A 57671-nucleotide genomic window follows, 5' to 3' on the forward strand; every position below is an offset into this window, starting at 1 on the left:
CGAGCGAAGGACAACGAATGGGATGGTCGAGGGAATCAACAATAAACTTAAACTAATAAAACGGAGAGCCTATGGCTTTAGAAACTTTCGGAATTTTTGGGTTAGAAGTATGTTGTCTTAGCATCTTGTATGTTGATTTAGCATAAAGAGTAACGAAGAGCCGGATAATTAACCATCTCTGCCATTACTTTAGAAAAATGGTATTATTGCCTTTTGTCAACGGGGAAGTCCAAATATTCAGCCAACCCTAAATAAATCCGAGCGAGAATCATTCTCAATCAGGGGAAAACTTCTAGGGAAGAAATTAGGAAACACCACCCAGACGGGCGTATTCTAAAATTGACTGGCTAAGAGCATCGCGATCATCGCGGGTGAGATAATAATTCTGGCCGCCGATATCATTAAGAAACCGCAGTAGGGCAAGACAAGCGGACTCTAGATCCGCCCGGTGTCGGGCAGCCGCTAAAGCTTGTTCAGAGGTGGCATAAACTAGGCAATCGCTAATTCCTTCGCTGCCATCCACTCGCCAACATTGAAAAGAATAACCCTGCATTTCTAGGATCAATTCAATCTGCCAACCGTGATAGTCAAATCGCGTGTAAATCATGTCAAGCAGCCCCGTTTAGGAGAGGAGAGTCACAGGTTTGACCGCTCTGATTGTCTAGAAGCCCTGCACCTGTCTAACTTTCTAATTTAACGGGTGATTATGGAAACCCTCTGCAAACTTCGTGCAGATTTCGTGCAGAAATGATTTTGTCCACTGTCTAAAGGCAGATATTACTTTAAACGATAACCAAGACCGTGAACGGTTTCAATAAAGTCTTCCGGCGCACCGAGGGATTTTAGCTTGTGACGAAGACCGCGAATATGGGAAGTAACGGTTTCCTCGGCCGGAGAATCGTCCAAAGACCAAACTCGCTCAATAATACCCGATCGACTTAAGACCCGGCGCCCATGGGTAACAAGTAATTCTAAGAGAGCGAATTCCTTGGGGGTGAGGGAAAGAAATTGACCGTTATAACTGGCCTCGTGGGTACTGGGATTTAACTGCAAACCCCCCCAAGATAATAAAACACTGCTGGTGCTGCTGCCGCGTCGGATCAAGGCCCGAATCCGCGCCATTAATTCGCCCAAATCGAAGGGTTTAGTGACATAATCATCAGCCCCTGCGTCTAATCCGTCGATTTTATCGATTACCGTATCCCTTGCGGTTAATAATAGGACGGGAACGGTGGCATTAGCAAAGACGGGATGATGGGATTCCGCTCGTCGCAGACGTTGACAGAGTAAAGTTCCGCTTAATTTTGGCAGGGTGACATCGAGAACTAAAAGATCATATTTGCCTAATTCTAGCCAATTCCAGCCTTCTTCTCCGTCTCTAGCCACATCGACAACGTATTGTCGCTCGCTCAATGCCTCTCGCAAAATCTCGGCTAGTTGCATATCATCTTCTACTACTAAAATTCGCATGGTCTAGACTTGACACTCCCGCCGTCAAGCTGACGCTGTGACGGGGGATTCTTGATTCACAGAAACCCGCTTTTCGGTACAAGTACCAACGAGTCTTACAGTTTCTCCCCAAGCTTGAAATTCCGACTGTCCATCGGTATTTGTTGACAGTATTCTCATACCTTCTTCCCTTACATTCTTGGCGGCGTTTTCATCTCTATCGTGCTGCGTCTTACATTCTGGACAAATCCATTCACGAATACTGAGAGTCAATAAATCATTTTTAAATCCACAGCAAGAACAGAGTTTTGTACTCGGATAAAACCTGTCAACTTCTACAAGTTTTCCTCCCTCTCTTTTTAGCTTGTAGTCCAAGAAATTAAGCAACATACCAAAACCAGCGTCATGTATTGATTTAGCTAATTTAGTCCTTGCTAACCCTTTAATATTCAGATTTTCGGCTACAACGATTTGGTTTTCATCGCATAACTTTCTGGAGAGTTTATGAAGAAAATCCTGTCTAGTATTTGCTATCTTTTCGTGAACCTTGGCTACCTCCTTAATGGCTTTTTGGCGATTATTAGACCCCTTGGCTTTACGAGACAATGCTTGTTGTCTCCGCTTTAAACGTTTAGCATATTTTCTGGTAGGTTTGATTGGGTCAATCTTGTAGGTTGTTTCACCATCAAAAACCGTAACTAAAGAAGATAAACCTAGGTCTATCCCTGATATTTTTAGTTTTTCAATGGTTGTTGAGTCATCCATCTCAAACAAGATGGCAGCAAAATATTTATCTGTACTGGTTTTAGAAACAGTTACGGATTCAATCTTACCATTTATTACTTGAGAAATCTTAGCTTTTACAACCCCTAATTTAGGTAGCTTAATTCCCTTATTTCTAATTGAACAACTTTCAGGATAACGGATTGATTGTTTTTTGTGCTTACTTTTAAATTTAGGGAATTTTGTTCTTTTTGAGAAGAAGTTCTTAAAAGCAGATTCTAAGTTTTTCAATGATTGCTGCAAGGTAGCGGCAGTAGCCTCAGCTAACCATTCAAAATCCAGTTGTTTCTTGAGTTGGGTAAGGTCTTTTGCCATGTCACAGTAGGTCATTCCTTTACCAGTCTCTAGGTACTGATTGTTAGTTTTATTTAAGTAGTAATTCCAAACAAAACGGACGCAACCAAAGTTTTTAGCTAAGGCTAGTTCCTGTTTTTTGTTTGGGTATATTCTCACTTTTAAAACATTTAACATCAGCCTGACCCCATCTGTGCTATCTTTTCAGTATAACACTTACCGCTTAAATATGTCAAGCTCATACATACCTTGAGAATCAAGCCTTTCCTTATTAGGAAACGCTGTCGCGTTAGTTTAGATTCTGGGGGCAATTCATCTCCCGTTAATTTCTGGTATATTTTTAATTAAGGAGAAATTTAACGGGAGTCCTCTTGCTCCATTTAGATAGAGTAAGCTGGAAATAGCGTCGGTTAACTTCTGATGAATTGGCTCAAACAAGGAAAATGGATCGCGGGAGGTTTCGGGCTAACTGTCTTATTGATGGGAACTATTAGCCTAGTTTCCTATCGCAATACCCTCGCCCTGCGTCAGCGCGCTGCTGAGGTGGAAGTTACCTACGAGATCATCGATAATCTCGCTAATCTTTACGCTAACATGGCGGTGGCCGAATCGGGAAGACGGGGTTATATCAAAACTGGCAGCCCCAGTGAATTAGGCCGTCATCGTCGGGCGATCGCTTTGATGCAATCTAACTGGCAACTCTTGGCTAAACAATTAGAAAACGGCACGGATTTCGAGCGGGAAATGGTGACTCAGATCGGGGATTTAATGTATCGGCGAATTGCTCTATTTAATCAATCGATCGCTACCTATAAATTCGATCAATCCGATGATATTTCTCAAGATGCAATCACGGTTAAAAGTGTCGATATCCGGGATAAGTTTCAAAATCTTCTTACCTATTTACAAGCTAGTCAGAAAAGAAATTTAAGAAGTAGCATCGCTAGTTCTAGGGATAGTATTAGCGAAAATTCTCTGTTGGGTTTACTGGGAACTTTTACTAGCTTTGGGATTATTTGCGGAGTTTATTTTTTAGTTTTTTGGCAAGAGAAACGGCGACAAAAAAGTGATGAAATTCACCGGTTATTACTACAGGAAAAAGAACTTTCCGATCTAAAAATTCAGCTTTTTTCTATGATATCCCATGAGTTCCGAACTCCTTTAACCGTGATTCTTTCCGCCTCGCAGTTATTAGAAAATGGCTTAAAAGATGCAGATCAGTCGAGCAGAAAAAACCTATATAGAATCCAGTCTTCTGTCAAACTAATGAATCAATTCTTAACAGATATTTTGATTTTAACAAGGGCAGAATCTGGTAATCTCAGTTGTCGGCTAGAGCCGCTTGATATTGAAGCTTTTTGTTTAAATTTAGTCGAGGATTTTCAATTTATCAATAAAAATAATACCCCGATTAAATTTGTCAGTCAGGGATTGATGATCCGTCCCTATCTAGATGAGAAACTGCTCTACTCGATTTTAAGTAATTTACTCTTAAATGCGATTAAATATTCCCCCACAGGAGCAGGGATTAGTTTGATTTTGTGGAAAGATAGCGATCGCATTGTTTTTCAAGTCCGGGATCACGGGATCGGCATTGCCGAGGAAGATAGAGGCAAGATCTATGAACCCTTTTATCGGGGTCAGAATGTGGAAAATATTATCGGCACGGGATTGGGGTTAGCAGTGGTTAAAAAATGCGTCGAACTCCACCGTGGCGAAATCGCCCTAGATAGCCAAGTGGATAAGGGAACAAGCTTTACCGTCAAACTGCCCATTTCACCCTAGTTCCAGCTTGAGCGGCCCAAAGATTACAAAATTTAACTTTCTTTCTTCCGAAATGGGACGAAAGCAACGGAGAATTTTTATCTTCTAGATTGATCGATCGCAAAGTCCAATCTCGATCGACCCTGAAACCGTCACCAGTGCCTTATCGCGGCCGGAATTAGTCCAGAATCAACTCACTCCGGGTTGATGGCATCGCAACTTTTAGGCAAAAATAGGGCTTTTACCGCCCAAAAAGCCTATATTTTCGCTATTTCCCCCCCAGTTGACCCCTGATTTTTGCAGCCGGTTGACTCTCCTGGGGAACTGGTCACGGTTTCCTGATAGGATAAGGTGACTTGGGATTAACTTATGGTGTTGAAAATATGTCTCTAAAACCTTACATTTCTCGCTTATTAGCTTTGGTTCTCGTCCTGGTCATCGGATTGATGGGTTGTTCTGGTAGTTCGGGGTTAACCGGCAATTATGGACAGGATACCCTAACAGTGATTGAAACTTTAACCACAGCCCTTGATTTAGTCAAAGATGACCCGAATAAAGCGGCAGTTGAGTCGCAAGCAAAGGAACAAATCAACGATTACATCTCCCTCTACCGACGAGATAAAAAATCCGGGGGTTTGCGTTCTTTCACTACTATGCAAACAGCTTTAAACTCTGTAGCTGGTTATTATACCGCCTACGGTTCCCGTCCTATCCCCGACAAACTCAAACAACGTTTAAAACAAGAATTTAAACAGGTGCAATTCTCTCTCCAGAAAGGAATTTAGATACAGTTATCAGTGATCAGGGGTGAATCTCACGTTTGTGACTTTCTCTCACATATTGGTGAGCAGCAGAAGTCATTCAAAGAGGGCGAATGCAATTCGCCCCTACAATAAATAATATCATCGGGCCAATGGTAGGGGCGCACCGCGTGCGCCCCAAATATCATCTAGATATTTCGACCAAATTGAGATGCACCCGTTATCAGTTATCAGTAGAACTCGACCTAATCAGACCAAATCTGGTTAGACTAGAAATACAAAGCGTATTATAAAAAACTACAAAATTGATTCAAGACGAAACCCTAGAATTATTGGAATGGCCGCGGCTATGTCAACACCTAGCTACTTTTGCAGCGACTAAACTAGGTGCGATCGCGATTCGTCAATTGCCCTTACCAGAAAGCAAAGAGGAAAGTTTAAACCTACTCTGCCAAACCAAAGAAGTTTATAGCTTAGAACAAAAATTAGATAGTCGTCTTTCCTTTGATGGGATTACCGACATCGGTGATGCCCTAGAAAGGGCGCATCTGGGGGGTTTATTATCGGGACAGGAACTTTTAAATATTGCCACGACTTTGGCCGGAGTGCGACGTTTACGGCGTTTAATTGACGAACAAGAAGATATACCGGTTTTAAAAGAGTTAGTAGCGGAAATTCGCACCTATCCAGAGATAGAACAGGAGATACACCGTTGTATCGATGAAGATGGCCGCATATCCGATCGCGCTAGTCCCCAATTACGCGAAATTCGGGGACAAATGAAGGTGATTAGAGAGCGAATTTACCGAAAATTACAGGATATCATGCAAAAGCAGGGCGGTGCTATCCAAGAAGCAGTTATTACCCAAAGAAGCGAGCGCTGGGTGATTCCCGTCAAAGCATCGCAAAAAGAGCAAATACCGGGGATAATTCACGATACTTCCAGCACAGGGGCGACTTTTTACATTGAACCTCACTCTATCGTTGACCAAGGCAATCAACTACGGCAATATCGTCGTCTGGAACAAATCGAAGAAGAAAAAATCCTGCGACAGTTAAGTAATCTGATCGCCGAAGCTTTTGAAGACTTAGAATATTTACTAGCGATCGCTACTAGGCTCGATCTGGCCACCGCCAGGGCCCGTTACAGTTTATGGTTAGAGGGTAATCCCCCCCACTTTATCGATGGTTCGGAAACGATTACTTTACGGAATTTGCGCCATCCTTTGCTCTGGTGGCAAAAACACCATGAACAGGGGGGGGAGGTCATACCAATAAATGTGCAGATTAGCCCGGAAATTCGCGTTGTTGCCATCACCGGACCAAATACCGGCGGAAAAACCGTTACTTTAAAAACCCTCGGATTAGCGGCTTTAATGGCGAAAGCGGGCTTGTTTATTCCAGCGCGGGAACCGGTAGAGATACCCTGGTTCGATCAGGTTTTAGCCGATATCGGGGATGAACAGTCTTTACAACAGAGTTTATCGACTTTTTCGGGTCACATTCGCCGGATTGTCCGCATTTTAGCGGCTTTAAATTCTCGTTCCTTGGTTTTACTCGATGAGGTGGGAGCAGGTACGGATCCGGCCGAGGGAAGTCCTTTAGCGATCGCTATTTTACAATACCTCGCCGATCATAGTTTACTGACGGTGGCTACCACTCACTACGGGGAATTAAAAGCGTTAAAGTATCGAGATTCTCGCTTTGAAAATGCCTCGGTAGAGTTTGACGATCGCACTCTTTCCCCCACTTATCGACTATTATGGGGCATTCCGGGGCGTTCTAATGCTTTAACTATTGCCCAGCGTTTGGGATTAAGTGCCGAAATTGTGGCCGAAGCGAGAAATCATCTGGGGGGGTTATCGGAGGAGATAAATCAAGTAATTGCTGGTTTGGAAGCGCAAAGACGGGAACAGGAGTCAAAAGCTCAAGAAGCTAGTCAATTACTCCAACAAACGGAGAAATTTTATACAGAAGTGTCCACACGGGCTAATTCTCTACAGGAGAGAGAGCGAGAATTAAAGCGTTATCAGGAGCAGGAGATACAAAAGGCTTTATTATCGGCAAAAGCAGAGATTAATGACGTTATTCGCCGATTGCAAGCGGGAACAAAAACCGGTAGGGATGCCCAAAAAGCCACAGAGGAATTAACTGCGATCGCAGAAAGGTTATTACCAAAAACGGAAAAAACTAAGGTTAATTATCGTCCGCAAGTGGGGGAAAGAGTCCGCTTGCCCAATTTGGGACAAACTGCCGAAGTTTTAGCAATTTCACCGGAATCAGACGAGATTTCCCTGCGTTTCGGTATGATGAAGATGACCCTACCCTTAGACCAGATTGAGTCTTTGGATGGTCAAAAAGTGGAAACTGCGCCAAAACCTGCCAAAAATTTGCCCCAAACTCCCACAAAACCCCAGGAGACTCCTTTAATTCGTACTGCTAATAATACCGTCGATATTCGCGGTTCTAGGGTGGCAGAGTCAGAAACGGATATCGAACAGGCGATCATCAGGGCTACCCCATCGGGTATATTATGGATTATTCACGGTAAAGGTACGGGGAAATTGCGTCAAGGTGTTCACGATTTCCTATCCCGTCATCCCCAGGTAAAACGCTTTCAATTAGCACCCCAAAATGAGGGGGGTTCGGGGGTAACTATCGCTTATTTAACTTAGGGTTTTCAGATGTGATACTAAATCCCTTGAGTATAGGCTACATATCAGGGCAGGCACTCATGCAAGGGGCAAGAGGGGGAATAAATAATCAGTCTTTAATAAATCGTGAATTCTTGACCGCAACTATCAAGACTGGCGGTTTTTATTACCCTAATTGCCAGCTTATCTCTTCACCTGCTCGTAACGGCACCAGTCCAGATTCGGGAAAGGGCAATTCATCGGGAATGCGCCAAGGGGTTTTGTTTAATGTGATTTGTTCGGTATTTCGGGGGAGTTGATAAAAATCTGGCCCGTGAAAGCTGGCGAACCCTTCCAGTTGCTCAAGCGCATCGACGCTCTCAAATGCTTCTGCGTACAACTCTAGGGCGTGCAGAGCCGAATAACAACCCGCGCAGCCACAGGAACTTTCTTTGCTGTAGCGAGAATGGGGCGCACTATCAGTCCCTAGAAAAAACTTGGGGTTGCCCGATGTGGCCGCTTGCAAAAGTGCCAAACGATGATCCTCTCGTTTCAAAATCGGCAGGCAATAAAAATGGGGACGAATGCCACCGGTAAAGAGAATGTTTCGGCTAAATAATAAATGTTGGGGCGTAATTGTGGCGGCGACGTTGTTGTTAGCAGATAGAACAAACTTGACCGCATCGGCAGTGGTAATGTGTTCAAAGACGACCCGCAGTTTCGGAAATCTGGTTATCAGTGGGATTAATTGCTTCTCAATGAACACTTTCTCGCGATCGAACACATCAATATCACCATCGGTAACTTCTCCGTGCAGTAGTAGCGGCAGATCCAGCTGCTCCATCGCTGCCAAAACGCGATCGCACCTACGGAGATCTGTCACCCCCAAGTCGGAATTAGTTGTGGCACCGGCCGGGTAGTATTTCACCGCTTTGACAAACTGGGAGGCTTTCGCCGCCATAATTTCTTCGGGACTGGTATTATCGGTGAGATAGAGGGTCATCAATGGCTCGAACTGTTGACCCTCTGGAACTGCTGCCAGAATGCGATCGCGGTAGGCGGCGGCATCGGCCACGGAGCGCACTGGGGGCTTTAAATTCGGCATGATAATGGCACGGGCAAACTGACGCACCGTATGGGGTAGAACCGCTTTCAGTGCCGTACCGTCGCGGAGATGAAGGTGCCAGTCGTCGGGTCGAGTGATTGTGAGTCTTCGCATTGTTCCATCATACAACGGTTAGGAATCCCAGCGCCACAACTAAACACAAGAGAGAAGTCAATCTTCGGTCAGGGAATCAATTCCCTATTTCAGCAGTCAAGTCGGTTTTAACTAATAAGCTGCCGCGCATCTAAATTGGTCTATATCTATAAGAGAAGGCTGGATCTGCGCTATTTATTTCTCTTTTTTTCATAAATTCAATTGGCGTACAAGTGAATTACTTAAGACTAGATATTATTACCAAAAATCTAATCTCTCTTTTAGTTTTTACCTCAGATGTAGCCGATAAAAACATTCAGATAATGACAGAAGTGAGTCAAACTTTACAGTCTAATCCCAATGGTAATAGTCCTAAAAAACTTCTTGTTAATAATAATTAAACTATCTTTCTTTATGGTTAATTAGTGCCAGAAATAACCAAGATAGAGCAATTTCTTGAATTGCTAATAATTCCACATTAATCAATCCTATCCAAGATTGACTAACGCATCCCCTTGAATATTTTCTTGATCGAGCGGCTTTTCAGTCCCCAAAATCCTTACAATAGGAGATGAAGATAGCCTAAAAAGTTGGAGAATATGAATTATCTCATTGCCGTGTTAGCTGATCGCATACAAGCAGAAGAAGCTGCCGTTGCCCTGGAAAAGGCGGGAATTCCCCAATCTCAAGTGACCATTCTCGGTCGCGGCTATAAAAGTGCTGATGAGTTCGGTTTGATCGATCCCTTCCAACAGGCCAAAAAACGGGCTACTCTCATGGCTTTTTGGTTAATTCCCTTCGGTTTTGCCGGCGGCTACCTTTTTAACCTGATTACGGGATTGCATACCTTTGATTGGGCCGGAGAACCGGGCAATCATATCGTCGGCGGCATTGCCGGGGCGATGGGGGGGGCGATGGGCAGTATTTTTGTCGGTGGTGGCGTGGGTTTATCGTCCGGCAGTGGCGATGCACTTCCTTATCGCAATCGTCTCGGTGCGGGAAAATATATTATTATCGTGCAGGGTTCGGAAAACCTGAAAAATCAAGCGACTCTTATCCTGCGTCAATTTAACCCCGAAAATCTGCAAGGATACGCCCTAGAACGGTGAACGGTTATCGGGAATAAGTTATCGGTCATTTGATTTTTTCCTAAGAATTTTTGATTAATTACCAGAAAACAATGTTACCAAGAGAAGAATTACTAAAGGGTGTTGAAAACCGCGAGGAGATAGCGAAAGTTATTGATAAAGCCGAACAAGCGATTAAGACTTGGGAAGTGACGACGACAGACTTTCTTTCTCCTGCGGTTTTAGCGGAAGTGGAACGAGTTTTTCAGCGTTTAACTGATGTGTCAATGCAAAAATGGGGCGGTTATCCCCAAGCAGAAAGACAGCGCCTCGGTATTGCTAGAGTTGATCTACCTTTGACAGTAACAGATATTCCCCTATCTGCCCTTGATATTGCTGGTAATTTTCTTTTTGATACCGCTAACCATCGGGATTTTTTAGGGGCAATGTTGGGGACGGGTATCGTTCGGGAAAAAGTCGGCGATATAATCGTTTTAGGTGAGCGAGGAGCGCAGGCGATTGTAGTGCCTGAATTGGCAGATTTTTTATCTGCTAATTTACTACAAGTGCGTTCGGTTCCAGTGAAAACTAGCCTGATTCCTTTGACGGAATTAAAAGTTAGACCACCGCAAAAAAAAGAAATTAATACCGTGGAAGCTTCCTTACGTTTGGATGCGATCGCATCGGCGGGTTTTGGCATTTCTCGCAGTAAAATGGCCGAGGCAATTAGCGCTGGGGATGTGCGAGTTAACTGGAAAGATATCAGTCAATCTAGTTATAACGTTAAAACCGGTGATTTGATTTCTTTTCGGGGAAAAGGTCGTTTAGAAGTGGGTGAGGTTACTGTGACCAAAAAAGAGCGCTATCGGGTTCATTTAACCAGATTTATTTAGTTTTTTCTGTCTCTAGAATTTGTTATTAGACAGATTAATTGCCATGGCTGAGAATTTCGCCTTAATCGTGCAACTGTGTCAAGTGAGTCCCATCGGTAAACTATTACCGGGGGCGCTTTATGTTCATCGAGAAGCATTACATCAACTGGATCCTATCCTCCAGAGTTACGAACAACAAGCAAGAATTAATCAGCATTTATCTGAGGCAACAATAATTAAATTTAGCACCGATAAACCGAAAATATCCTATCTTTTTTATCCCGATTTTGATCGGGAACCTCACCCAGTTTTAACTAAAAGTTTAGTGGTAGATCTGGGGACATTAATCTTAAGTGAATGGAATTATCAAAATGCTGATAATCCGCCTATTTTACACCGAAAAGAAACTTTTGTTACTAGGGACTATCCTTTTTATGAACAATTCGAGCATCTCACAAAAATCGAGAGTGCTTTAGGACTTTTAAACAGTTCTTATCCCATCGGTACTAAACAGGAATGGCAACGACTTTTAAGAAAGCATCACCTTGATTTTGCAGGAGATTATTTAGTTTGTAATCTAGAGGGACAAAAGGAAAAATCGATAATAATTGATCGCCACAAGGCTGCTCTTGTTCGCAAAACCCTTTCTCGTCCAGCAAGATTAGCATTAGCGGCGGGATTATTCCTTCCTGAAACCACTTTTTTTGATTACGGTTGTGGTTATGGAGGTGATATAGAACGCATAGCTGAACAGGGTTATCAAAGTGAAGGTTGGGATCCTTATTATCGTCCCGATAGTCCTTTAATTGAATCTGATATTGTTAATTTAGGCTATGTAATTAATGTTATTGAATCCGCCGAAGAAAGGCAGGAAGCTTTATTAAAAGCTTGGCAATTAACCCGTCAAGTTTTAATTGTTTCAGCACAGATTCTAATTGATGATAGTGAACGGGGTTTAATGGCCTATGAAGATGGAATTATAACCCGTCGCAATACTTTTCAAAAATACTATCAACAGGAAGAACTAAAACAGTATATTGATAGCACTTTGGGGGTTGATTCTATTCCAATAACTTTGGGAATTTATCTGGTTTTTCGAGAGGAGGAAAAAGCCGAAACTTTTCGTTTATCCAGATGTCGTTCCCGCGCTACCACACCTAAAATTAAAACCCATCTCAAACGCTTTGAAGATTACGAAGATTTATTAACTCCACTGATGGAATTTTATACCCAGCAGGGACGTTTACCCGTCGCAGGAGAATTATTACAAGAGGAAGAAATTAAGGCAGAATTTGGCACTTTTAGACGCGCTTTTCAAGTGATTCTACAAGTAACAGAAGGGGAAGAATGGGAGATAATTGCCGACAAAAGACGCGCCGATCTTTTACTTTATTTAGCTTTAAGTCAATTTAGCCACTGTCCGAAAGTAAGGGAATTATCCCCCGCTACCCGTGCCGATTTTAAAGCTTTATTTGGCAGTTATCGCAATGCTTGCGCTTTAGCAGAAGAAGTGTTAATAAGTGCGGGAAATCTACCAGCGATCGCTCGTGCTTGTGAAAATAGTTCCCTAGGCAAACTTTCCCGTTATTCCCTAACTATTCATATTAGCATTCTGGAAAAATTACCGATGTTATTACGCTTATATGAAGGTTGTGCTAGTCAAACTATCGGACGGTTAGAAAATGCTAATGTTATTCGTTTATCCTTTCGTCAACCCAAAATTTCCTATCTCTATTACCCCAATTTTGATACAGAAATTCATCCGATTTTAGCTACTAGCATGGATGTATATTTAGGTTCGGCTGATTTTAGTTTTCGCGATTACCGGGATAGTCCTAATCCGCCAATTCTACACGAAAAAGAGCTTTTAGTAACGGCGGATTATCCCAACCATGATAAATTGGTTCGCTTAACTCAATTAGAAAAGGATTGGGGATTGTTAGAAGATAGAAAAGCGATCGAACGTTTACAGGGTTGGCAAAAATGTTTAGAGGAGCATTGTGCTACAATCAAAGGCCATCAAATTCTGTGGCGAAAAGATGCCGATCCCTATAAAGTTAGGATTTTACGCGCTAAAATTAACGCCAGAAGAAATCAAAATAAGTCTTCCTGAGTAATTAAGTAAAATGGATGAGGTAATTAATTTTATGATGACTACGATTCGGTTGCAAGGATTAGAAGGTTTCGAGTTAAAAGCTAATGATCCTGAACAAAGGATGTTTATTTCTGGGGTTAATTGGCAACAGTACGAAACCCTCTTAAAACATTTAGAAGATAGTTCCAGTTATCGCATTACTTACCTAGATGGAATGGTAGAAATTATGGCTCCTAGTCGTCGTCACGAAGTTAGCAAAAAAAATATCGGTAGATTGGTAGAAGTTTATTTAGAATATGCTGAAATTGATTTCTGGGGATTAGGTTCCACCACTTTGCGAAAACAGGAAAAAGAAGCGGGAAAAGAACCAGATGAATGTTTTTGTTTATTTACAGAAAAAGAGTTTCCTGATTTGGCGATTGAAATCATCTTAACCAGTGGCAGCCTGAAAGTTTTAGAAGTTTATCAAAGATTAGGAACTCAAGAGGTTTGGTTTTGGCAAGATAATCAGTTAAAAATTTATTCTTTGCAAGAGAATGGCGAATATATTTTAATCCCTAAAAGTGCTTTATTACCGGATTTAAATTTAGAATTATTAGCCGAATACGTCAACCATCCTAATCCCCGTCTTGCTGTCAAAGAATTTCGCTTGTGTTTAACAGAAAATTCCCAGTTATCATAACTATTATCTTTCCATGAATTCTCAAGTAAAATTTAACCTATCTATCCTAGGGATATTTGTATTTTCCCTAGGAATAAGATTCTGGAATCTCAGTCAGTTTAATACTCTTGTTTTCGATGAAGTTTACTATGCTAAATACGGCAATGAATATCTAATCGGTAAAGAATTTTTCCAGTCGCACCCACCGTTAAGTCAATATTTAATTGCTATTAGTATCTGGATTGGTTCCCATTTTCCTGCCGATCCTGAAACCATTAATAATTTAACGGGTTCCCTGCGCTCAACTTTTAGTTATCGCTGGTTAAATGCTTTGACTGGTTCTTTTATTCCCCTCATTATCGGCGCAATTGCTTATCAATTAACCCAGAGAAAAACTGTATTTTTAATCACAACTTTTCTCGCCAGTTTAGACGGATTATTTCTGGTGGAATCCCGCTACGCTCTCAATAATATTTACTTAATTTTATTCGGTTTATCTGGACAATTATTTTTTTTATTAGCACTCCAGAAAAATCAGAAACTTAATTGGCTATTATTATCAGGAGTTTCTTTCGGTTTAGCGGCAAATATTAAATGGAATGGCTTAGGATTTTTACTGGGAATATTTATTTTTATCGGTATTGCTTGGTTAATAAAATTATTTAATCAAGAGCAGTCAAAAGATCATCTTTGGACAAAGGCAACTAACCTGAGATTAGAGGACATTTTTATCGCCTTAATTGTCTTTCCTCTTATTACCTATAGTTTGCTGTGGATACCTCATCTTCTCGTCAACCATCAATATAATTTTTGGCAAGTACATCAAGAAATTTGGTCATTTCATCAGAGAATCAAGGGTAATCAATCTGATGTTCATCCCTATTGTTCTCCTTGGTATAGTTGGTTAGTAATGGGGCGACCTGTGGCTTATTATTTTAAGAGAGTAGGTGATAAAATTTATGATGTTCACGCGATGGGAAATCCGTTGTTATGGTGGTTTTCTACGATAGCGATTCTAGTGGTTTTTAGTCGATTATTTAACCGAAAAGAGCGAGTAATTTCTGCCTATCTTATCTGTAACTATATTGCTAATCTGCTGCCCTGGTTAAAAATTAGTCGCTGTACCTTTCTCTATCATTATATGGCTGCCTATAGTTTCACTTGGATTGCTCTAGCTTGGCTCTTAGCCGATGGTTTAGAAAGTTCCAGTCCTATTTATAAAAATGGCTCGCGCTCGCTGATAATTTTGATAACTTTTGCTTTTATTCATTGGCTACCAATTTATTTAGGCATTCCCCTGTCAGTGCGGGATTATTATCTTAGAATGATTTTTCCCAATTGGATTTAGGATGAAATTAGCACCAAAAACTGATACAATAAAATCATGATAAAAAGCGATCGCATGAGTTATGGGTAAACAAAGAATCTTATCTGGTGTGCAACCAACTGGCAATTTACATTTAGGCAATTATCTAGGTGCGATCCGCAATTGGGTGGAGGGACAACAAGACTACGATAATTTCTTTTGTGTGGTCGATTTACACGCGATCACCGTTCCCCATAATCCCGCCACTCTTGCGGAGGATACTTTAGCAATTGCCGCTTTATATTTAGCCTGCGGAATTGATTTAGAATACGCGACTATCTTTGTCCAATCCCACGTTAAAGCTCATACAGAATTAACTTGGTTATTGAATTGTATCACCCCTTTAAATTGGTTAACCGATATGATTCAATTTAAAGAAAAAGCAATTAAACAGGGGGAAAATGTTGGCACGGGGTTACTCGATTATCCCGTACTAATGGCTGCCGATATTCTACTCTATGATGCCGATAAAGTACCTGTGGGAGAAGATCAAAAACAACATTTAGAATTAACCCGCGATATAGCTGTTAGAATTAATCATCTTTTTGGGCAACCGAAACAACCAATTTTAAAACTTCCTGATCCGATGATCCGCAAGGAAGGAGCGCGGGTGATGAGTTTAACCGATGGCCGGAATAAAATGTCTAAATCCGATCCTTCCGAGATGAGTCGGATTAATATTCTCGATAGTCCCGATGTCATTGCCAAGAAAATTAAACGCTGTAAAACCGATCTAGTTAAGGGTTTAACTTTCGATGATCCAGAACGTCCCGAATGCCATAATTTATTAACTCTCTATAGCATTTTATCGGGAAAAAGTCAAGAGGTGGTCGCGGGAGAATGTGCAGATTTAGGTTGGGGACAATTTAAACCGATGTTAACAGAAGTTACCATAGAATCTCTGCAACCTATTCAGGAAAAATACACCGAAATTAGAGAGGATAAAGATTATTTAGCCACAGTTTTACGGCAAGGTCGTCTCAAAGCAGAAGCGGTGGCCAATCAAACTCTCGATCGAGTCAAAAATGCCATGGGTTATTTACCACCATTTTAGGGATAATTTTCGGGTGCATCTGATAATTATCCAATCTACTCAGTTGAGATTTTTCAAGGAAAACTCGCTGCTTTATCAGTCAATCTTTAACTCTTGGTGGGGTTTTACCCCCCCCATCCAGGGTAAGGGAAGGAGAATGATTACAAAAGTTATTAAATTAAGCACAACTCCAGTGATATTTTGGTAAAATAAGGGCATAATTAAAACTATCAAAATACTTACCTGTCCTTTGAGATTATGGTTGTAGAGTCCCAGCGGAAACAAAAAAAACTATCGTCTAGGGAAGATGAGTCTCGTCCAATTGCCAGCAAGGAACAAAACTCTTATCTAGCAGAGGGAATTGTTGATCATCAATCAACTCAGATTGCTCCTTCCTCCTTACTACAGCCATTTTCTCCAGAGTTAGAAAAAGATAGAGCCAACAAATTTAATTTTCTTAAAGAAATTCTGGTTAGTCATCTTGGTCAACCTTTTTACTCGGACAACGGCTTTATTCTTTATCAAGGAGATGCCACAAACTTTTTGTCTAAACTATCTCATAGTGACATAAAAATTGACCTCACTGTTACATCACCACCTTATAATATTGGCAAAGAATATGAACGAGTTCTTTCAATCAATGACTATGTTGATTGGTGTGCTAATTGGCTGCGGCAAATTTATCAGATTACTCAAGATAACGGCACTTTGTGGCTAAATGTTGGTTATTTAGAAGTACCAGAAAAGGGATTATGTGTTCCGATTCCCTATCTTCTTTGGGATAAGTCTCCCTTTTATCTTTTACAAGAAATTGTCTGGAAATATGGGGCAGGTGTTTCTACAAAAAATCGTCTTAGTCCTCGCAATGAAAAATGGCTTTTTTATCTCAAAAATTGCCAAGAATATACTTTTAACTTAGACAATATTCGTGACCCTAACGTTAAGTATCCCAATCAAAAGAAAAATGGTAAATATCGTTGTAATCCCCTCGGTAAAAATCCTTCTGATGTGTGGGAAGTTTCTAAAGTCACTACAGGAGAAAAGCGCAGTTCTAAGGAAAGAACCGGACATCCCGCACAATTTCCTTTAGCAATTGTCGAGAGAATTATACAAGCTTCATCTAATCCGGTAGAAATAATTCTTGATCCCTTTGCCGGTTCTTGTTCTACAGGAATAGCGGCCTTGGGATTAGGAAGAATTTTTGTGGGTTTTGAAATTCGACCAGACTATTGCGAGATAGCTGCAGAGAGATTTAAAAGATTTAAAAAAGAAAGAAGCAATACTTATATTCAAGGCTCATTATTCTAGATTTTTCGATACAATTGGAGCAATTTATAGTTTTCTACGTCAGAGGAAAGACGCGATTGTTGACCTGTAGCTGCCTTTTGCCCAATCCAATCCCCAGAATCAATCCAACCGAAACGAATTAGTTTAATCTGAGGATTAGTAGTATTAGAAAACTTCTCAAAGTTAACTGCTAAATAGTATCCAGACTTACCTTTTTTGCTGTTATTAGAATTTTGAGCATAGCTTCTATTGCCATATATATGTCTAGGATCAGAGGAGGTTTTGACTTCAATTGAAAAAAAGTCATCAGGTATATAGACAATATCTTTATCAGATATACTGATATCTCCTCTCCAGAAATCGGGATATTTTGCTTTTAGTTCTAAAGGAATTAATTCATGAAGTAGAAAACCCATAATTTGAGGTTTAGGGAAGATATCCCTACCAATTCTAAAACCTTTTGTACCTAACTGAGAATTAAAAATTGATTGCCAAGATGTTAAAACAACATCAACAATTGCATCGGTAGATAGGGGATGTCTTTCCACAAGTCGTTGGGTGATAGATAACCAATTACTAGGAGAGAAATCTGCATAGGGAGAATTCATCTATAGTTTTTTTCCGGCGTTATTAGATACAGTAACTAATATTAACGCAACCACCTCCCCCTATCCCAACACCTAATACTAAATTCTGTTTAAAAGGTATAGGAGAGTGGGGAACGCTGGATCAGGGAGCAGGGAAAAACAATCCATAACTTGGGAGTTAATCATAGTATTAAAAACGGATTTAGTATGATTAGCCTTTTTAAACTTGTTTTCGCAGTTTCAATCCTTGAAAATGCGATCGCTAATAAAAATAGCAGAGTCCGGCAGTTACCCCAAGACTAAGAATTGTTATCCCCGTGGGAATTTCCAACATACCCGACTCGGTTGCTGATATGTTGTAGGATTGTAATAAGAGGATTTTTTTCCTGAAAAATTGTCATATTTGAGGTTTTGATTATGCCTTATACAAATGAAGAAGGTGGACGCTTAAATAATTTCGCCGCCGAACCGAAAGTTTATCAAGCGGATCCCCCCACTAAATCGCAACAACGTAATTATCTTTTCTGGGGTGTTGCTGCGATCACACTTGTCGGTGGACTGTTAGCCGTCGCTTTTTACGCATCTCAAGCTGGCTAAAATTTAGTCCCTCGTAGTTGCGATTTAGCCCCTTTCACTCCTCTTTACCGCTAATATCACAACTACTCCCTATTTTAAGGCTTTTGACCCTGAATTAATGCCACTGCTGACTGAGACTTAGCCGCAGTCCCCTGTTTACCCTGAGATAACGCTAGACGGGCCGCCTCCTCTAAATCAGCGATCGCTTTTTCCCTGTTTCCCAATTTATAATAGGTCAAACCCCGATTGTGGTACGCTTCGGCAAAATTAGCATTAATTTTCAGACTCTCATTATAGTCCCTTAAAGCCATTTCCTGCTGTCCGGCTCGGTTATAGGACAGGGCGCGATTATAGAAAATGCGATCCTGTCCTCTAGTTCCCTGTAAACTCAAAGCTTTTGTGTAATCTTCGATCGCTTCTAGGTGTCTTCCCAAGTCATCCTTAGCATTACCGCGATAAATAAAGAAATCAGCAAAATTTCCGTTTAAAGCGATCGCTTTTGTGCAATCTTCCACCGCTGCCTCGTATTTTTTCGTCAGATAATGCACATAACAACGATTACCGAGAGCATTAACATAATTGGGGTTGATTGTCAAGGCCTGGGTATAATCTGCGATCGCTCGCTCGTACTGGCCGAGAACTAATTCCGCATAGCCGCGATTATAGTAAGCATCGGCATCCTTCGGTTCTAATTGTAGAGCTTGAGTAAAATCGGCGATCGCCCCTGAGTAATCCCCTGCGGTTAAACGATCCACCCCCCGATTATAAAATTCTACAGCTTTCACGGGGTTAGCGGTAGTTTGAGCGCTTAGGGGAGAGATAGTCAGTAAAAAAGTCGCTATAGCTATAATAATTGTCAATTTTTTCTTAATTTTCATAATCCGTTCACCTAAACAATTCAAGGTAAAATTAAACAGCCCTACTTACAGGTCAAAATATCATGATTAAATCTCTTTTGGCGACTTTCCTCCTAATTACCACCCTCCTCTTCACCGGTTGTGCAACTCCCATCGCTGGACTGCAAGGATACACCAGTGGCAGCCAAGGCTATCAATTTTTATATCCTAAGGGTTGGACGCAGGTGGATGTGAAAAAAGTTGCAGGAGTAGATGTGGTTTTTCATGACCTGATCGAAACGAGCGAAAATTTAAGCGTTATTATCAATCCCGTCCCCGACAATAAAACTTTAACAGATTTAGGGACCCCCTCGGAAGTTGGCTATCGTCTCCTAAAAAATAACAGTCTTAACCCCAATCTCGATAAGGAAGTAGAATTAATTCGCTCAGAATCCCATCAAATTGACGGCCAAGATTATTATATCCTCGAATATCAAGTTAAATTAGTCAACGGCCAAGAACGTCATAATCTGGCCAGCGTCACGGTTAATAATCATAAACTCTATTCTTTTAATCTTTCCACTTCCCAAAAACGTTGGACGCAAATTCAAGAACTCTTTGAAACTATCGTTGATTCTTTCTCGGTTAGTTAAATGTCAGAGGATAGGAAATTTTCAGTAAAATGTAGGGTGCGTTAGACGGCAAAAATTCCTGTTTTGACTTAAAGGTAACAATCCGTCGTAACGCACCACCTATCATCAACTAGGTAGCCGGTTATAATTAAAGATAACATATAAAGAACCAGAAGCCTGTCCCACTATCTAACAATTAATTGAGATTACTTACTGAATCAGTAAATAGTAATCAGTAAGAAAGTGGTAACTGATAACTGATAACTGATAACTGAATATGAGTAACTCGGAAGAAAATAGACTAGATAGACTCGAATCTCTTGCTGAAAATACCCTAACAGAACTACGGGAGATTAAATCAGGACTACAGGAGATTAAATTAGGACTACAGGAAACCAATCAGGGATTAAAAGAAACTAGAGTGATCGCTAATTCTAACGCCAAATCGATCGAAGCGTTAACTAATAGTCTTGCTGAGTCTAAAAAAGAATGGGAAAAAGACAGACGGGGACTTGATCAACTGCTAGGACAATTAACTCGATCGATGTCGGATTTTTATGAGGTTCAGTCAGATTTTTACAATCGATTTGACAAAATTGAAGAAAGAAAATCACGCATGGTTGAGATTTTAGATCGTTATTTACCCCCCGAAAATTCTGCCAATTCCTAGCAGGTTTTGCCATAGCATTGTTAGGTTTTACAGGTTGGGGAGATTTTTCATTTATCAGTTACTCCTGTCTCCTGTCTCCTGTCTCCTGTCTCCTGTCTTCTATCTCCTATCTTGTTTACTGAAAAAACTTATGTCTATTCCCTTGATTCTTGCTTCCGCTTCTCCTGCGCGTAAAAAACTATTACAAATGGTGGGAATCGATCCGATTGTGCGAGTGAGTAACTTTGATGAATCGACAATTAATGCCGATGATACTCTCCATCTTGTCCAAACTTTAGCCCAATGTAAAGCGCAAACGATCGCCCCCCAATTTGATACAGGATTAATTCTTGGTTGTGATTCCGTCTTAGAAGTAGCGGGGGAAGTCTATGGCAAACCCAAGGATAAATTAGAAGCGATCAATCGTTGGCAAAAAATGCGCGGTCTGGTGGGTACACTCTATACAGGTCATGCTTTAATTGATCGAGTTAATAATCAAACCTTGACTCGTTGTGGGATTACTAAAGTTCACTTTGCCAATATCAGCGATGAAACAATTATTGCCTACGTTGACACCGAAGAACCCCTCAAATGTGCCGGCTGTTTTGCCTTAGAAGGAAAGGGGGGTCTATTCGTGGAAAGATTAGAGGGATGTCACAGTAATGTTATCGGTTTAAGCTTGCCCCTGTTTAGGCAGATGTTAACGGATTTTGGCTACCAAATCACTGACTTTTGGTGATCTTTTTGCCGATAATTTCCCCAAATTTATTGGCAAAAGGGCTTGACAAATTCTCAGATTTGTGTTAACTTTTTATTATAGTGGGAATCCGTGTCGCCCTGCGAACCCCTCTTTTTTCTATCCGATAGCCCCAAAATTTTTAACCCTTTCCTTTTCACTTTTTCCCGAAAAAACTATGTCTTGCTTGCGCGTGGGAATTGCCGGTCCGGTGGGTTCAGGAAAAACAGCCCTGCTCGATGCCTTGTGTAAGAATTTGCGGGATCAATATCCGATCGCCGTAGTCACCAATGACATTTATACTCAAGAAGATGCCCAATTTTTAGTGCGATCGCAAGCTTTAGCTCCAGAAAGAATTTTAGGAGTAGAAACGGGAGGATGTCCCCATACAGCTATTCGCGAGGATGCCTCAATTAACTTAGTTGCCATTGAACAGTTAGAGAGAAAATTTGCTAACTTAAAGCTAATTTTTCTGGAAAGTGGTGGTGACAATTTAGCGGCAACCTTTAGCCCGGAATTAGTAGATTTAACCATCTATGTGATTGACGTGGCAGCCGGGGATAAAATCCCTCGCAAAGGAGGACCTGGTATCACCAAATCGGATTTATTGGTAATCAATAAAATAGATTTAGCCCCGATGGTGGGGGCAGATTTAGGGGTGATGGATAGAGATGCCAAAAAGATGCGCGGGGATAAACCCTTTATCTTCACCAACTTAAAAACACGGGAAGGATTAGAGCGAGTGATTGCCTTTATCGAAAAGAATTTATACTAAGCTATTACTAGGAATAAAAAAGAGAGCGCCAGAAAAATTTAGGTAAAGCTAACATTCTTTTCCAGCGCCAAGGTTCCTGATAGAGTCGATACAACCACTCTAAATTATTGTCACAGAAAAAGCGAGGGGCGCGGATTTTTGTCCCGGACCAGATATCAAAACTACCCCCCACACCTACCCAGATAGCTTGGGGACAGAGATGGCGATGTTCCCTAATCCAATATTCTTGTCGGGGTACTCCTAAACCAACTAAAATTAACCGCGGTTGTTGATCTTTTAATACCTCGATCCAATCGGACATTTCCTGGGAGGATAGATAACCGTGGTTAGTCAGAATACGGATATTAGGTATCTTTTTTTGCCAATTACTTGCCGCTTGTTCAGTAATCCCCGGTTTACCACCAAAAAAAGCAATAGGAAAACTTTCTCCCTGCATTCCTAACTCAGTAATTAAGGATTCTGATAATTCAATACCGGGGCAGCGGGTTTGTTTTTTTCCCCTTAATTTTAAGTAAATAACAATCCCGGCGCCGTCGGGAATAACTAAATCTGCTTCTCGAATAACTTGGGCTACTTTAGCATCATTTTCCCCTAACATTGCCATTTCTGCATTAAGAGTGACAACGTGGGAACCAAAACCTTGATAGAGGCGATCAATTAACCAACGACTGTAGTTATCGAGAAGATGAACTGGTAAACCGAGAACAGAATATTTAGGGGGAGTTTCTAACATAAGTAGGTAGGTGCTAATAGTTGTCAGACACCCCCCTTATTAAGGGGGGATCAGAGGCAAAATCTATCTTCAATTTAATTATAAATACTTACTTACAATTCATCTTGATTTAGTTGTTATTTTATCGAGAAATTGGCACAAAATCCATCCCAAAACTAGAACGAGAACCTGGTTCAACTACCACTAATTGCACGGATTGATTGCGATCGCCAGATGGTAAAAATCGCACGGGATTAGTCGCCCCGGGTACAGAAAAATCACTGCTTCTTAACGCCTGTTGAACTCCCTCTCGGCTAGATTCTGCCTTAATTCCGGCGATTAAAGCCTGGGTAGCGTCATAGGCGGTGGCAGTGCGCCAATTTACGTCTCCTTGCCACAATTGGCGGGAATTATTCACAAAAGGACTGTTCGGATTAGCCGCCAAATGCCAAGCGACAGCGACAATCATGCCCAGGGCATTTTTTCCGCCTACATCCAGAGTTTTGGGGCTATAAACGTCATCACCCGCCACAATCGGTAATTTTTGGCCATTGATTTGAACCACCTGTAAAGCCTTATCTAGGGTACCACTATCCCCAAGAAGGGCGATGAGATTTGCTCCCTCCTGTTGAGCTTGTTGGAGGCTTTTAGAAGGGGTAAAAGTGAGGGAAGATAGATCAAATTCACTCACCACTTGACCTCCTCCTAATCCTAAAGCGGTGGTAAATTCAGATTTTAGGGATTGACTATAACCACTTTGGGAGTTAAAAAATACCACTGCCTTGACGTTAGGAATTTTTTGCAAACTAGATTCGGCTAATGCTCGTGCTGCCACAAAATCACTGGGAACAGAACGAAAGATATAGTCACCAAAATTGGAGAGTTTAACTGAGGTACTGATGGGGGAAATCATTACTAATCCTGCTTTTTGATAGATAGCAGCCGCCGCTAAAGAGGTATCACTGCTAGTGTGTCCTACTACTCCTAAAATGCTGTTATCAGCCGCTAATTTTTGGGCAATTTGAGCGGCAATTTCGGGATTATCAGCATCATCAGCAATGAGAACTTTTAAAGGAATGCCATTAATTCCTCCGCTTTGATTGATTTGATTTTGAGATTGGGCAACTCCTCGTAAAACTTCTAGGGCGGTGTTGACATTGCTCCCAATTGGCACGGAAACGGCGATAGTATAGGACTTAGCTTCACCAATACGGGCGTTATTTAAGTAGATGAGAGCTTCGGGATCATTTTGATTAGCTCGCAGGGATTTTTCTAGGAGGTAAACTGCTTGCTGAAAGTCTCCTTTTCCGAGTGCCTGTATAGCAGCTTGTTTGTCAGAAGCAGCCCCTTCAACTATTAATAAGTTTTCACCTTGACTAAATCTTGCCTGTGGCAATACCGATTTTTGCTCTGGTGATATTTTCTCGATTTCAGAAAGATTGGTTGGGTTATTTGATCCTTGAAAACGATTGTATAACCACCAACTACCAGCTCCAAAAAATATTAGGGTAATCAGCAGGGATAAAAGCAGGGTAACTGTATCATTTTTCTGGCTCATGGGCTGATAACTAAGATTAAATTAATGGTTTAATCGAGATTGATAATTAATAAAAGCACCAATTCAATTCTGAATTGCACCAATATCCGATCTACCTTGATAGAATACCTCATTTGGGGTCTGATAGTCAAGACATTGTTTAAATGTGTCTTAGCTTATTAGCAATATTTTACCTTTTTGTTTGGGAATCTTCTAAATGTTTTATTAAAACATTTGAGGATAAAGTACCGTGTAAATGACTCCAGGGTAAAACCTGTTCTAAACGCCATTGTTGATGAACATAATAATCTAGCGGGGGAATTTGTCCTTTTAGTTCCTTAAAAGCGCGTTTATAACTGCCTAAAGAATCACCGTAGCCACGAGTTAATTCTAACAGGGAAGTTAAGCGGCGATCGCCTCTAGATAATAGGGCTTGAATCACTGACCAATTATAACTCTCTGGTCGAAATTCTATGCCCTGTTTACCTAATTGTTTCTCTAGATATTTTAATCTTTTTTCGGCCATTTTATTAACTCCAAACCACTGAAAAGGAGTATGGGATTTAGGCACAAAGGTGCTGCAACCGAAAGAGATTCGCAGTCCAGAGGCGGCTTTTTTTAAGGCTATTAACATTTCCACAGTTGCCGCAATATCTTCGATTTCTTCTCCCGGTATTCCCACCATACCATAGAGTTTTATCCCTTTTAAACCGCCCGCTTTAGCATTAATGGCAGCTTGGATAATTTCATCATTGGCTAACTTTTTGTTGATAATTTCCCGCAAGCGATCGGAACCACTTTCTACGGCAATAGTAATTGATTTGCTGTCTCTTAGGGATAAAATTCTGGCTAATTTTTCCGTGACAGTATTAGTTCTAACTGAAGCGATCGAGAGTCTAACTCCCTCAAATTTTGGTTGAAAAAGATAATCAAGTAAGGTTTCAAATTCAGGATGTTGGCTGACGGAAGCACCTAATAAACCCAAGCGATCGGTCACTTTTAAACCTTTTTCAATGGCGGGAATTAAAGATTCTAAACTAGCGGTACGAAAGGGTAAAGTTAGATAACTAGCTAAACAAAAACGGCACATTTCTGGACAACTTCGCACCACCTCTACCATATAAATATTCTCCCATGCCGCTTGTTTTGTTACCACCGTAGAAGCTGAAAGGGTATTACTGCGATAGGTTTGTTTACTAACAAAGGTAGGAACATTATTATCTATGGGTAGAATTGCCGTAATTTCACCTTCAGAACTATCATAATTAACGGTATATAAACTAGGAACATACACCCCCGGAACCTGGGCTAAATGACGGAGTTTTGTCAGTCGTTCGGCGTTTCTAACCTCTTGATAGGCATTAATAAAATCAGCAATTAAATTTTCACCATCTCCCAATAAAATTACATCAAAATAAGCAGCAAAAGGTTCGGGATTAGCGGTTAAAACTGGCCCACCTCCGAAAATTATCGCCTGCTGATCTTGCCGTTGATGACTGTGACAAGGAATTTCTAAAGATTCTAACAGCGAGAGGATATTAACATAGTCTAATTCCCAGGAAAAGGAAAAGCCGACTAATTCGGGATAACGGGGTAAAGATTCTTGAAAATCCGTAAATAAACGACTAACTTGTATATCCGATCGCAGGGCTAAAGTTGCCCAAACAATTTGATAACCTAAACTGGTTATACCCACAGAATACTGATTAGGAAAGGCAAAAATAGTTCTAAGGGCATCACTGTGGGGTATTGCGGGAGTAAAGAGGAGTTTTTCGTCTTGTAAGATGGTCATTTCAGTTATCAGTTATCAGTTATCAGTTATCAGTGACTACCAGTAGTCTTCAGTAGCTTTTAATTTTCATTCTCTTGAAAGGGGAGACTTGTTACCTCTTGTTTTTGGTCATATATAAGTTTAATTTAATCTGGAGGTGAAGGAGGGGAAAATATCTCAATATACAGTTGTATGATCATATCTCAGGTTATGATGCTGGGGAGTCGGGGGTCAAGAACAAATTTAAGTTATACTTCCTCCCTAGGAATAGCTATTGTATTTACAGGAGATTTTTTCTTATATCCTAGCAATTTTCACAGCTTAACTAGGTGTCGATTGATCTCCTTAACCCCAACCAGAACGAAATCTATGAATAATCCGGAAGAATACGTTATAATCATGGCGAAAATCCTAGATTTAACCATTCCCGATCGCTATTTAAATTCTGTGGTTGAAAACTGGCAACGCTTGCAAGAAATCGCCAGTTTAGTGACAGAATTTCCCTTAGAGGATGACGGGGAAAGCGCCCTCAGCTTTGAACCATGACTATTTCTGTGTGCAATTTAGCTCGATCGATCCAAAATCGTCAAACTAGCGCCTTAGAAGTTATTAGCCAGACTCTGGCGGAGATAGAGGCAAAAAATCCCCATTTAAATTGCTTTACCGACATTTTACAGCCTAGAGCGCTCGCTCAAGCCCAAAAAATCGATCTAGCGATCGCCAATGGGGAACCCGTCGGTGTCTTAGCAGGAGTCCCCTTCGCCGTCAAAAATCTCTTTGATATCAAGGGTATTGTCACCCTTGCCGGTTCCAAAATCAATCGAGATCACCCTGCCGCCAGACAAGATGCGATCGCTATTCAAACCCTAGAAGCAGCCAGGGCAGTTTTGGTGGGGGCGACCAATATGGATGAGTACGCCTACGGTTTTGTCACCGAAAATGCCCATTATCGAGCCACTCCCAACCCCCGCGATCCTAGTCGTATATCGGGGGGATCCTCTGGCGGTTCCGCCGCTGCCGTTGCCGCTAATTTAGTGCCTCTCGCCCTCGGTTCCGACACTAATGGTTCCGTGAGAGGGTTCCCGCCGCTTGCTGTGGCGTGGTGGGGCTAAAACCCACCTTTGGGCGCGTATCCCGTCAGGGCCTATTTTTGTTCGTCAGTAGTTTGGATCATCTGGGATTTTTTAGCGACAATGTGGCGGATATGGCGGCTATTTGGAGTCTTTTTGCCAAAAATAACCTTAAAGCTCCTTTAAGTGGCTTAGAGGGCGTAAAAATAGCCCTTGCCGACGATTATTTTCAGCAGGGAGCCGAACTGGAAGTAATCGAGGCGGTGACAGCGATCGCTGAACGTTTAGGAGTGAGCCAAAAAATCACCATTCCCGAAACCGCCCGCGCCAGGGCAGCCGCCTATATAATTACCGCTTCCGAGGGCGCAAATTGGCATTTACCGCGTTTACAGACCAGATTAGAGGATTTTGACCCCGCAACCCGGGATCGCTTCTTGGCAGGGGCATTAATTCCCTCTAGCTGGTATTTACAGGCTCAACGTTTTCGCCGTTGGTATCGCGATCGTCTGCGAGAGATTTTCGCCGAAGTCGATATTATTCTCACCCCGACGATTCCCTGTATTGCGCCGCCGTTAGGAGTAGAAAAAATGATTATTGACGGGCAAGAGCTATTAATTAGACCCAATTTAGGCAGATTCACCCAACCTTTTTCTTTTATCGGTTTACCTGCCCTTTCTTTGCCGATTAAACGTCCATCCCAGCTACCTTTAGGTTTACAAATCATCGCCGCACCCGATCGCGAAGACTTAATCCTAAGGGTAGCCAGGGTTTTAGAGGAAATGCTCATATATATCCCGCACAAGTGAGATCTTAAGGGCGCACTTAATCCTAAAATCCCTAATTTAAGGACATATAGGCAAAAAGGTCATTTTTCTAGTCTAAGTAAACAATCTATTCGTTTTTTCTTTTCCTGAATGCTGACTACTGGCTCGGAGACTACTTTTCAATGGTTGATAGGGTCTTATTTTTTTGAATTTAACTCGATTTCTCGACTCATTAGAACAATTCGAGCCTATAATATAACAGGTTCAAATCGAGAATCAATCTTTTTATTGCCATCTATCTGCAAGGAAATCTATGAAAATTGTCATCCCGATCCTATTTTATAGCAAAGGAGGAGTAGAAAGAGTCATTATCTCTTTGATACCTAGCTTATTAGAATACGTCGAACAGATTATTATTGTCCTCCCTCGTAAGGAAATTGAATATTTTAGATCTTTAATGCCCGATTCCGATAAACTTATCTACGAAAATTTTGATTTTTATCCCCATAGTTTTGAAACAAAATTAATCTATGTTTATGGTCTTCTAGCGAATTTTTATAAAACCCTAAGACTAACTTCTATTCATCATATTTTCTCTCGTAGAATTGGACTTTTACGCATCGAAGCAAGAATTAATCAGATTATCAAGCGTTACCAAGCTGATCACTGTTTGTATGGAATGACTAATCGGATTTCTCCTCCTAATGTCAAGGTTACTTTAAGTGGCATTATTTATGATGTTTTTTGGCAATTTGCTCCCTTAACTTACTCAGAATCTTATCAAGAACCCTACAATGAAGCGTTAAAAGAATGGTTAGATCGGGCTGATCTACTGTTCACAATTTCTCAAAAAACTAAAGAAGATGTTTTAAAAATTTTTCCTAATGTTACCTATGCTAGTAAATTACAAGCTGTACCTTTAGCAGGATTTATCGAGCAGTCTAATCCCAAGAGCGATTTAGTCAAAAGTGAGCTAGTTACTTTTTATTTTCCCTCCTCTTTTGGTATTTACAAAGATCATACAACTTTGCTTAAAGCATCCATTACACTAGCGAAAAAAGGTTTAAAATTTCAAATAGTTTTTATTGGTAAAGAAACCGATAATCTAGTTAATGGAAATCTGCAATTATCTCAACAGTCCCAAACTCAAGAATACCAAGATTATCTCAAAGAATGTACCCGACTTTATCGGGAAAATCAAGAAATTTTTCAGAGTCATTTCAAGGGATTAGGTTATCAAGACTATGAAACATTGCAGTTTTATTATCAAACCTGTTCCTCTGTGGTATTTCCCTCAAAATACGAAGGTTTTGGATTAGCAATAGCGGAAGCCATTTTACAAGGTATTCCCGTTATTGCTTCCGATTTAGAAGTGTTTCAAGAACAGGTAGAATTATATAATTGTCCCGAAAGAGTGCAATTCTATCCTAGGGGAGATGCGGACAGTTTAGCCAATTGTTTAGAACAATTTATCCTCAATCCAATTCCTCGCTTGTTACCCGAAGATATCCCCAATAAAATTAATTTCTGGACGTGGGAAGATGTGGCTAAAAAATATGTAGAACTACTGAAAGAAAATGCAGGTTACTGATCTCTATATCTACCCGATTAAATCCTGTCGAGGTATTCAATTATCCCAAGCTGAAGTGACTCCTAAAGGGTTACTCTGGGATCGAGAAATGATGTTAGTGGATGGTAAGGGTAAATTTATCACCCAAAGGGAATATCCGCAATTAGCCACCGTTTCTGTCACCATAACAGAGGATAACTTTTCTCTGAAAACATCTCAAGATTCCCTGACTTTTCAGCCTAATTTCACAGGAGAAAAAAGAGCAGTTCAAATCTGGGAATCCCAAACCATAGCCATGGATCAAGGAGATGAAATCGCCGAATGGTTTGAGAAAATTCTCGACATTCCTTGTCGTTTAGTGCGACAATCTCCCGATTATCCACGTCCTGCGAATCCTCGCTATGCAGGGAACGATCATACTCCCGTCAGTTTTGCCGATGGTTATCCAATTTTATTGACTAATACTGCTTCTTTAGAGGACTTAAATCGGCGTTTAGTTGCACCGGTGCCGATGAATCGTTTTCGGCCTAATATTGTTATTAGTAGCGATCGAGCTTTTAGCGAAAGTAGTTGGCAAAAGATCACAATTGGAGAGATAAATTATGCCCTAGTTAAACCCTGTAGTCGCTGTATTATCACCACCACCGATCAAGAAACAGGTAGGAGAAATACCCAACAGGAACCTTTAAAAACCTTAAGCACTTTTCGCAGTTTCCCCGGGGGCATTATGTTCGGAGAAAATGTCATCCCCGAAAAGACAGGTACAATTAAAGTCGGCGATCCTATTACCGTAATCTAGGGAAATGGGGTTATCAGTTATCAGTTATCAGTTATCAGATGTGAGTTTTCAGTTCACTGATTACTGTTCACTGTTCACAGCAAAAAACTCCCCACTCCCCACTGATAACTGTGCCGGCATCAAGGTTAAGATAAATAACCATAAGAACAATACTTGACTAGAGACACTGAAACCATGCCCCTTGATACCGCATCGATTTTAGAAGTATTACGTCCCGTTCAAGATCCAGAACTGCAAAAAAGCCTAGTGGAATTGAACATGATCCGCAATGTGGCGATCGATGGCGGAAAAGTTAGCTTTACCCTAGTTTTGACCACTCCTGCCTGTCCTTTGCGCGAATTTATCGTGGAAGACTGCCAAAAAGCCGTTAAACAGCTGCCCGGGGTGGAAAGTGTCGCCGTGGAGGTAACTGCCGAAACCCCGCAACAAAAAGCTTTACCCGATCGCCAAGGCGTGGAGGGGGTTAAAAATATTATCGCCGTTTCCAGTGGTAAGGGCGGTGTGGGAAAAAGTACCGTGGCTGTCAATATCGCCGTCGCCTTGGCTCATTTAGGGGCAAAAGTGGGGCTATTAGACGCGGACATCTACGGCCCCAACGCCCCGACAATGTTGGGCTTAAATGACGCACAAGTGACCGTACAGGGCGCAAATGGCGAGATATTGGAACCCGCTTTTAACCATGGCATCAAAATGGTTTCCATGGGCTTTTTGATCAACCCCGATCAACCGGTAATCTGGCGCGGTCCGATGTTAAACGGCATTATCCGTCAGTTTCTCTATCAAGTCAACTGGGGCGATTTAGACTATTTAATCGTCGATATGCCTCCCGGTACCGGGGATGCACAATTAACTTTAATTCAATCGGTCCCCCTAGCCGGTGCGGTGATTGTCACCACTCCCCAGACGGTTTCTTTAATTGATGCGCGTCGGGGTTTAAAAATGTTCCAACAGCTAGGGGCGCGGGTTTTGGGTATCGTGGAAAATATGAGTTATTTTATCCCTCCCGATCAGCCCGATCGCTCCTATGATCTATTTGGGTCCGGTGGTGGGGAAAAAACCTCGCAAGAATTGGGCATTCCTTTACTGGGATGTGTGCCTCTGGAGATAGCCCTCCGGGAGGGCGGTGATACTGGTGTACCAGTTGTTTTGGGGCAACCGGAATCGGCCTCAGCTAAAGCCCTGATAGCGATCGCTCGTCAGGTGGCGGCGAAAGTATCCGTGGCAGCCTATAGTTAGGGTTTGCGGCAAAAAGTTTTCCCTAGGGGCAGGGTGTGGGGTGTAGGGTGTAGGGTTTTACCCATTTTCAGGGAAAAAGTCCCGGAATTTTCCCCCCGATCACTCCAATGTCCGGTGCTTTTGGATTTCAAAAAGGTCTAAAAGTATTATCGAACAATGTTTTTAGATTTATTGAGCAAACCCTAGTTAGTTAGTAAATTTGGGGAGAGAAATGGTGAAAAGACAGTCCCTTGTTAGTAGGAAACTACGCGGTTTTAGTGAGCAGTTTAGCTTCATTTTCCGGGATATAGCCCAAATGGATCGGCTTTTGTTCGTTTTGGTGACGGGTTTAACCGTTTTCGGTGGTTTAATGATTCGTAGTGCCGAAAGACATACCACTGCTCTCGATTGGTGGCAACACTGGTTATTCGGATGCGTGGGAGTGGCGATCGCTTTATTTCTGGCCCGTTGTCGTTACGAAAGTCTGCTCAAATGGCACTGGTTAACCTACCTTCTCACCAATCTCTCCCTAATCGCGGTAATTATCCTAGGGGTGACGGCGAATGGGGCGCAAAGTTGGATTAATATCGGCAGTTTTAACGTGCAACCGTCGGAATTTGCCAAGGTAGGTTTAATTATCACCCTAGCAGCCCTCCTACATCATCGTCCCGCCGATAATCTTTTTGCGATCGCTCGTGTCTTTGCCGTCACTGCCATCCCCTGGGTGTTAATTATGGCGCAGCCGGACCTGGGGACAGGATTAGTCTTTGGGGCAATTACCCTAGGCATGATTTACTGGGCTAATGCGAAACTGCCTTGGATGATTATCCTGTTATCTCCCATCGCATCGGTTTTTCTGTTTAATTTACTTTTTCCTGCTTGGATTGTTTTAGCAATTATCATCGCTGTGCTTGCTTGGTTTACCCTTCCCTACCGTTTTTTATCTACTTTCATCGTGGTGGCAACTAATCTGGCAGTGGGTAAATTAGGCGAGGTTTTTTGGGGTTTATTAAAAGAATATCAAAAAGATCGTTTAACCCTATTTCTTCACCCAGAAAAGAATCCTTTGGGGGGAGGTTATCAATTAATTCAATCCCGCATTGCCATCGGATCAGGAGAATTATTGGGACGGGGATTACACCAAGGCACCCAAACCCAATTAAATTTTATTCCCGAACAACACACCGATTTTATCTTCTCCGTAGTCGGGGAAGAATTCGGTTTTGTCGGCAGTATTCTAGTTTTAATAGCTTTCTGGTTAGTTTGTTGGCGTTTGTTAGTTATTGCTAATACTGCCAAAGAAAACTTCGGTTCTTTAATAGCGATCGGTGTTCTCTCGATGATCGCTTTTCAGGCAATTCTTAATATTAGCATGACCGTGGGATTAGCCCCGATTACAGGGATTCCTCTACCTTGGTTAAGTTATGGACGTTCATCTTTATTAACCAATTTTATCGCCTTGGGTTTAGTGGAATCCGTGGCTAATTATCGCCCCCGTAAGCGTTTGTACTAATTAGTCGTGCAGCTATCAGTTATCAGTGATCAGTGATCAGTTATCAGTTATCAGATTTGAGTTTTAAGTGTGGAGTATTAAATAGAAGTTTCCTACTATCTTTTTACTGATTACTGTTTACTGTTTACTGATCACGGCAAAAAGCTGACGGCTTAAATGTATATAGCGTTTTTCAGTCTGCTGAGGTACAAAAGTTATGGGTTTTAGGCAAAAGGCAACAGACAGAAGGCAAAAGGGAAGAAAAATAGGTGTACCTCAATAGCTTAGGAAACGCTATAATTAATTTTGCTTAGGTAGTTAATATTTGAGCAGATTTAGTAGAGTGGGAAACCCACTTTCCGCGCTTCTTAACATTCAATTAATAATTTTTACCAATATATTGCTTACAATCCTTGTCCAGTAAGGATTATAGCTACAATCATGGATTTTGATCAAGGTGAAGAATTGTCAATTTTTTTCTCAGAAAAAATCAATTATTGAAAATGTTCTCAATAGTAGTTTCTACAATCAAGGTTTTTCGTTAAAACATCTTGGGGAATGTAAAAATATATAAAAGTATATGAAGATGTGCGGAATGTCGGCTGTTAAGGCACTATGCTGAATCATATTGTTTTTTAACACACAGAGTTGTCATGCCCAATTTTTCGCACACTTGCAGCAGTATTAACTACGACCCTAACAGCACAATCCTGAGTGCTGAGTGCCAAGCTCGCGATGGAGAATGGATGCCCACCGAACTGAGGCTTAGTGACCATATCGGTAATATAGATGGGGAATTGCAGTTCGGGGATCAAAACTTCCAAGAAACCTGCCAAGATTGTCACCTTGAGTTCGGGGATGGAGACCAATCCGTATGGTTGGTATGCACTTGTCAAACAATGGATGGGGAATGGAAACCTACGCAAATACTGTTAGACAGTCAGATCGATAATAACGACAGCCAACTGGAAATCGGATAGGGTAGGAGAGGACGCAAGAAATCCACGATTCCGCTATCTGTTGGGTAGAAAACCTACACTTACCCGCAAGAAAAGTGTAGGTAGTTCAGCAAATATTGGAGAACGCCATGAAAGTGACCTATGATCCGGTCGTTGATGCTCTCAAAATCACCTTAAGTAATGTGCCAATTGCAGAAAGCGACGAGCAGAGTCCGGGGGTGATTCTCGACTATGACCAGTGGGGGAACGTGGTGGGGTTAGAAATCCTCAATGCTCAAGAGCGGATGGACAATCCCCGGTCTTGCGAATATTCGATTCTGACCACTAAACCGGAATTAGTCGCCAGTTAAGAGAGACAAAAAGAAATTTAAATATAGGAATTTCCCACTGATATGAAAGAATCGCCTAAAGTTGTTTTATTGTTGACCCATAGCGGCGATTTTTTCACGATTGACCGCGTGGCTGAGGCGATAGAAAAAAAAGGAGCCACACCTTTTCGCTTAGATACCGATAAATTTCCCTTAGAGGTTCAATTAGCAGCCCAATTTAATGGGAAAAAAAGTTTTTATCAATTAACCTATAACCATCAATCTATTGATAGTCAACAGGTGCAATCTGTTTGGACAAGACGTATTTGGCAGCCTGAACTAACAGGGGATTTAGATCCTCAGTTTCGGGAGGTTTGTGTGCGAGAATCCCAGACGACTTTGGCCGGTTTTTGGGATAGTTTAAGGTCAGCGCGTTGGTTAGATAATTTAGCGCAAATTGAGAGGGCTAAAAATAAGTTATTACAACTTCGTTTGGCCTCAGAAGTTGGCTTGATTATTCCCCCCACTTTAGTGACCAATAATCCTGATGCTGCCCGGGAGTTTTTTTCCCAGGTTCAGGGACGAATGGTGAGTAAATTGTTAACTGCGATCGCCCACAGCATGGAATCGCCGGAATTTTTTCTTTATACCAGTAGGGTGAAAGCAGAAGACCTTGAGGAAGCGGAATCTTTACGCTATTGTCCTATGGTTTTTCAAGCGGAAATTCCCAAACAATTAGAATTGAGAGTTGTCGTGGTTAATGGACAGACATTTGTGGGAGCTTTAGAATCTTCTCAGTATAATAATTCTGCCGTAGATTGGCGAAGACCGGGTATTGATCCTGGTGCTTGGCAACATCATACTTTACCCGATTCACTATTGCAGCAACTTCAGATTTTTATGGCTAATTTAGGGTTGAATTTTGGGGCGTTTGATTTTATCTTAACTCCTGGGGGAGAATACGTTTTTTTAGAAGTTAATCCGGGTGGTGAGTGGGGAATGTTAGAACGGGATTTAGATTTACCTATTTCTAATGCGATCGCTGATTTTTTAGTATGCTAAAAATCAAACCAAAACCTAATCAGGATTTTGAGGATTTTAGGATTATCAAGATTCTCAATCCAAAATCTAATCAGGATTCTCAATCCCAAATCATCAAGGAAATCTATGACCGTTTTAATTGTTACTTTTAGCCACGATAATGAAAGTATTCCTCTGGTAATCAAAGCCATAGAAACGATGGGGAAAAAAGCCTTCCGTTTTGATACCGATCGCTTCCCTACAGAGGTGAAAGTTGATCTTTACTCAGGCGGTCAAAAAGGCGGAATTATTACCGATGGAGACCAAAAATTAGAGCTAAAAGAAGTTTCTGCTGTCTGGTATCGACGCATGAGATACGGACTAAAATTACCCGATGGGATGGATAGTCAATTTCGCGAAGCTTCTCTTAAGGAATGTCGGTTAAGTATTCGAGGAATGATTGCTAGTTTATCTGGCTTTCATCTTGATCCAATTGCTAAGGTAGATCATGCCAATCATAAACAATTGCAGTTACAAGTAGCGCAACAATTAGGTTTATTAATTCCGGGGACTTTAACTTCTAATAATCCTGAAGCTGTCAAGCAATTTGCTCAGGAGTTTGAAGCAACAGGAATTGTGACTAAAATGCTTTCTCAATTTGCTATTTATGGAGACAAGCAAGAGGAAATGGTTGTTTTTACCAGTCCTGTTACTAAGGAAGACCTAGATAATTTGGAAGGTTTGCAATTTTGTCCAATGACTTTTCAGGAAAACATTCCTAAAGCTTTGGAATTACGCATCACTATCGTCGGTGAACAAATATTTACGGCGGCGATTAATTCCCAACAATTAGACGGTGCTATCTACGATTGGCGAAAAGAGGGAAGAGCGCTCCATCAACAATGGCAACCCTACGATTTACCGAAAACTATTGAAAAACAACTACTAGAATTAGTGAAATATTTCGGTCTCAATTATGGTGCAATTGATATGATTGTCACACCAGATGAACGTTATATCTTTTTAGAAATTAATCCCGTTGGCGAGTTTTTCTGGCTAGAACTTTATCCTCCTTATTTTCCTATCTCCCAGGCGATCGCTGAAGTCCTCGTCAACTCATAAACCAACAAATACAGAGCCAGAGTATTTTATCGCATCGACGAGGCTCTGACTCCCGATTTCCCCCCCGACTACTGACTTGAAAGAGGGTGTAGGGTGTGGGGTGTGGGGTGTAGGGTGTGGGAAGTGGGGAAGTGGGGAGTTTTCTCAGTGAACTGATAACTGATAACTGATAACTGATAACTGACTCCTAACCCCACCAACAAACTTTTTCAGCAAACCCTACTTAATTTCCAGACCAAGACTTTCTCTCGTGCTTCTATCAGATCCATGCCTATTTTTTCTAAAACTCGCTTTGAAGCTATATTATCGGGAGCGCAGCCAGCGGTCACTGTTTGCATACCAGGTTGAGAAAGTGTCCAGTCCATCATTGCTTTTGTCGCCTCGGATGCGTAGCCTTGTCGTCGATATAACGGCGCTACTTGATAGCCAATTTCTACAGCATCTGTGGGTAAACCTGTGACATCAGGAATAATTTTGATCATCACATGACCAATAAGGGTATTTTCTGTTTGATGAATAATTAAACTCCCCCATCCCCATTCATTTTGTAAGGGGAATTGCAGCAAAATATTCGCAATATCAGGGAAAGCTTGAATCAACTCTTGTTCGGCCCAGTCAGCTGCAACTTTTACCCCCAAAATTGTTGCTAATTCATCGATACCTATAATTGCGGCCTTGAGAAGTTCAAGCTTTAAGGGGACTAAATATAATCGTTCTGTCACCAGTTTTTCCAGTGCTTTCATTTGATAAAATTCCTATACCAGTTATCAGTTATCAGTTATCAGTTATCAGTTAGTAGCTTGTTAATCAACTTACCCAGCAAAAACCTGATTCTCTAGTTCTCCTGAGAGGGGAAAGTCTGAATACTCTGTCTCAATTTCAATCTGTTTGTCACCCCATTAGCTATATTCTCACCCATTTTAAGGTTTTTGGGTCTTTATCGTAACGATAATTAAAACCATCTTTGGCAGTAATAATTTTACCTAAACTGGCACGACTCCGGACGTTACTTAAAGAATAATCAGTTAGGGACTGCATTTGTTGATGGGACAAACCTTCGGCTATTTCAGAAACTCCGGCAATTTCCGCATCATGCTCAGTTTTAACCTCAGACAAAGTCTCTATTTTTACCGACGAAAAATTTTCTGATTTTTTTGACATCATCACTAGGTTATTCACTTTTTTGCGCTGATAATCTTCTACAGTTGACAGCTGCCAATGGGAATTTTCTGTTAACTCTAAGACCCATCGATGATAATTAAATAAACTTTCCCGATGACCAACACTAATAAAGGTGGTTTCACTTTCCTGTAATTGCTGATATAAGCTGGCTTCATTGGCCAAATCTAAAGCGCTGGTTGCTTCATCTAAGATAGTAAAGGTAGGTTTAGTGATTAATAGTCGAGCAAAAGCTAATCTTTGTTGTTCTCCGAGGGATAAAATCTGTTCCCAATTGACTTGTTTATCTAAGGTATTTTTGTCAGTTAATAAATGTTGCAGGTTGACTTTTTTTAAGATGTTTTCTAATTCTTCATCGCTCACCTGCTCATTGGTATGGGGATAAAGTAATTGCTGGCGTAAAGTGCCAAGGATAATATAAGGACGTTGGGGTAAAAATAACATTTTAGCTAAAGGAGGACGAACTAAACGACCACTACCTGCTTTCCATAAACCGGCGATTGCTCGTAACAAGGAACTTTTTCCTCGACCACTGGGGCCAATAATCAGTAAGCTTTCTCCCAAAGGGACAGAAACCGATAAATTTTCCACAATTACCTTTTCATAATCGGGAGTTTGTAGGGTAAAATTTTCAAAAGCTAGACGATTATCTTCCAGGGTGATAATACGACTTAAGTTTTTCGGCTCTTCACTGGCAACTTTTAAGGCATCTGTCAAGGTAGCTAACCGTTCAATATAACTTGAAACTTTACCCGATGTTCCCCATTCAGTAATTAATTGTCCCAAGGCATTAGAAAAAAGGAAACAGCATAAACTCGCTTGACTAATTTCCCCATAATCGATTTCGTTTTTAATAAACATCGGGGTCAAAATAAACATTGAAAATACACTAATCGCTGACTGATAACCTCGATTAAAAAGATTATTAAACCGTTCCCAATTGATCAGGTTTTCCGAGCTTTGAATAACCCGTTCAAAACGGCTTTCAATGATTTTTTCTTCCTGCTCTTCTCCCTGAAAAAAAGCAATTGATTCGGCGTGGTTACGTACATGGGTTAAAGCATAATTATAATCAGCTTTATTATTAAGCTCCGATTGATTAATTTTGTTTAATTCTTGAGTTAGATAAATTGCTATGAAATTTCCTGCGATCGTATAAATTATTAGATAAACCGCAATTTGCCGAGAAATTGTCCAAAGAATAATCGCAAAAGTAATCATTTGTAACCCTTTTTCCACGAAGGTAATTAACAACCTTAGGGTCATGGTCGTAATTGGTTCAATTTCTTGAGATAATCTTTGATCGGGATTTTTTAAAGCTGAGGTAAAATCAATGTTATAATAAGCGCGATCATTGAGATATTTTTTAACGGTTTGTTTGGTTAACCACTTATACCAATCCAATGCCACTTGACGACGAATAAATTGAGAAAAAGCAAATAACCCCGTTGTTCCTATAATCAACAAACTGGATAACCAAAGCGTATTGAGATATTTAGAAAGATCTCTATCTTCAATAATAATATCGAGTACATAACGATTCCAGTAGCTACTAAAAGCTTCTACCCCGACTGTTGCCAAGATACTTAAAAGGATCAAAGCTGACATTCCCCAAGAAATGATCACATCTCCAAAGGCACGTCCATTTAACTCCGTTGGATACCAATAGGGTTGAGCGACAATTTTTAGGCTTTCCCAAAATTGACCAAATAGTGAAAAGGGATTATTGGCGGACTGGTCGGACACAACAGGGTTTTCCGTTGCTTGTTTAGTAGTATATTGAGGCATCTAGATCCAATTGGCAGTTCTTTTACTGTTCTCTTGACAACTCGCTATCATATTGTAGCGGCAGAATTACCCGCTTTTGTCTTTTGATAACATTTTTATCTAGAAGATGAAAGCCAGCTATGGTCAGAAAGCTCTGACATAACTAAGAACTACTTGACCCACTTTTGTTACTGTGGCAGTCTAGATGCTGTTTACTGGTCACTGAAAAACCCCATCTCTCAATCTCCGTGATCCTCAAAATGATTAGCTAGTAGGAATTTTTGACTGGTATTCAACTCTTGCCAAAGCTGGTTAATTTTCTCGTAAGCTTCCGTGGAGGTAAGCTTTCCCCCACTGTGTAAACCAGCGATAAAAGAGACTCTCAGGGCGAATTCCTGCAAATTAGCGTTAAAAACTAAATTTTGTGGCGTGAATAAACCCCTGTAGCTGGTTTTAGGGTAGAGAAAGTTATCTTTAGAATTGAATTTTTCCATTGTTACCGACCCCCAGTATAGGATACCTACATTATTATATGTTTAACCTTTTGTTAACCCAACCTTAACCTAAGAATTTAACCCTGTCCCTAGATTCTTAAGAGAGTAGCTGCTGAACTTGATTAGCTGCCGCTATCCCAGAAGTTAAGGCCGTTTCTAGGGAAGAATTTCTCGATAAATCTCCCCCTTGACACCAATCACCACAGGCAACTAGAGGTAAAGGACTATTAACACTTAAACAGGGTACAGCTAAACCCTGACGGACTAAAGCATAACGCCAACGGTGCAGCTGAGACCAATCCGGGAGAGGCAAAGAAGCACGAGAGAGCAAATCTAGCTTAACTGCTTCTAAATCCTCGCTATCGAGATATTTAACCGCAAAATCGGCACTACTATGCACAACAAAGACATAATCAGGGGATGATTGCCGTTTACTGCTATCAAGTCCTAACCAAGCGATATCGGTGGAGGGAGCAACTGCGGGTAAAGAATCGCCATAACCCGCCATTACCGTTAAACAGGGATCGTAAACGATTGATCGCAATTCTGGCATAGTAGTTATATGAGAGTTTTCTAACAATAACGCCGCTTGCGGGGCGGGAATAGCCAGGACAATCGCCGAAAACTCCCCCCGAATTTGACCGTTATTGTTTAAAACCCATTTTCCTTGACGATTTTCCAGACGAGTAACCAGAAAATCTCGTTCAATTTCTAACCCTTGAGCTAAAAATTTCGCCACGCTATTCATGCCAGAAGGAGCAACATAGCTAGAATCAAACCAAGAAGTAACTATATTCTCTCTCAGGAGATTATCAATTAAAGCCGCCGTTTTTTCCCCCTGAATAGTCAAAAAAGGCAAGCCATGATCCACAGCCATCTCTTGATTAGCTCGATTAACCCGTCGCGTGGCTAAACGACCACCAATGCCTCTAGACTTATCAAATAGCTTAACAGTATAACCTCGATCGCACAACTGACGAGCGCAGGTTAACCCGGCTAAACCCGCACCAATGATCCCAACCTTAATCGAAAAATTTGTCACTAGCCTTCCTAACCCCGTCAACCCTTGAGTTAATATTAGTATTAATCAGCACTAGCGAAACTGATTTGATTATTGGGGCTGAGGAGGAGAAACCACATTGGACGAACTACGCACAGCTTTGGAGTTAGCCACCGAGGAGGAACTACAGCAAATCACTAACATCCTCTTTTGCCGTCGTTTTAACCCTCTCGATTATCTACGAGCGCCGGACGCAATCGCCGTTCAAAGTCAAGATTGGGATAGTTGGTTAGATAGCGTCGAGGATCGTTTTCGTTACTTGGCTGCCGATGGTGTGACAGTATTAAAAGGTCAAACCGAAAAAGTTAGTTATCGTCAAATTCTCGTCCGTGTCTGTCATTTCCTCAAGGTTCCCTACTCCCAAAAAATGCCGACAACGGAAATTGAAGCGGAAATCTATCTTCACCTCGTTAACAAAGCTTGGAAACGTCTCCCCCCATCGGAACAAAAATCCCTCTCGATTCAAATTCAAAAAGCACTCGCGGATTCCCACACTCCCCAACCCTTACCGGTTCACCTACAACACAATCCCCTCGATATAGTCCTCAAAGGCGGCAGCGTCATCGCCATTAATTCTATCCTGAAACCGATTCTGCTCAAACATATCGCCGGGCAGTTCGCTCTCCATTTTGCCCGCTATCAAGGGGCAAAAACTGCCCTAGTCCAGGGTGGGGCAATTGTTAATCAAATCGCCCTACAAACGGCTAAACAGGGCATGACTAGAGCGGCAGCCCGCTACGGAGCCGTCAGAACCGTGTTAAGTTTGGTAGGACCGGCTCTATGGGGTTGGTTTATTGCTGATCTCGGTTGGAAGGCGATCGCCACCGATTACGGCCGGATTATCCCGACTATTTTTGCCCTTGCCCAAATTCGTCTGACTCGTGACGATTGTTGGCAACCTGCATAACATGAAAAAGATTTTTTGTCAAGGGTGGGAGTGGAATTTAATACTTTTTTCAGTTTTTATTGCCATGGTCCTGCCGGAGTTGGCGGGTATCGGCATTATTATCGTCTTAATAAGGGTTTTTACCGGCAATTTTCGGGCAATTATCCGGTCACGTCTCAATCAAGGTCTCGGTATCGTCACTCTTTGGTTAATGATTAGTGCCAGTCTTTCCCCAACTCCGGGGGATGCTTGGATTGGTTTAGGAAATTTTCTGCCTTTTTTCTTCTTTTTTAGCAATATTCGGCAATTAATTAAAAAACCCTCCCAATTGCGTCAACTAGCTTGGGCGATGGTTATTCCGTCGGTTTGGGTAGTGGTGATGGGATGGGGACAAATTTTTCTCGGTTGGCAAAAACCGGAAGCATTAAAAGGGATTTTTACCTGGCCCTACGGAGCGGGGGGCGAACCTTTAGGGCGAATGTCTTCGGTTTTTATGTATGCTAATCTTCTGGGGGCTTATTTACTGATAACTCTGATTTTAGCGATCGGTTTATTAATTCTAACTTGGCGGCAGTGGCACAGACAAAGAAATAACCTTTTAAATCTCAAAGTCGGGTTTTTAACTTTAACCATATTTATCGACAGTGTAGGGCTATTTTTAAGCAATTCTCGCAATGCTTGGGCCTTAGCCTTTTTAGGTTGCCTAATTTTTGCCCTTTATCTGGGTTGGAATGCCTTAGTCGCTGGTTTTGTCCTCTTGGGAGGGATGATTTCCCTTGCTTCTTGGGGACCAAATCCTTTCAGGGATAGTCTGCGTTTTTTGGTTCCTAGGGCGATTTGGGCGCGATTATCCGATGAAATGTTCCCCAATCGCCCTCTAGCTACTCTCAGATCAACTCAATGGCGTTTTACTCTAGAAATGACCCAAGAAAGACCCCTATTCGGTTGGGGATTACGCAGTTTTACACCTCTCTACGAAAAAAGTCAGGGATTATGGTTAGGTCATCCCCATAATTTATATTTGATGTTAATGGCAGAAACGGGAATTATCGGCTTAATTTTGTTGTCTGTTTGGGTGGGTTGGATTTATGCCCAAGGGGTGCGTTTATTTATCTTTCTACGGCAACAAAAAGCCGGGGGGGAGTTAATTATCTTTACCTATCTGGTGGCCTTTGGTGCTTGCGTTTTATTTAATCTCGTCGATGTCACCCTCTCCGATGTCAAGATTAATACTATTGTTTGGCTTCTCTTGGCTGCTATTGCTGGAGTGAGTCAAAGGTTAAATTATGAATTATGAAGTGAGAAGTGGGGTGTGGGGTGTAGGGTGTGGGAAGTGGGGAAGTGGGGAGTTTTCTCAGTGAACTGATAACTGATAACTGATAACTGACTCCTAACTCCACCAACAAACTTTTTACTGCAAACCCTACTTATAAATAGACTTTTAATAACCAAAGAAAGAAAGGAATAGTCAGAAAACTAGCAAGGGTAGTGACCACAACTGTGCGGGCCATTAAAGCTGCTGAACCACCGAATTCTGTGACTAAAATGACGGTATTAACGGCGGTGGGCATGGCACTCTGTAGGATAAGAATTTTTAGATCCATACCAGTTAATCCTAAACTATTGCCGATCGCAAATGCCAAAAGAGGAGCGACTAAAAGACGCAAACAGGCCCCTAATAATTCTAATTTACCGATCGCTAATTTTTGCTGAGATAATTGGATACCTAGGATAATTAAAGCCAAAGGAATTGCCGCTTCTCCTAGATAGCTAATACTTTTATCTAATTGCAGGGGAAGATGAAAAGAGAAAGTTTGAAAGCTAATGCCGATAAAAATTGACCAGATTAAGGGCAATTGAAAAACTAAGCGAAATCCTGAAAGAAAGCTTTTTCCTCGCAAATAAGCGGGACTAATACCAAATAACAGAATACTAGAACCAATCATATAGATTATCGCTCTTTCCAGTCCGGCCGCACCCAGGGCAAAACTAGCCACCGGTAAACCCATATTACCGTTATTGGGCATCACAGCGGCAGCCATGAGGCTTTTGCGGGTATCGGCATCGAGACTGAGACAATAGGCCATAATTTCGACGACAATCGCCATTACCAGTGAGATAAGAGCAAAGCCTAGGAGAATTAAACCGATATTGCTGCCGGATAAAGTGGTGCGATAGAGTCCATCAATCACCAAAGCGGGAGCAAGAATATACACCGTGATTTGGGAAAGGGAATGCACTTCCACAGTGAGAACTTTTCCTGCTATCACACCGATGAGGATGATAAAACCCACTGGAATAATAGCGGAGAGAATAGCAAGCATTAATCAAGTAAAAAGTAAATAGTACATAGAAAAAAACTGATCTGATTTTTTAACAGATTTCTGTTATATCTTCATATAAAGATTTGATCGCACAGTGAAAATCGATACTAGCTAGATAAATATCTGCTCCTTTGCTGTAGGGATAAAGAACCCAGAATCCTTCGTCATTGCGACGAAAACAATCCACACTGATGCGTTCTTGACTGATAAGAACGTATTCTTCTAAAGTTTCGATCGAACGATAGTCGGCAAATTTATCGCCCCAGTCAAAGGCAGCAGTAGTGGGGGATAATACTTCTACAATCAAGCGCGGATAACGGATAAAATCTTCCGAGAAAGACTGATTATCTCGCGAGTCGCAAGTAACTACAAGATCGGGATAAAAATAACTATTAGCTATTTCTAGACGAACTTTCATAGCTGTGGCATAGACAAGACAACCACTACCCCGCAGCCGGTTTTTTAAAAGTGTGGCTAAGTTGATAATAATCATACCATGGGCTTTACTTGCACCAGCCATGGCGTAGGTTTGACCGCGAATGTATTCGTGTTTATCCTTGGCTATTCTCTCCGTTGCTAAATAATCTTCTGGGGAAAGATAGTTATGGTCAAAGTTAGCAATCATTTGGTTAAATCACCTTTATTGTCTCTAAAATCAATTCTAACTCTCGATCGAGGAGCGGTACATTTTTAAAATTTGACCAGAAGTCTGATTTAAAGTTAGTATTTCTCTTTCATTTTACCGAACCTTATCAAAGATATCACTAATCAAGTATCTTGTGTGGGCAATAAAGGTATTAACAAGTTCAATAGTTCAGGAATATTGCGTCGAATAACCTGCCAGACGATATCAAGATCGATCCGATCATATTGATGGGCGATAATATCTCGCATACCGGCGATGTCGTCCCAAGGAATTTCTGGATGTTGTTTACGAAATCCAGGGGATAGGCGCTTGGTAGCTTCTCCCATAATAGTAATTTGATAGAGAATTGCGGATTGGGTGCGTAAATCCGATTCTAGTAGTTCCCGATCCAGTTGCTCGGCAAATTGTTGAGCTAATTGACCTGCTCGGACAATATCTAGTAAAAAAGCCTTATCCCGCCACATAAATCACTTGCGCTGTCCCTAAAATCTCTCGTTGACGAATCCAATTATGACTCTGCTCGATCGATTTTTTCGTTAGCAAATCAACTTTCCGTCCCAATAAATTCTCTAATTCCCGTTTCATCCTCGAAAACTCCAGAAGTCCCCAAGAAACACTATCTTGAAAACTGACCAGTATATCAATATCGCTATCTGGACGAAAATCTTCCCGCAAAACCGATCCGAATAAACACATTTCAGATATCTGCCATTTCTGACAAAATTCGCTGATTATTTGCTGGGGTAGTTCTATTTTCAATTTTTTCACCTCCCTGTCACCAGTAATCAGTGATCGGTTTTCAGATTTAAGGAGAATTATCGCTAACCACACGAAAACCAATATCATAGAGTCCAGCAGTAGCCATAAATTTGACTCGGTAGGCCGAGCGACATTTGTTAGGGCCGTCATTCCAGGAACCGCCGCGTAAAACTCGTCTGTCCCTATCTTCTATTGTGGCTGCTTCGTAGTTATCGCGCCAGTAATCTGCACACCATTCCCTGACATTTCCGTGCAAATCGTAGAGTCCGAAAGGGTTAGCGACGGCAAACATTCCCACTGGTGTGGTTTCCCTGCGATCGCAGCCTAGGGAACCTTCCCCATAACGACCAGAACTGCACACTTTGCCGCCATAATCCCAGTCCACCCCGGAATAGTTGGCTAAATCCGTGGAAATTGTCGGGCCGAAGTGGAAGGGGGTGGATGTACCTCCCCGACAAGCGTATTCCCATTCTTTTTCTGCGGGTAAACGATAATTCAGTCCCGTGAGACGGGATAGGCGATCGCAAAATTCCACCGCTTCCCACCAGTTAATTTGTTCTACGGGGCGATCATAACCTTCAAAATGGGCCGGATAGGGATTAAGTTCAATATTTACTGCTTCTAATTTTGCCACCTCGCGCCATTGTCGTTGGGTGATTGGGTAGCGACTCAGACAAAAAGCCTGAATATTAACCAGAGATTGGGGACTTTGACTCGATTTCCAGCCTAACTCGCTTTTGGGCGCACCGATGAGGTATTGACCGCTAGGGATAGAAATCATTTCTAAAAAGGTTTTTTTGCTTAAAAAATATTTATAACCTCGATTAGTGACTTTTTCCCGTTTAATTTTCTCACCTTTGCCATTAACAGTGACCACTTCATCGATAAAATCTAACCATTCTCCCATTCTGCACCCCTCTATCAGTTATCGGTCGATCGGGTTAAGCTGCGAGCCTAGAAAAATCTCGAAACCTACCAGTTATAAGAATAACAAGACTTCGATCGATTACCCGAATTAACTCTTGCTGTTTTTTTCCTTACTAGAAAATTAGAAAAATGGATAACTAGGCACGGAATTGCCCCAAGTTGCCTCTAATTCATCGATCACAAAAGATACGTCCAATGGATCACTGACAAAACTAAAGTTTTGTGTAGTCGATCTTGACAGTAGAGCCTCCTAGCGTAGTATGCTAAAAGAGGTTGGATTCTGTAACAATCCATACCAAAAAAAACGAGGGCATTGAGACGACCAAACAGTTCATAAGCCGCCTCATGACCTCAGAACCATATAACCCCTCTAAGGAAGGAAACAAACGATGAAAGCTTCTAACTACCAAGAAATCGCCAAAGCCGCTATTCTAGCTGGTGGTCTCGCCGCAGCTGGTGTATTGTCCGTTGGCGAAAGCGCCCAAGCCCAATTTATCGGTGCGACATCCCAATCCCGAGTGTCCGCTGCTCTCACTAGCATTATCACCGATGGCAACACTGCGGCCACCAATAGCTTTGCTGTTGAGCAAGTATTGCCCTCCAGTGATTATGTTTTTAGCGGTCCTATTACCGTACAGGCAAGTTACGTTTCGCAGGCGATTGGTACGGCGACCGTGGTCGGCGCTGTTATTGGAACGGCAGTGCTTAGTGCTAGTGCAGTGGCAAACGCATCTACCACCCCATCGGTTGAACGTGCCACTGCCGCCGCTATTACAGCCGCTACTGCTGGCAGTCTGTATGGGGATGTGTCCGGTATCGTGCGGGCTTGGACTGCTGGTACTTCCGTCTTAGATTAGTTGAAGTGGGTAACCCGTCTCAACCCGGGTGAAAAATACCACTTTGTAGCCACATACTACCCGAATTAACTCTTGCTGTTTTTTTTCGCTGGTAGAAAAGTGGTGCAGTTGCCCCCCAGGATTGCCCTGGGTGGCCTCTTTTTAATCGATCAATCGCAAGGGATAAGTAGTCATGCAAAATAAATCTCCTAGTGAAGACAGGCAAGAGGCAATAGGCAAGAGGCAAAAGCTTTATCGAAATGTGTAATTAATTTTGCTTAGGTACTTACGTCCAATAGGTGATTGACAGAGCCAAGAGTTCTGGGTGGTAAACCTTGACAGTGGCCAACCGCAGTTATCTATAGCTGATGACGGTCGAGTCTGTAACGATCCATACCAAGAAAACGCGGGTAAGCTGTACTGAATTTAAACTGCGCTATCGGAAATTTTGGTACAAATGCTCAAACTGCCTCTCCCCGCTCCCTTTCGGTTAAGCTCACGGACGAAGCCCGCTCCCCCGCAATCTTAACGAGTAATTTAGATAGTCAACAGCTTATCGAGACGACGAACTGAGCAATAGTCTGCCTCATGACCTCAAAATCATTGGCCCCTTAACAAAGGAGACAAACAATGAAGGCCTCTAATTACCAAGGAATCGCCAGAGGAGCTATTCTAGCCGGTGGTCTCGCCGCCGCGGGTGTATTATCCGTTGGCGACAGTGCCCAAGCCCAATTTATCGGTACAGCATCCCAATCCCGAGTGTCCGGTGCCACCACTAGCATTCTCACCGATGGCAACACTGCAGCCACCAATAGCTTTGCCGTTGAGCGAGTATTGCCCTCCAGTGACTATGTTTTCAGTTCTCCTATTTCAGTACAAATAAGTTATGATACCCTTACCCTAGCTAAGGACAAAAACTTCGTTGCTATTACAGGCGCAGTATTGACCGCTACGGTGGAGGTAAACTCAGGTACGCAACTAACAGTTGAGCGTGCCACTGCCGGTGCTATTTCGCAGGCTGCTGCTGCCAGTCAGTTTGGGGATGTGTCTGGTATCGTCCGGGCTTGGACTGCTGTTACTTCCGTCTTAGATTAGCAACAAGTCCCCTTTTTAAAGTCGGCGCTTCAGTGAGGGAATTGTTACCCTGGGCAAAGCCGAAGGGTAGGGGGAGAATTTTTTACTGATGTCACTCCCCAAACGTCTTCTGAGTGGTTGCCAATAACCTGAATCTTTCTAGCTCTGCGGATGCAGTCGTTGTAATGATCATATTCTGTAATCGTATTCCCTACTATCAAACCGCTTGGAGTTACCGAGTATTGGGTGAACTGTACACTCAATCGGGCCTCGATTTTCAGGCGGGGGTATTTCCAGATGCGGTGTCTCTTGACCGTTATTTAAGGTTACGGCAGGGAGAAGCTATCCCCCTTTTATTGCAGTTTGAGGTGTTGGGGCAAGATGCCCTTCAGGAGATTCAACGGGAGGGGGCGTTAGTGGTCTATAGCCACGCGGATCCGCGTCAGTCCTTGGGCAACGCCATCACGGGTAGTCAAGAGACCGTTACCCAAGCCGTGGCCAAACAGTTGCAATGTCAGCCCCATATTTGGCTGCCCTTAGCCCATCGAGTTATTTGGTTAAAAGAAAAGGACATCAGGCAAACACCCCTAGGGCAGATAGAGGCTCTAGCCCAGTCCGTTGGGTTAAGGTTTAATAGCCAAGATTATCCGATCGAGAATTTATTAGATTTTCCAACCGAGTCTGCGCCTTGGCAGGAATGTTTTACCAAAGAAGAGCAGTTATTAATCCACTGTCTCTTTAAACCCTTGCTGCTATTCGGCGGAGATGAAACCGGCGAAACCTTTAGGGAAATATTTTTAAATTTGGTTAAAGAAATAAATTGGCCAACTTGGCTGGATTTATTAGCAACCCTACAAAAAGACGTTTGGAAAATACTACCCGAGCAGCGGGAGCTAGTTTATCAAGCAATAAAAAATTCTTTGATCGATTCCTTTGCCGATTGCGGTTTAGGGAATCAAGGTGCGGAAATCGCCCACTATCTGGGCAATCAATTCACCCAGCAGGGTCATTTTGCTTTGGCTCAGTCTTGGTATCTCAAGGCGATCGAGTTAGAGCCTGAGCGTTCTCAATCCTATTACAATTTGGGGGTTGTCAATGAAAAACAACAACAATGGCAATCGGCGATCGACTATTATCGTCAAGCGCTTAGGTTGAATCCTCAATACGCTAAAGCCTACTATCGTTTAGGCTTAAATCTCAAACAGCAATTAATTAGCCAGAGAGAAAACCTCGAAGACGAGAAAAAGCAAGCAATCACCCTGGAAATAGGCGAATGCTTGACTCAAGTTTTAAATCTTGACCCCAATCATCCTAGTATCAAATTTCAACTAGCTAAATTTTGGCAGGATCAAGGGGAATCGGCAAAAGCCAAAAGTCTTTTAACAGCGAAGGAATGGGAGTTATTGCTGGATTTTGTTGCCTATTTAATTAATACGGGTAACCAATGGGAGCGACGGGGAAAATTCCTTCAGGCGCAAAACTGTTACGAGATGGCGTTGGAGTTTGAACCTTCGGCCATTGAACCCTTATTTAATCTGGCTCTCATCTTTCAACAACAGGACAAACTACCCGAGGCGATCGGCTATTATCGTCAAGTATTAGCCCTTGACCCTAATTACATTCCCGCGCTACAAAATTGCGGCATGGTTTTAGAAAAAAGTGGTTATATTCACGAGGCGATCGCCTATTATCAAAAAATCTTAACCATAGACAGTGACAATGTTTCAGCCCTCCAATGTTTAGCTACTTGTGCTGAAAAACTCGGTAAGATAGCCAATGCGGTTGATTATAGTCATAAAATCATGCAACTAGAGCCGCATAATTCTATTAACCACTCATTTTTGTTGTGGTGTTTTGGCGCATTGACCATTGTTTCTCCCCAGGAGATTCTCGATAGTTCCTATCTCTGGTATATCTACCACGTTGTTAAGCAGAGCCTTCCTACTCTCAAATACCACCGGAGACAACCAGACCCCGATCGCCGCTTGCGTATCGGCTATATTTCTCCTGATTTTCGTCGTCACTCCTGTAGTTTTTTTATTAAACCTTTACTAGAAAATCATCATCACGATCAATTTGAAATATTTGCCTACGCCGAAGTGGAAAAAGGAGATCAGATTACTGAAAAAATCCAAGCCACCTGCGATCACTGGCGCTCTACCGTGGGTTTATCGGATTTAGAAGTAGCGGAGTTAATCCAGGCAGATCAAATCGATATTTTGGTAGATTTAGCCGGTCACACTGCGGGGAACCGCCTTAAAGTGTTGGGAATAAAACCCGCTCCCATTCAGGCGACCTATTTAGGTTATTTTGCCACCACGGGTTTACCCACCATTGATTATTGGATTACCGATGAGGCCTTACATCCTTTAGACACTCCCGAATTAACCAGTGAGACAATTTGGCGTTTACCCCGTTGTTATCTAACCTATAACAACTATCTCGACACCCCAGAGGTTTCGCCCCTACCTTGTCAAAAAACGGGTTTAATTACCTTCGGTTCTTTGAACAACACTAGAAAATTAACCCCTGAAACCCTTGATGTTTGGTGCCAAATACTGAAAGCCGTTCCTAACTCCCGTCTTTTCCTAAAAGCAATTCATCAGGCGGGGGTTGATCCTAGGGTTCAAGAGAACATCATCAATGACTTTACCCAACGGGGAATCAGTGCTGATCGACTGTTTATTCAAGGGGGATTATTAGGCAATCAAGCACATTTTTCGTCCTACAATAATGTGGACATTCATCTTGATCCGTTTCCCTATGGGGGGTGTACTACCACCTGCGAGGCCCTGTGGATGGGAGTTCCCACCCTGACTTTAGCCGGGGGACGTAATATGGAGCGTTTGAGTGTCACCCTCTTAAAAGCAGTGGGTTTAGACGAGTGGATTGCGGATACTCCCGAAGATTATGTGCAGAAGGCGGTACAATTTGCTCAAGATACTGTCTATTTAGCCAATTTACGAGCTACGATGCGCGATCGCCTAGCTCAATCGGAATTGTTAGATGCCGAGGGAATGGCAGCGGCGATGGAGGAGGCTTATCGACAAATGTGGCAAATTTATTTAGAGGAACAAAATAAGGTTAATTCTCCTCCCCTTCCCGTGGTCCCAGAGGAGAACAGTGCGGCATATTATCACCAACTTGGAAGGGAAAAAACCCTTACGGGAGAATTGGAGTCAGCCAAAAACTTCTATCTGCAAGCGATAAAAGTAGATCCCACCTATGCCAAGTCCTATCATAATCTGGGCTTTTTAGCGGCACAACAAGGACAATTACAGCAGGCGATTAGTTATTATCAACAAGCGATTGAATCTCAACCTGATTATCCTAGCGCTTTTTATAATCTCGGCTTGGTCTATGAACAGTTAGAAGAGACGGAAAAGGCGATCGCTTGTTATTCCCATAGTGTACAGTTAGATTCCACTAATATGGAGGTTTATAAATCCCTGGCGCAACTGTATGATCGCCAAGAAAACTATGCCAAAGCGGAAAAATACTACCGTTGTGCCTTACTGCTGCAACCCCATAACTTAGAATTGCGCTATAACTTGGGAGTCGTTCTCTACGAACAGGAAAAGTTTGATAAAGCAGTCAGTTGCTTCCAAAAAATTATTCAAGCCAAACCCCAAGATGCGATCGCCTATTTACACTTAGGAATCAGTTATAAGCAGCAAAAATTGTTAACCAAGGCAAAAAGTTGTTTTGAAAAAGCGATCGAGTTAGATCCCGACTATGCGATGGCCTATTACAATCTGGGAGTGGTTTATAGCTGTCAACCTGATGAGAAGAAAGCGGTTGATTGTTTTCGTCAGTGCCTCCGCTGTGATCCCGCAAATAAATTGGCTCATACAGCACTTCTTTTTGCGCTGAGTGGTATTAAAGAAGTTAGTTCCGAGGAAATTTACGATGCTTCTTCTCGTTGGTATCGGAACAAAATCCAAACTTAAATATTGTCAATAGTTACAGTTGTTTCTATAATCATTAAATTTACTACCATGACTATCTTCTTACAAACGCTAAAAGCTCAACATTTTTTAGATAACATTCATATTACCATCGCCCAGATAGGTTCTCGAAAAATTTCTGGGGCCGATGATTATAGTAGTCAATCGTGGGGAATTTTTGCCCCTAACTTAACTATCTATGGATTTGAGGCCGATGCTGATGAATGTAAGCGCATGAATCAGAATTTAAAGGAAAGAAATATCAGGCATCAAGAAAAACATATTCCCATCGCCCTTAGTAACACTCAAGGCAAATCCCAACTATACGTTACTAAAGAGAAAATGTGTAGTTCTCTTTATGAACCAAATCACAGCTATGTATCTCGTTTTCCCAATTTTCTCCCCGAATTTCTTACCCTAGACTATATATCAGAAATAGAAACAACCACTCTGGATAGTTTTTGTGCCAGTGAATTGGTTGACAGCATTGATTTTTTGCAGGTAGATGTACAAGGGGCAGAATTAAATATTTTTCAAGGGGCGCAGCAGATCATCAAAAACAGCACCTTGGCTATTCAAACCGAAGTTGAATTTGCCCCTATCTATAAAAATCAACCGCTTTTTGCTGACGTAGATAATCATTTACGGCAGCAAGGTTTTTTTCTTCAAGGTTTTAAAGGATTACATTGTATTTCCAAAAAATCTTTTCCTGTTGAGATTAAAGCGGGTATTCCTCAGTATCTTTCGGGACAACTGTTGTGGTCTGATGCCTTTTACTTTCAAGATTTACTTAGTCAACCTAGCTCTGTATCCCCGGAAAAACTATTAAAACAGGCTTGTATCGCGGACATATTGTACTTTCCTGATTATGCTTTAGAATTACTGGAATATCTCACCGTCAATTATGGTTCTAATCCTCAATATAATTTCACAGAAGTAATTAATATTGGCCTATCGATCCTCAGGGGAAATACAAGTAATAATATTACAGAATTGACTATCCCCCAATCAAATATCCCTAACCAAGGGTCTGCTGCCCAACACAAACTCAAAATTGGTTATGTGTCCCCTGACTTTAAACGTCATCCCGTGGGCAAGTTTATTGCCCCAATTATTAAACATCATGATCGTCAAAAATTTGAGATTTATTGTTATGGGGAAATCCAAAAAGTTGATGAAATAACGGAAGAAATTCAGTCTTCTTGCGATCATTGGCGATCAACCCTCGGACTTACCGATGCTGAAGTAATCGAGCAAATTAAACAGGATCAGATTGACATCCTAATTGATTTAGCGGGTCATACAGACGATAATCGCTTGCCGATCTTTTTTAGCAAACCTGCCCCTATTCAAGCTTCCTACTTGGGCTATTTTGCCACGACAGGTATCCCTACCATCGATTATTGGATCACCGATCATCATTTACACCCCGTAGATACGGAAGAAAAAACCAGCGAGACGATTTGGCGACTCCCCAGATGCTATGTGGCTTATCAACCTTCCCCGGAAGCCCTAGAAGTCAATCCCCTGCCCGCTTTAAGTTCAGAATATATTACTTTTGGTTGTTTGAACAATTTTTCTAAACTTAATCCTTTCCTTTTATCCCTCTGGGCAAAAATCCTTCAGGCATTACCTCAGTCCCGTCTCATCCTCAAAAGCCACTATCATAATTTAGACGATCCCGAAGAAAAACAAAGTGTTGAATTATTCCTGCAAGAACAGGGCTTTAATCTCGAACAAGTTGAATTAATTGACTCACCGACATTGGCTGAGGATTATTTCGCCTTGTATCATCGTATCGATATTCACCTTGATACTTTTCCTTACAATGGTTGTACTACCACTTGCGATGCTTTGTGGATGGGGGTTCCGGTTTTAACCCTTGCTGGCGATCGTAAAATTCAACGGATGGGAAATAGTCTCCTACAGGCGATCGGCTTAGGGGATTGGATCGCTCATAGTCCCGAAGAATACGTTAACAAAGCCATTACTTTTGCCCAGGATCTAGAGGCGATCGCCTCATTAAGAACTAGCTTAAGAGAGCGTTTTCAAAAATCTCAACTAGGAGATATAGAAGGTTTAACTCTAGCCTTAGAAAATGCTTATCAACAGATGTGGAAAAAACTAGAACAGGAAAAAATACAACCATTAGAGTCTGGTGATCAACAAATAAGTGCAATGCGCTCTCAAACAGAGACGCAAAGTCCCCTCAATTATTACAGTCAATATGTGCAGAAAAATTGCCCTCAAATGACCTCAGAAGATTGTGATCAACTTTTAGCTTTTGCTGATAATACTAACTGGAATCAACCCACTACGCTCAGAGAATGGAACAATGTAGCAGTTATTATGCTTATTGAGGCAGAAGAGACACAAGATATTGCCTTTCGCAAACAACTATTAAACAATGCGATAGCGGTTTTGGAGCAGGGAAAAGCCCATCCCTTAGCCGCCGTCCATTTAGCGCTGATTTATAGTCTAATAGGCGATTACAGCAAAGCCTATGTTTTAGCTTATTCTGTTTTTGTCGGTATTCTTGATCCGGCTTTTAGGAAAACCGCTTCAAACAAAGGACTTGTCTATTTACCTTCCACCGCCCGTACTTTATTAAACAAAACTGAATATTTAGAGAAAATTCTAGCAGCCGAAAACTGCTACGAGCAAATATTATTTTTATGTGCCGAAGTTCTTAATCTATCTCAACCCTACTTTTACAACGCTTCTGGGCAAGATACCCTACAATTAATCTCTCAATCCCTTGCAACATCTCCCATCGTACAGTTACAACTAGGAATTGCTCGTTTTTGTGGGCAAAAATGGGATGGTATTTTTTACCTGCTCAAAGCCCATCAGATTAATCCCAATTACGCACCCTCAATACAAGCTCTTTATTTGGCTTATCGTAACTTACCGGAAGCAAAAGCGGCAGAATATTGGCTTCAGCAAGGGGTCACTCATTTTAACCCCAACTCTCCCGATGTGGGAGAGTGGATTTGGACCCAAGCCAGACCGGAAAATCCTTTTACTTATGTTCCCTATGATAATCTCATTCTGACAGTGGAAGCTAACTTAAAAAGTATTACCACTGCTGTTTTACTCGCCCAAAAAGATTGGTTTGAAGCGGAAATGGAATTGTGGCGTACCCAAATCCGTCCTGATATGACCGTTATTGATGTGGGGGCAAATGTGGGAGTTTATACCTTTAGTGCTGCTCAAAGGGTGGGAGAAACAGGGAAAGTCATCGCTATCGAACCATTTAAAGCTTGTGTAAACTGCTTACAAGAAACAAGCCGTATCAATCAACTCCCTTGGGTTAAAATTTACGAAGCGGCGGCCAGTGATCATTGTGGTTCGGCGAAACTATCCCTCCATAATGCCAGTGAGTTAAATGAAGTTATCAGCGATAATTCCCCTAGTTCCGATTCGGCTAATACTGTAACTATTCAATGTTTAACCCTTGATAGTTTAATTGAAACAGAAAACCTGACGAGGGTTGACTGGTTAAAAATAGATGCCGAGGGACATGAAATAAAAGTTCTACAGGGAGCAGAACGTTTATTGACAGAATTTAAGCCCAATATTATCTATGAAAATATTGCTGGAGCCCACGGTAGCAATGGTGCTATAATGCAATACATCCAAGCAAAGGGTTATCAGGTTTACAGTTACCGCCCCTATATCCAGGAGTTAGTTCCTGTGACCGATGCCAACCAGCTCAACAGTCAGTTAAATTTAATTGCTGTTTACAATCCAAACAAGTGACAGCGTGATTCCCTTGTCAACAATTAAAAATGAGGCTAACAAAATGAAAACTCTCAGCAGACTCAACTCCAAAGAATCAGCACTAACTGTCTTAGTTATTGTTTCACAAATTTTTCTCGTTAATCATCGGGTAATTGCCCAGTCAATTCCCCGAATTTCTATTCCAGGTCTTGCTACTCCTGTTATTCCCGTAATAACCCCAAATGTAGCAATTCCGACGGTAAACGTAACAACAACAAATAATATTCCTGCCACCAGTCTCAGATCTCAACCGATCATTCCGACGGTAAACGTAACAACAACAAATAATATTCCTGCTACCAGCCTCAGATCTCAACCGATCATTCCGACGGTAAACGTAACAACAACAAATAATATCCCATCTACTTCCCTAATCAATTCTCCCACTCCGGTAATTCCGACAGTAAATGTCACATTTGATGATAAGGGTGTTCCTACTGCTGTTCCTGAGTTAAAACCCCTTACTTTTTCCGTCACGGGAAACCAAGGTAATACAGAACCTAGTTTTCTTTCTGTTATTAACAATAATGGAGTGACAAACGAAACGACCGGAGTTGGCAGCACAAGTATTACTATTCCACAACCAACAGCAGTCAATGGTCAGCTTGTCACGGTATCTACAGTTAATGTAGTTTTTCCATCTAGTCAAGAAGCGACGGGGATAACTTCTAGTTTTAACAATTCATTCAGCAATCCTTCCAACCCATTTACAATTCAGTCATCAACTTTAACTGTTAATTTCACGCCTCCAGTTTTAGACTAGGATGACCGGTGATAAGTAAGTAAGCCCAATGGCTTTCGCAATATCACGGGCGGAAACGTTCTAGTGTATTACATTTGTGGGCGCAAAGAACCTGCGCCCACAAATGTGGAGCAAATCCGTTTTATGTAGGGGCATAAAACACACGCCCTCTTCTAGATAACCTTTTCGGTGATGATTTATTTGGTAGTAGTGGTGAACCGTGTTGCTTATCCGGTATGGAGTGCCTAAAATATTTATCTTTCTGAATCTCGATGACAAGGCGATCGAATGAGTCTCCGAATCACCTCTTTGTTTTTGTGATTTTGTCGGGTTTAGCTATTAGCTCAACCCCCTTCATTTTGTTGTTTTATGATGCTCATGAATCGTTATTGGTTAACGGGCAGGTCAAACGCTTTAGTTCAATTATACTGTATGTTGATCATCGCTACCAATCAAGCGATCGTTTGTTTGGCAAATTTGACCCGCTCCCATTGGTTAACTGGCAAGCCATAGAAGCTAAACTGTTGCAATGGTTTTATCCTTCTTTGTGTTCTGCCCAAAATCAGGCTCTGACTTCTGATTCGGGGCAAATCTTACTCGATCGATCGTCCGAACAAATCCTCGATGTTAAGGGCGTGTCTCTTACGATTGCGGCAGCATCGGCGAACCGAGAAACCCAATCTCGTCAAGAGACCATTCAAGTCGCTGAAACAGAAAAAACCGTTTCTTCTGCGTCAGCTGGGTCTCTGAATCTGTCTGATCAACCGTCAGCCAAAGATGAGTCAGATTTATTTGAGTTCCTGACCCGGGGGCAATATCACCGTCGGGCTGAAACGGATCAAGAGTCGGCTATG

The 57671-nt window shown here is 41.7% G+C and carries 50 protein-coding genes and 2 pseudogenes (1 of these 52 running past the window's edge); 34 read left to right on the forward strand and 18 right to left on the reverse strand.

What is annotated here, in order from left to right; translation table 11 throughout:
* Positions 1 to 121, forward strand: a 121-nt coding sequence (locus EWV60_RS09060; protein ID WP_287232008.1) for a transposase, incomplete at its 5' end; no start/stop codon positions are given.
* Between the two features lie 183 nt (positions 122 to 304).
* On the opposite strand, the gene EWV60_RS09065 is transcribed toward EWV60_RS09060, so the two are convergent.
* The 3 genes from EWV60_RS09065 to EWV60_RS09075 form a co-directional block, all read right to left on the reverse strand.
* On the reverse strand, positions 305 to 607 hold the full coding sequence (locus EWV60_RS09065; protein WP_287231959.1) for a hypothetical protein: 303 nt from the start codon (positions 605 to 607) through the stop codon (positions 305 to 307).
* A gap of 170 nt (positions 608 to 777) precedes the next feature.
* Positions 778 to 1470: a response regulator transcription factor gene (locus tag EWV60_RS09070; protein WP_016517306.1), complete on the reverse strand. Its 693-nt coding sequence runs from the start codon at positions 1468 to 1470 to the stop codon at positions 778 to 780.
* Between the two features lie 24 nt (positions 1471 to 1494).
* Positions 1495 to 2703, reverse strand: a complete 1209-nt coding sequence (locus EWV60_RS09075; protein ID WP_103111160.1) for an RNA-guided endonuclease InsQ/TnpB family protein — start codon at positions 2701 to 2703, stop codon at positions 1495 to 1497.
* A 243-nt stretch (positions 2704 to 2946) separates the two neighbouring features.
* Between EWV60_RS09075 and EWV60_RS09080 the strand changes: the two genes are divergently transcribed.
* From EWV60_RS09080 to EWV60_RS09090, 3 genes are all read left to right on the forward strand, one after another.
* On the forward strand, positions 2947 to 4311 hold the full coding sequence (locus EWV60_RS09080) for a sensor histidine kinase (protein ID WP_287231962.1): 1365 nt from the start codon (positions 2947 to 2949) through the stop codon (positions 4309 to 4311).
* A gap of 362 nt (positions 4312 to 4673) precedes the next feature.
* Positions 4674 to 5075 (forward strand): photosystem II protein Psb27, encoded by a 402-nt coding sequence (gene psb27 / locus EWV60_RS09085; RefSeq protein ID WP_016517303.1) that lies wholly within the window; start codon positions 4674 to 4676, stop codon positions 5073 to 5075.
* 281 nt (positions 5076 to 5356) lie between these two features.
* On the forward strand, positions 5357 to 7726 hold the full coding sequence (locus EWV60_RS09090; RefSeq protein WP_287231964.1) for an endonuclease MutS2: 2370 nt from the start codon (positions 5357 to 5359) through the stop codon (positions 7724 to 7726).
* Between the two features lie 145 nt (positions 7727 to 7871).
* On the opposite strand, the gene pyrC is transcribed toward EWV60_RS09090, so the two are convergent.
* Entirely contained in the window at positions 7872 to 8903 is a 1032-nt protein-coding gene (gene pyrC / locus EWV60_RS09095; protein WP_287231966.1) for a dihydroorotase, read from the reverse strand.
* Positions 8904 to 9481: 578 nt separating this feature from the next.
* On the opposite strand from pyrC, the gene EWV60_RS09100 reads away from it, so the two are divergent.
* From EWV60_RS09100 to EWV60_RS09130, 7 genes are all read left to right on the forward strand, one after another.
* A complete protein-coding gene (locus EWV60_RS09100; RefSeq protein WP_002740417.1) occupies positions 9482 to 9991 on the forward strand; it encodes a hypothetical protein in 510 nt (169 codons plus the stop codon).
* Positions 9992 to 10062: 71 nt separating this feature from the next.
* Positions 10063 to 10842, forward strand: coding sequence for a photosystem II electron transport protein, Sll1252 family (locus EWV60_RS09105; RefSeq protein ID WP_002733167.1), 780 nt, complete (start codon positions 10063 to 10065; stop codon positions 10840 to 10842).
* A 43-nt stretch (positions 10843 to 10885) separates the two neighbouring features.
* A complete protein-coding gene (locus tag EWV60_RS09110) occupies positions 10886 to 12934 on the forward strand; it encodes a DNA phosphorothioation-associated putative methyltransferase (protein WP_287231969.1) in 2049 nt (682 codons plus the stop codon).
* 34 nt (positions 12935 to 12968) lie between these two features.
* Positions 12969 to 13598, forward strand: coding sequence for a Uma2 family endonuclease (locus EWV60_RS09115; protein WP_002775524.1), 630 nt, complete (start codon positions 12969 to 12971; stop codon positions 13596 to 13598).
* 13 nt (positions 13599 to 13611) lie between these two features.
* Positions 13612 to 14925, forward strand: coding sequence for a dolichyl-phosphate-mannose--protein mannosyltransferase (locus EWV60_RS09120; RefSeq protein WP_002732128.1), 1314 nt, complete (start codon positions 13612 to 13614; stop codon positions 14923 to 14925).
* A gap of 61 nt (positions 14926 to 14986) precedes the next feature.
* Positions 14987 to 15997, forward strand: a complete 1011-nt coding sequence (trpS, locus tag EWV60_RS09125; protein ID WP_002740424.1) for a tryptophan--tRNA ligase — start codon at positions 14987 to 14989, stop codon at positions 15995 to 15997.
* 237 nt (positions 15998 to 16234) lie between these two features.
* Complete coding sequence (locus tag EWV60_RS09130) at positions 16235 to 17284, forward strand: DNA-methyltransferase (protein ID WP_287231973.1); 1050 nt, start codon at positions 16235 to 16237, stop codon at positions 17282 to 17284.
* Here the strand turns inward: EWV60_RS09130 and EWV60_RS09135 are convergent.
* Entirely contained in the window at positions 17281 to 17871 is a 591-nt protein-coding gene (locus EWV60_RS09135; protein ID WP_002733807.1) for a ScaI family restriction endonuclease, read from the reverse strand. The genes EWV60_RS09130 and EWV60_RS09135 overlap by 4 nt on opposite strands.
* 396 nt (positions 17872 to 18267) lie before the next feature.
* Between EWV60_RS09135 and psb34 the strand changes: the two genes are divergently transcribed.
* Positions 18268 to 18447, forward strand: a complete 180-nt coding sequence (gene psb34, locus EWV60_RS09140) for a photosystem II assembly protein Psb34 (RefSeq protein ID WP_002732326.1) — start codon at positions 18268 to 18270, stop codon at positions 18445 to 18447.
* Positions 18448 to 18521: 74 nt separating this feature from the next.
* Here psb34 and EWV60_RS09145 read toward each other — a convergent pair whose 3' ends face one another.
* On the reverse strand, positions 18522 to 19304 hold the full coding sequence (locus EWV60_RS09145; RefSeq protein WP_002775527.1) for a tetratricopeptide repeat protein: 783 nt from the start codon (positions 19302 to 19304) through the stop codon (positions 18522 to 18524).
* Between the two features lie 62 nt (positions 19305 to 19366).
* Here EWV60_RS09145 and psbP point away from each other — a divergent pair, with 62 nt between their 5' ends.
* The 4 genes from psbP to ureG all read left to right on the forward strand — a co-directional run bounded on the left by psbP (position 19367) and on the right by ureG (position 22054).
* Entirely contained in the window at positions 19367 to 19915 is a 549-nt protein-coding gene (gene psbP, locus EWV60_RS09150; RefSeq protein ID WP_002775529.1) for a photosystem II reaction center PsbP, read from the forward strand.
* Positions 19916 to 20171: 256 nt separating this feature from the next.
* Entirely contained in the window at positions 20172 to 20564 is a 393-nt protein-coding gene (locus EWV60_RS09155) for a hypothetical protein (protein ID WP_287231975.1), read from the forward strand.
* 130 nt (positions 20565 to 20694) lie between these two features.
* The gene (locus EWV60_RS09160; protein WP_002731779.1) at positions 20695 to 21282 is read left to right on the forward strand and encodes a Maf family protein; all 588 of its coding nucleotides are present in this window, start codon (positions 20695 to 20697) and stop codon (positions 21280 to 21282) included.
* Positions 21283 to 21457: 175 nt separating this feature from the next.
* Entirely contained in the window at positions 21458 to 22054 is a 597-nt protein-coding gene (gene ureG / locus EWV60_RS09165; RefSeq protein ID WP_004158168.1) for an urease accessory protein UreG, read from the forward strand.
* A 7-nt stretch (positions 22055 to 22061) separates the two neighbouring features.
* On the opposite strand, the gene EWV60_RS09170 is transcribed toward ureG, so the two are convergent.
* From EWV60_RS09170 to EWV60_RS09180, 3 genes are all read right to left on the reverse strand, one after another.
* The gene (locus EWV60_RS09170; RefSeq protein ID WP_002775551.1) at positions 22062 to 22787 is read right to left on the reverse strand and encodes a WecB/TagA/CpsF family glycosyltransferase; all 726 of its coding nucleotides are present in this window, start codon (positions 22785 to 22787) and stop codon (positions 22062 to 22064) included.
* Positions 22788 to 22908: 121 nt separating this feature from the next.
* Positions 22909 to 24324, reverse strand: coding sequence for an ABC transporter substrate-binding protein (locus EWV60_RS09175; RefSeq protein ID WP_002734956.1), 1416 nt, complete (start codon positions 24322 to 24324; stop codon positions 22909 to 22911).
* Positions 24325 to 24493: 169 nt separating this feature from the next.
* Positions 24494 to 26095, reverse strand: coding sequence for a B12-binding domain-containing radical SAM protein (locus tag EWV60_RS09180; RefSeq protein WP_287231978.1), 1602 nt, complete (start codon positions 26093 to 26095; stop codon positions 24494 to 24496).
* Positions 26096 to 26443: 348 nt separating this feature from the next.
* On the opposite strand from EWV60_RS09180, the gene EWV60_RS09185 reads away from it, so the two are divergent.
* The 10 genes and pseudogenes from EWV60_RS09185 to EWV60_RS09230 all read left to right on the forward strand — a co-directional run bounded on the left by EWV60_RS09185 (position 26444) and on the right by EWV60_RS09230 (position 36393).
* Positions 26444 to 26620 (forward strand): DUF4089 domain-containing protein, encoded by a 177-nt coding sequence (locus EWV60_RS09185; protein ID WP_002740449.1) that lies wholly within the window; start codon positions 26444 to 26446, stop codon positions 26618 to 26620.
* Positions 26617 to 27950, forward strand: a pseudogene (locus tag EWV60_RS09190) (AtzE family amidohydrolase). The gene EWV60_RS09185 and the pseudogene EWV60_RS09190 overlap by 4 nt, the downstream one beginning before the upstream one ends.
* A gap of 271 nt (positions 27951 to 28221) precedes the next feature.
* Complete coding sequence (locus EWV60_RS09195) at positions 28222 to 29499, forward strand: glycosyltransferase (protein WP_287231980.1); 1278 nt, start codon at positions 28222 to 28224, stop codon at positions 29497 to 29499.
* Complete coding sequence (locus EWV60_RS09200; RefSeq protein WP_004158181.1) at positions 29486 to 30277, forward strand: MOSC domain-containing protein; 792 nt, start codon at positions 29486 to 29488, stop codon at positions 30275 to 30277. Before EWV60_RS09195 ends, EWV60_RS09200 begins: the two co-directional genes overlap by 14 nt.
* A gap of 174 nt (positions 30278 to 30451) precedes the next feature.
* A complete protein-coding gene (locus EWV60_RS09205) occupies positions 30452 to 31513 on the forward strand; it encodes an Mrp/NBP35 family ATP-binding protein (protein ID WP_002733003.1) in 1062 nt (353 codons plus the stop codon).
* Between the two features lie 211 nt (positions 31514 to 31724).
* Complete coding sequence (rodA, locus tag EWV60_RS09210; protein WP_287231983.1) at positions 31725 to 33005, forward strand: rod shape-determining protein RodA; 1281 nt, start codon at positions 31725 to 31727, stop codon at positions 33003 to 33005.
* A 632-nt stretch (positions 33006 to 33637) separates the two neighbouring features.
* On the forward strand, positions 33638 to 33964 hold the full coding sequence (locus EWV60_RS09215) for a mannose-binding lectin (RefSeq protein WP_002775566.1): 327 nt from the start codon (positions 33638 to 33640) through the stop codon (positions 33962 to 33964).
* 107 nt (positions 33965 to 34071) lie between these two features.
* Entirely contained in the window at positions 34072 to 34293 is a 222-nt protein-coding gene (locus tag EWV60_RS09220) for a DUF2283 domain-containing protein (RefSeq protein WP_002732918.1), read from the forward strand.
* Positions 34294 to 34335: 42 nt separating this feature from the next.
* Positions 34336 to 35313, forward strand: a complete 978-nt coding sequence (locus EWV60_RS09225; protein ID WP_287231985.1) for an MvdC family ATP-grasp ribosomal peptide maturase — start codon at positions 34336 to 34338, stop codon at positions 35311 to 35313.
* A gap of 105 nt (positions 35314 to 35418) precedes the next feature.
* On the forward strand, positions 35419 to 36393 hold the full coding sequence (locus EWV60_RS09230; RefSeq protein WP_069474628.1) for an MvdD family ATP-grasp ribosomal peptide maturase: 975 nt from the start codon (positions 35419 to 35421) through the stop codon (positions 36391 to 36393).
* Positions 36394 to 36602: 209 nt separating this feature from the next.
* Here the strand turns inward: EWV60_RS09230 and EWV60_RS09235 are convergent, their stop codons facing one another.
* From EWV60_RS09235 to EWV60_RS09250, 4 genes are all read right to left on the reverse strand, one after another.
* Positions 36603 to 37136, reverse strand: a complete 534-nt coding sequence (locus EWV60_RS09235) for a GNAT family N-acetyltransferase (protein ID WP_002733958.1) — start codon at positions 37134 to 37136, stop codon at positions 36603 to 36605.
* Positions 37137 to 37296: 160 nt separating this feature from the next.
* The gene (locus tag EWV60_RS09240) at positions 37297 to 39360 is read right to left on the reverse strand and encodes an ABC transporter ATP-binding protein/permease (RefSeq protein ID WP_287231989.1); all 2064 of its coding nucleotides are present in this window, start codon (positions 39358 to 39360) and stop codon (positions 37297 to 37299) included.
* 218 nt (positions 39361 to 39578) lie between these two features.
* Positions 39579 to 39833, reverse strand: a complete 255-nt coding sequence (locus EWV60_RS09245; protein ID WP_002740468.1) for a DUF7219 family protein — start codon at positions 39831 to 39833, stop codon at positions 39579 to 39581.
* Between the two features lie 97 nt (positions 39834 to 39930).
* The gene (locus EWV60_RS09250) at positions 39931 to 40875 is read right to left on the reverse strand and encodes an NAD(P)/FAD-dependent oxidoreductase (RefSeq protein WP_193979781.1); all 945 of its coding nucleotides are present in this window, start codon (positions 40873 to 40875) and stop codon (positions 39931 to 39933) included.
* Between the two features lie 97 nt (positions 40876 to 40972).
* On the opposite strand from EWV60_RS09250, the gene EWV60_RS09255 reads away from it, so the two are divergent.
* The gene (locus tag EWV60_RS09255) at positions 40973 to 41800 is read left to right on the forward strand and encodes a YaaW family protein (RefSeq protein WP_287231991.1); all 828 of its coding nucleotides are present in this window, start codon (positions 40973 to 40975) and stop codon (positions 41798 to 41800) included.
* Position 41801: 1 nt separating this feature from the next.
* Complete coding sequence (locus tag EWV60_RS09260) at positions 41802 to 43076, forward strand: O-antigen ligase family protein (RefSeq protein ID WP_287231992.1); 1275 nt, start codon at positions 41802 to 41804, stop codon at positions 43074 to 43076.
* A gap of 130 nt (positions 43077 to 43206) precedes the next feature.
* Here the strand turns inward: EWV60_RS09260 and EWV60_RS09265 are convergent, their stop codons facing one another.
* The 5 genes from EWV60_RS09265 to EWV60_RS09285 form a co-directional block, all read right to left on the reverse strand.
* Positions 43207 to 44103 (reverse strand): AEC family transporter, encoded by an 897-nt coding sequence (locus EWV60_RS09265; protein WP_287231993.1) that lies wholly within the window; start codon positions 44101 to 44103, stop codon positions 43207 to 43209.
* A gap of 49 nt (positions 44104 to 44152) precedes the next feature.
* Positions 44153 to 44728: a Uma2 family endonuclease gene (locus EWV60_RS09270; protein ID WP_287231995.1), complete on the reverse strand. Its 576-nt coding sequence runs from the start codon at positions 44726 to 44728 to the stop codon at positions 44153 to 44155.
* A 143-nt stretch (positions 44729 to 44871) separates the two neighbouring features.
* Positions 44872 to 45213 carry a HepT-like ribonuclease domain-containing protein gene (locus EWV60_RS09275; RefSeq protein ID WP_002734383.1) on the reverse strand — a complete coding sequence of 114 codons (342 nt, stop codon included), beginning with the start codon at positions 45211 to 45213 and terminating at the stop codon, positions 44872 to 44874.
* On the reverse strand, positions 45200 to 45595 hold the full coding sequence (locus EWV60_RS09280) for a nucleotidyltransferase family protein (RefSeq protein WP_002792275.1): 396 nt from the start codon (positions 45593 to 45595) through the stop codon (positions 45200 to 45202). Before EWV60_RS09280 ends, EWV60_RS09275 begins: the two co-directional genes overlap by 14 nt.
* On the reverse strand, positions 45555 to 46415 hold the full coding sequence (locus EWV60_RS09285; protein WP_287231998.1) for a formylglycine-generating enzyme family protein: 861 nt from the start codon (positions 46413 to 46415) through the stop codon (positions 45555 to 45557). The genes EWV60_RS09280 and EWV60_RS09285 overlap by 41 nt, the downstream gene beginning before the upstream one ends.
* 409 nt (positions 46416 to 46824) lie before the next feature.
* On the opposite strand from EWV60_RS09285, the gene EWV60_RS09290 reads away from it, so the two are divergent.
* The 6 genes and pseudogenes from EWV60_RS09290 to EWV60_RS09315 form a co-directional block, all read left to right on the forward strand.
* Positions 46825 to 47292: a hypothetical protein gene (locus EWV60_RS09290; RefSeq protein ID WP_287232000.1), complete on the forward strand. Its 468-nt coding sequence runs from the start codon at positions 46825 to 46827 to the stop codon at positions 47290 to 47292.
* Between the two features lie 609 nt (positions 47293 to 47901).
* On the forward strand, positions 47902 to 48366 hold the full coding sequence (locus EWV60_RS09295; protein ID WP_287232001.1) for a hypothetical protein: 465 nt from the start codon (positions 47902 to 47904) through the stop codon (positions 48364 to 48366).
* Positions 48367 to 48530: 164 nt separating this feature from the next.
* Positions 48531 to 52295, forward strand: coding sequence for a tetratricopeptide repeat protein (locus tag EWV60_RS09300; RefSeq protein ID WP_287232004.1), 3765 nt, complete (start codon positions 48531 to 48533; stop codon positions 52293 to 52295).
* Between the two features lie 48 nt (positions 52296 to 52343).
* Positions 52344 to 56054 (forward strand): FkbM family methyltransferase, encoded by a 3711-nt coding sequence (locus EWV60_RS09305; RefSeq protein WP_287232006.1) that lies wholly within the window; start codon positions 52344 to 52346, stop codon positions 56052 to 56054.
* A 43-nt stretch (positions 56055 to 56097) separates the two neighbouring features.
* Positions 56098 to 56838, forward strand: a complete 741-nt coding sequence (locus EWV60_RS09310) for a hypothetical protein (protein WP_228051272.1) — start codon at positions 56098 to 56100, stop codon at positions 56836 to 56838.
* 251 nt (positions 56839 to 57089) lie between these two features.
* Positions 57090 to 57671: pseudogene (locus tag EWV60_RS09315) on the forward strand (hypothetical protein) (its annotated part continues 531 nt past the right edge of the window); the annotation flags it as partial.

It is taken from the genome of Microcystis sp. Msp_OC_L_20101000_S702, from assembly GCF_007095705.1.
In the GTDB taxonomy this organism is placed as follows: Bacteria; Cyanobacteriota; Cyanobacteriia; order Cyanobacteriales; family Microcystaceae; genus Microcystis; species Microcystis ichthyoblabe_A.

Bases quoted from the DNA above. Each gene is read 5' to 3' on its own strand.
- EWV60_RS09115 (WP_002775524.1), top strand. From the start codon at position 12,969: ATGATGACTACGATTCGGTTGCAAGGATTAGAAGGTTTCGAGTTAAAA.
- EWV60_RS09120 (WP_002732128.1), top strand. From the start codon at position 13,612: ATGAATTCTCAAGTAAAATTTAACCTATCTATCCTAGGGATATTTGTA.
- EWV60_RS09260 (WP_287231992.1), top strand. From the start codon at position 41,802: ATGAAAAAGATTTTTTGTCAAGGGTGGGAGTGGAATTTAATACTTTTT.
- EWV60_RS09070 (WP_016517306.1), bottom strand. From the start codon at position 1,470: ATGCGAATTTTAGTAGTAGAAGATGATATGCAACTAGCCGAGATTTTG.
- psbP (WP_002775529.1), top strand. From the start codon at position 19,367: ATGATTAAATCTCTTTTGGCGACTTTCCTCCTAATTACCACCCTCCTC.
- EWV60_RS09270 (WP_287231995.1), bottom strand. From the start codon at position 44,728: ATGATTGCTAACTTTGACCATAACTATCTTTCCCCAGAAGATTATTTA.
- EWV60_RS09175 (WP_002734956.1), bottom strand. From the start codon at position 24,324: ATGAGCCAGAAAAATGATACAGTTACCCTGCTTTTATCCCTGCTGATT.
- EWV60_RS09280 (WP_002792275.1), bottom strand. From the start codon at position 45,595: ATGATATTGGTTTTCGTGTGGTTAGCGATAATTCTCCTTAAATCTGAA.
- EWV60_RS09110 (WP_287231969.1), top strand. From the start codon at position 10,886: ATGGCTGAGAATTTCGCCTTAATCGTGCAACTGTGTCAAGTGAGTCCC.
- EWV60_RS09105 (WP_002733167.1), top strand. From the start codon at position 10,063: ATGTTACCAAGAGAAGAATTACTAAAGGGTGTTGAAAACCGCGAGGAG.
- EWV60_RS09200 (WP_004158181.1), top strand. From the start codon at position 29,486: ATGCAGGTTACTGATCTCTATATCTACCCGATTAAATCCTGTCGAGGT.
- EWV60_RS09075 (WP_103111160.1), bottom strand. From the start codon at position 2,703: ATGTTAAATGTTTTAAAAGTGAGAATATACCCAAACAAAAAACAGGAA.
- EWV60_RS09300 (WP_287232004.1), top strand. From the start codon at position 48,531: ATGATCATATTCTGTAATCGTATTCCCTACTATCAAACCGCTTGGAGT.
- EWV60_RS09100 (WP_002740417.1), top strand. From the start codon at position 9,482: ATGAATTATCTCATTGCCGTGTTAGCTGATCGCATACAAGCAGAAGAA.
- EWV60_RS09265 (WP_287231993.1), bottom strand. From the start codon at position 44,103: ATGCTTGCTATTCTCTCCGCTATTATTCCAGTGGGTTTTATCATCCTC.
- EWV60_RS09135 (WP_002733807.1), bottom strand. From the start codon at position 17,871: ATGAATTCTCCCTATGCAGATTTCTCTCCTAGTAATTGGTTATCTATC.
- EWV60_RS09195 (WP_287231980.1), top strand. From the start codon at position 28,222: ATGAAAATTGTCATCCCGATCCTATTTTATAGCAAAGGAGGAGTAGAA.
- EWV60_RS09065 (WP_287231959.1), bottom strand. From the start codon at position 607: ATGATTTACACGCGATTTGACTATCACGGTTGGCAGATTGAATTGATC.
- EWV60_RS09170 (WP_002775551.1), bottom strand. From the start codon at position 22,787: ATGTTAGAAACTCCCCCTAAATATTCTGTTCTCGGTTTACCAGTTCAT.
- psb34 (WP_002732326.1), top strand. From the start codon at position 18,268: ATGCCTTATACAAATGAAGAAGGTGGACGCTTAAATAATTTCGCCGCC.
- EWV60_RS09205 (WP_002733003.1), top strand. From the start codon at position 30,452: ATGCCCCTTGATACCGCATCGATTTTAGAAGTATTACGTCCCGTTCAA.
- EWV60_RS09230 (WP_069474628.1), top strand. From the start codon at position 35,419: ATGACCGTTTTAATTGTTACTTTTAGCCACGATAATGAAAGTATTCCT.
- EWV60_RS09275 (WP_002734383.1), bottom strand. From the start codon at position 45,213: ATGTGGCGGGATAAGGCTTTTTTACTAGATATTGTCCGAGCAGGTCAA.
- pyrC (WP_287231966.1), bottom strand. From the start codon at position 8,903: ATGCGAAGACTCACAATCACTCGACCCGACGACTGGCACCTTCATCTC.
- EWV60_RS09160 (WP_002731779.1), top strand. From the start codon at position 20,695: ATGTCTATTCCCTTGATTCTTGCTTCCGCTTCTCCTGCGCGTAAAAAA.
- EWV60_RS09235 (WP_002733958.1), bottom strand. From the start codon at position 37,136: ATGAAAGCACTGGAAAAACTGGTGACAGAACGATTATATTTAGTCCCC.
- EWV60_RS09305 (WP_287232006.1), top strand. From the start codon at position 52,344: ATGACTATCTTCTTACAAACGCTAAAAGCTCAACATTTTTTAGATAAC.
- EWV60_RS09220 (WP_002732918.1), top strand. From the start codon at position 34,072: ATGAAAGTGACCTATGATCCGGTCGTTGATGCTCTCAAAATCACCTTA.
- EWV60_RS09155 (WP_287231975.1), top strand. From the start codon at position 20,172: ATGAGTAACTCGGAAGAAAATAGACTAGATAGACTCGAATCTCTTGCT.
- EWV60_RS09240 (WP_287231989.1), bottom strand. From the start codon at position 39,360: ATGCCTCAATATACTACTAAACAAGCAACGGAAAACCCTGTTGTGTCC.
- EWV60_RS09145 (WP_002775527.1), bottom strand. From the start codon at position 19,304: ATGAAAATTAAGAAAAAATTGACAATTATTATAGCTATAGCGACTTTT.
- EWV60_RS09245 (WP_002740468.1), bottom strand. From the start codon at position 39,833: ATGGAAAAATTCAATTCTAAAGATAACTTTCTCTACCCTAAAACCAGC.
- EWV60_RS09185 (WP_002740449.1), top strand. From the start codon at position 26,444: ATGAATAATCCGGAAGAATACGTTATAATCATGGCGAAAATCCTAGAT.
- EWV60_RS09310 (WP_228051272.1), top strand. From the start codon at position 56,098: ATGAAAACTCTCAGCAGACTCAACTCCAAAGAATCAGCACTAACTGTC.
- psb27 (WP_016517303.1), top strand. From the start codon at position 4,674: ATGTCTCTAAAACCTTACATTTCTCGCTTATTAGCTTTGGTTCTCGTC.
- EWV60_RS09290 (WP_287232000.1), top strand. From the start codon at position 46,825: ATGAAAGCTTCTAACTACCAAGAAATCGCCAAAGCCGCTATTCTAGCT.
- EWV60_RS09295 (WP_287232001.1), top strand. From the start codon at position 47,902: ATGAAGGCCTCTAATTACCAAGGAATCGCCAGAGGAGCTATTCTAGCC.
- rodA (WP_287231983.1), top strand. From the start codon at position 31,725: ATGGTGAAAAGACAGTCCCTTGTTAGTAGGAAACTACGCGGTTTTAGT.
- EWV60_RS09225 (WP_287231985.1), top strand. From the start codon at position 34,336: ATGAAAGAATCGCCTAAAGTTGTTTTATTGTTGACCCATAGCGGCGAT.
- EWV60_RS09285 (WP_287231998.1), bottom strand. From the start codon at position 46,415: ATGGGAGAATGGTTAGATTTTATCGATGAAGTGGTCACTGTTAATGGC.
- EWV60_RS09080 (WP_287231962.1), top strand. From the start codon at position 2,947: ATGAATTGGCTCAAACAAGGAAAATGGATCGCGGGAGGTTTCGGGCTA.
- ureG (WP_004158168.1), top strand. From the start codon at position 21,458: ATGTCTTGCTTGCGCGTGGGAATTGCCGGTCCGGTGGGTTCAGGAAAA.
- trpS (WP_002740424.1), top strand. From the start codon at position 14,987: ATGGGTAAACAAAGAATCTTATCTGGTGTGCAACCAACTGGCAATTTA.
- EWV60_RS09215 (WP_002775566.1), top strand. From the start codon at position 33,638: ATGCCCAATTTTTCGCACACTTGCAGCAGTATTAACTACGACCCTAAC.
- EWV60_RS09130 (WP_287231973.1), top strand. From the start codon at position 16,235: ATGGTTGTAGAGTCCCAGCGGAAACAAAAAAAACTATCGTCTAGGGAA.
- EWV60_RS09180 (WP_287231978.1), bottom strand. From the start codon at position 26,095: ATGACCATCTTACAAGACGAAAAACTCCTCTTTACTCCCGCAATACCC.